Origin of the sequence: Novosphingobium colocasiae, from assembly GCF_014652555.1 — a bacterium.
Lineage (GTDB): Bacteria > Pseudomonadota > Alphaproteobacteria > Sphingomonadales > Sphingomonadaceae > Novosphingobium > Novosphingobium colocasiae.
In genome coordinates, this window is record NZ_BMZA01000002.1 from 54882 (window position 1) to 110727 (window position 55846).

A 55846-nucleotide genomic window follows, 5' to 3' on the forward strand; every position below is an offset into this window, starting at 1 on the left:
TCCGACGATACCTCTCCGCCCGATGATCCCAAGGCGGTGGCCGGGATTCGCAAGATGCTGAGCGGCCGGCTGATCGCCTGGGACCCGGTGCGCCAGAAGGAAGCCTGGGGTTTCGATTATCCCGAACCGTGGAACGGTGGCGTGCTGACCACCGCCGGGAACCTGGTGTTTCAGGGCGATACGCGGGGCAACTTCAGGGCATTCGCGGCCGACAGCGGCAAAGTGCTGTGGAGCGCCAATGTCGGCATCCCGATCATGGCCGCGCCGATAACCTTTGCCTTGGGCAGCGATCAGTATGTGGCGGTAGTGGCCGGTTACGGCGGCGCTTATGCGCTGACATCATCGTTCAACGACGATCCGGGGCCGCGTCCCAACGGCCGTATTTTCGTGTTCCGGCTGGATGCGAAGGGCACCTTGCCGAAGATCGAAAAGATCGTGGCCGGGCCCGCCAACCCGCCGCCAGAAATGTTCCCGCCTGCTCAAGTCACCCATGGCCGCCACCTTTACGAGCGCGATTGCTGGGTGTGCCATGGCCCCGGCGCGATTTCGAGCGGGGTGGTGCCGGACCTGCGGCGCTCGGGCGCGCTGACCAGTGCCGAGGCATGGCAGGCGGTTGTCATCGACGGCGCGTTGAAGGACCGCGGGATGGTCAGCTTCGCCAAGTACCTGTCGAAGCAGGATGCCGAGGATCTGCGCGCCTATGTGGCCGATCGGGCGCGGCTGCTGCAGCAACAGGAAGGGAAGAAGCCGCAATGAGCCAGCCTTTCGTCCTCCCCGAAACGCAGGCCGTGCTGGACCTGCTGGCAGCGCAGCCGGGGCCGCATCTTGCCGATCTGCCTGCGGCCGATGCGCGCGCGGTCTATCACCTGCTGGGCGATCTGTTCGAAGAGCCGGCCGATCTGTCCGTGCGCACGCTTGACCTGCCGCCCGACAACACCGGCCTTGGCACGCCCTTGCGCGCCTATTTCCCGGGCCCAGCGCAGGCCGGACCGGTCATCGTCTACATGCACGGCGGCGGGTTCGTGATCGGTGATCTCGATACGCACAATGCGGTGTGCACGCTGGTTGCACGGATTTCGGGATTGCGGGTGGTGGCGGTCGATTACCGGCTGGCACCCGAGCATCCCTATCCCGCCGCGCATGAGGATTGCCTTGCCGCCGCGCGGTTCGTGGCCGGGGCAGGGGCGGTCCTGGAAGCGCCCGTGGAAGGGATCGCGGTGGCCGGCGACAGCGCCGGCGGGGCGCTGGCCTGCTATCTGGCCGCCAGACTGGGGCGCGATACGGTGCGGGCGCAGTTGCTCATCTATCCCTGGCTCGATGCGACAGCGGCGGACGAGGGTTCCTATCGCGATTTTGCCGAGGGCTTCTTGCTCGATCGCCGGCTGATGGACCGGTTTATCACCGATAGCCTGCCGGCCGGAACCGATGTGGCGGGGCCGGACCTGTCGCCGGTGCGGCATCCGCTGCCGGCGCACCTGCCACCTGCCGTGATCGTTTCTGCCGGGCTCGATCCGCTGCGCGATCAGGCGCGGGCGTTGGCCGCTGCAATGGCGGTGCAGGGGCTGGAATGCCACTTCCTCGAAGCGCGCGGGCTGATCCACGGGATCGCCACGATGCGCAAGGCGCTGCCTTCCGGCGATGCTGTCATCCGCCGCGCCACCACCATCTTTGCGGATATGATCCGCGCCACCACTGCCTGAAGGGACCCTGACCATGCGCAAATATCTGGATTTCTACATCGACGGTGCCTGGACAGCCCCGGTCGAGGCACGCGCGCTCGATGTCATCAACCCGGCGACCGAAGCGGTGGCGGGACGGATCAGCATTGGCGCTGCGGCAGACGTGGACCGGGCGGTCAGCGCCGCGCGCCGCGCTTTCGAGACCTTCTCGCAGACCACGCGCGAGGAACGGATCGCGCTGCTCGATGCGATCATTGCCGAGATGAACCGCCGCACGCAGGACCTGGCCGACGCCGTGCGCGAGGAGATGGGCGCACCGGCGGCACTGGCGACCGCCGCGCATGTGCCGCTGGCGCTGGCGCATTTCCAGATCGCCCGGCAGCTTCTGGAAAGCTTCGATCCGAGCGTCGGGATGGGCAGCACGCGGCTGGTGAAGGAGCCGATCGGCGTGGTCGGCATGATCACGCCATGGAACTGGCCGCTCAACCAGATTGCCTGCAAGGTCGCGCCCGCGCTGGCCGTGGGCTGCACGATGGTGCTCAAGCCGTCCGAAGTCGCACCGTTCAGCGGTCAGGTCTTTGCCGAGATCATGGATGCCGCCGGGGTTCCGGCGGGGGTATTCAACATGGTGAACGGCGACGGGCCGGGCGTGGGCACCGCGATTTCCTCACATCCCGATGTCGACATGGTGTCGTTCACCGGATCGACCCGGGCGGGCGTCGAAGTGGCGCGCAATGCTGCCGCCACGGTCAAGCGGGTGCATCAGGAACTGGGCGGCAAATCCGCCAACATCATCCTGGAGGATGCCGATCTGGCGGCAGCGGTGCGCCAGGGCGTGGAGGCACTGATGGTCAACAGCGGGCAGAGCTGCAACGCCCCCACCCGCATGCTGCTCCCCGCCGCGCGGATGGCCGAGGCCAGTGCCGTAGCGGCGCAGACGATCGCCGCGCAGAAAGTCGGCGCGCCCGAGGATGAGGTGAATCTTGGCCCGGTGGTGTCCGATGTGCAGTGGAACCGCATCCAGACTCTCATCAACAAGGGCATCGCCGAAGGTGCCGATCTGGTCGCCGGCGGGCCCGGTAAGCCCGAGGGGCTGGAGCAGGGATACTACGTCCGCCCCACCGTGTTTGCCGGGGTCAACAACCAGATGGCCATCGCACGGGAGGAGATCTTCGGGCCGGTGCTGGTGATGATCGGTTATGACGACGAGGAGCAGGCGATCGCGATCGCGAACGACACCCCCTATGGCCTTGCCGGCTACGTCCAGACAGGTGACATCGAACATGGCCGCAAGGTGGCCGCGCGCATCCGTGCGGGGCAGGTTGCGGTCAATTACGCCCCGCTCGATTTCGCTGCGCCGTTCGGCGGCTACAAGCAGTCCGGCAACGGGCGCGAGTGGGGCGAGCACGCCTTCCATGAGTTCATGGAGGTCAAGGCGATCCTGGGTTACGAGCCCGCTTGAGCGTGCTCGGGTGCCCGGCAGGCATGGGTTGCGTCAGGATGCCTGCCGGGTCGCCGTTCTTGGGATCAACCGCGCTTGCCGGGCAGGTGCTGCCGCCGATATTCGAACGCGCCCATCCCCGACCAGCGCTTGAACGCCCGCGACAGGCTGGACGGTTCGGAAAAGCCGACTGCGAAGGCCACCGCCTCGATCGACATGCGCCGGTCCGCCAGCAAATCGCGGGCGCGCCGGAACCGCGCTTCGTCGACGATAGCGGAATAGCGCGTACCCTCTTCGGCAAGCCGGCGGTGGAGGGTCCGTTCGGACAGCGCCAGTTGTCGCGCGGCGTCGGCGGCGCTGAGCAGGTCTTCTCCCCGCGCGTTGAGCAGGGCGGTCAGCCGCTGGGCGACCGGCACGGCGCTGCGCGCGTGATCGAGCAATTCGTCGCAACGCGAGCTGTACATCGCCAGCAGCGACTGGTCGCCGAGCGGCAGCGGCCGGCCTGCGGCACCGGGCCGGAAAATCCACGCCGTGCGATCGGCGTAAAATTCCACCGGGCAGCAGAACGACCGCCGGATCGCTTCCCAATTGCCGGGGGGCGGGGCGGAGACGGTGATGCGCTCCAGCACCGGCTCGCCGGCCGTCAGGTCATCGATCAGCGTCTTGATGGCACCGAGATCGCGATGCTGGGTAAAATCGTGGAGATCCGCCGGGATGCCGCCGGTATCGCCCAGCAGAGCGCAGGAGCCGTTAGGCGCGCTCACATAGCGGTAATCGATCAGCGAATAGGTCAGCGCCTGGTAGCGGCAGGCCACTTCCAGCGCCTGGGCCAGGGTCCCGGCGGTCATCATCGCCAGCCCCAGCGTGCCGTACTTCAGCGAGCGATAGCGCAGGCCCACATCGAACCACAGATCGGGATGGTTCGATGTGACATGCGCGAAGCCCTGCTGCAGCAGCATTTCATCCTGCGCCAGCAGTTCCCGGCTGCCTTCGTCGAGCCGCATCGGCTTGATCCGGCTGTTGACGCAGAAAGCGTCCCAACTGACGTTGAGCCGGGTGGTGACCGTGTGGTGCATGATGCGCGCGCTCAGGTCCGGCAGCGCCGCATGGAGCGCATTAGGGTTCATGCCTGCCCCTCCTCAACCAAAACTTGTTATCGTGGTGCGGAGGCTACGCCGCGCGGGGCCGCCTCGTCAAGGAAGGCCCGCCGCCCGAGCCGTTCGGGCCCGCAGGCCAGTGCCCGCACTGCGCGCTTGTACCCTCCCGCGTGCTCTCATAGGCTCCGCCAGCGCGGCCCGGCCGCGCCTGATGAGAGAAGGAACGCGGCAGTCCGGCCCGCCCGTGCGGCGCTACTCAAAGGACCGATCGCGAAGAAAGGCAGGATCTACCGATGACTGATAACGGCGCGGCGCTCGACGCCATCGTCGCCACCGCCCGGCGACAATCGCTGTCGGCCATGCTGCGGCGATCGGCGGCGCGGCATGGGGCCCGGTCCGCGATCGTGTGCGGCGAGACGGCGTGGACCTATGCCGAGTTCGATGCGCTCGTCGATCAACTGGCGGCAGGTCTGAAGCACGGCGGGCTCAACCCGGGGGACCGGGTGGCGCTGCTGGCGCGCAACAGTCATGCCTTCATCGCCCTGCGCTTCGCCATCGCCCGCGCCGATCTGGTGCTGGTACCGATCAACTTCATGCTCAACGCCGAGGATGTGCGGTATATCCTCGATCACTGCGGTGCGCGGTGGCTGTTCGCCGATCCATCGACGATTGAGGTGGCGCTGGTCGCATCACAGGGTCTGGTGGAACGGGTGCTCGGCATTCCCGGCGAGCGCGAGGGTGAACCGGCAGAGGTCCCTTCCTGGACCGGGCTGATGCTCGATCAGGGCCGGCAGATGGAGACCCGGGGCGGCGAAGACCTGCTGCAGATCATCTACACCAGCGGTACCGAATCGCGGCCCAAGGGGGTGATGCTGTCGCATGACAGCGTGCTGTGGGAATACCAGGGCTGCGTGATCGATTGCGAGTGGACGGCCGACACGGTGGCGGTCCACGCGATGCCGATGTTTCACTGTGCCCAGCTTGATTGCATGATCGGCCCGGCACTGCAGGTGGGCGCTCGCAACATCATCACCAGCGCGCCGACGGCCGACAACATTATCACCCTGATCGCCCGGCACGGTGCCAATTCGTTCTTCGCCCCGCCGACGATCTGGATTTCGCTGCTGCGCAGTCCCTTGCTTGCCTCGCACGATCTGACCGGGCTGACCAAGGGCTATTACGGGGCATCGATCATGCCGGTTGAGGTGCTGCGGGAGATCCGGGAGCGCCTGTCCGCGCTCCGGCTGTGGAACCTCTACGGCCAGACGGAGATCGCGCCGGTGGCGACGATCCTGTTTCCAGAGGAGCATGCGGAGCGGCTCGGCTCGGCCGGGCGGCCGACGCTGCATGTCGAAACCCGCGTGGTTGATGACGCCATGCAGGACGTCGCACCGGGCGAAGTGGGCGAGATCGTCCACCGTTCCCCGCAATTGTTGAGCGGCTACTGGAACGATCCGGTCAAGACCGCCGAAGCCTTTGCCGGGGGCTGGTTCCATTCGGGCGACCTGGGCGTGCTGGATGCCGATGGCTATCTCACCGTGGTCGATCGCAAGAAGGACATGATCAAGTCCGGCGGTGAAAACGTCGCCTCGCGCGAGGTGGAGGAGGTGCTCTACCTTCACCCCGCCGTCAGCGAGGTTGCGGTGGTTGGGCTGCCCGATCCGCGCTGGATCGAGGCGGTGAGCGCGGTGATCGTGGTCCGCGCCGGCGAGGCGCTGTGCGAGGCCGAGATCGGCCGCCATTGTGCGCAGCATCTGTCCGGCTTCAAGGTGCCGAAGAACGTGTTCTTTCGCAGCAACCTGCCGCGCAATGCCAGCGGCAAGATACTCAAGCGCGAATTGCGCCAGTCGCTTCTGGATGATGCCGCCACGCCCGGAGCGTCCGCATGAAAGCCATCCAGTGCGTCGCGTTCGGTGCGCCTGAAGACCTGATCGTGGCCGATGTGCCACTGCCTGAACCGGGGCCGGGAGAATTGCGGGTCAGGGTTCATGCAGCGGCGGTCAACTATCCCGATGGGCTGATCGTGCAGGGGCTGTACCAGCACAAGCCGGCGTTGCCGTTCGTGCCCGGCCTCGAAGCGGCGGGCGTGATCGATGCGGTTGGCCCCGGCTGCAGCGGCTTTGCGCCGGGCGAACGGGTGGCGGCGATGGCGCCGGTCGGGGCCTATGCCGAGGCGATGATCGTCCCGGCGGAAAAGGTGGTGAAGCTGGATGATGCGATGTCGTTCGCGCACGGCGCGGCGTTCTGCACCACTTACGGCACAGCTTATCACGCGCTGGTCCAGCGCGGCCGTCTGGCGGCGCGCGAAACGCTGCTGGTGCTGGGTGCGGCGGGTGGAGTTGGTCTGGCCGCAGTGCAGATCGGCAAGGCGCTCGGCGCGCGCGTCATCGCTGCCGCATCGACGCCGGCCAAGCTGGCGCTGGCCAAGGCGATGGGGGCCGATGCGCTGATCGATTACTCGACCGAGGACCTGCGGGAACGGGTGAAGGAGATCACCGGGGGGCGCGGCGTCGACGTGGTCTACGATCCGCTGGGCGATCGCTTCGCCGAACCGGCTATGCGATCGCTGGCGTGGGACGGACGCTATCTCGTCGTCGGTTTCGCGGCGGGGGAAATACCCCGGCTGCCCACCAATATCCTGCTGTTGAAGAACGCCGCGATCCTCGGCGTTTTCTATGGCGAATGGGCGCGGCGCGAGCCGGCGGCGAACCGGGACAATCTGGCGGCGCTGTTCCGGCTCTACCGCGAGGCCGACGTTCGCCCGCACATCGACCGCACGTTCGCGCTGGAAGACGCCGCGACGGCGATCCGTTTCCTGCTGGATCGCAAGGTCATGGGCAAGGTCGTACTGACGATGTGATCGCGCCCCGGCTACCTTACCGCCAATCGGCACGGTAGCCATGGACTGCGAGGTCAGCCCGGGATTTCGAACAGCCCTGCCGAACCCATGCCGCCCGCGACGCACATCGAGACGACCGCCCAGCGCACGCCGCGCCGGCGCGCTTCGATCAGCGCGTGGCCGACAAGGCGGCTGCCGGTCATGCCGAAGGGATGGCCCAGAGCAATCCCGCCGCCATCGACATTGATCTTGTCGGGATCGATGCCCAGCTTGTCGCGGCAATAGAGGTACTGGCTGGCAAACGCCTCGTTGATTTCCCAAAGCCCGATGTCGTTGATCGAAAGGCCGGCGCGGTCGAGCAGCTTGGGGATGGCGAAGACCGGGCCGATGCCCATTTCCTCCGGTGCGCAGCCGGCGGACTGGAAGCCGCGGAACAGGCCCAGGATCGGGCGGCTTTCGGCCTCAGCGATGCTGCGCTCCATCAGCACCTGGGCAGAGGCACCGTCGGAAAGCTGGCTGGCGTTGCCCGCGGTGACGTGCTTGCCTTCCTTGACGATCAGCCCGTCCTTCCACACCGGCTTGAGCCGCGCCAGCCCTTCGGCAGTGGTATCGCCGCGAATGCCTTCGTCCGTGCTCGCGGTCACCTGTTCGCGGCCGGAGATCGTGCCGTCTTTCTCGATCACGTTCCTGGTGACGGTGATCGGGGCGATCTCTTCGGCGAAGCGGCCGGCCGCGGTGGCGGCTGCGGCGCGCTGGTGGCTGATCGCGGAAATTGCGTCCTGCGCCTCGCGGGTGATGCCATAGCGTTCGGCCACCAGTTCGGCGGTCTCGATCATCGCCATGTAGCCATAGGGCTTGGCATCGAGCACCACCTTGGGCTGGGCGCGATAGGTCGGCGCGTGGTTGTTCCGGGTGTGCGTGATGCACTCGGCCCCGCCGCTCATCGCCACGTCGAGATCGCCCGAGATGATCCCGCGCGCCGCGAATGCGAGCGAGGTCAGGCCCGAGCCGCACTTGCGATCGAGCGTGGTGCCGGGAATGCTGTCAGGCAGGCCGGCGGCAAAGATCGCGGTGCGGGCCAGGTTGTTGCCCTGCGTGCCCCACTGGGTGGCGACGCCCATGATGACATCGTCGATCCGTGCCGGGTCGATCCCGGCCCGTTCGATCGCCGCGTTGAACACGTGGGCGGTCAGTTCCGGAGCATCGGTATCGTTGAACGCGCCCTTGAAGGCCCGGGTGACGGGGGTCCGGGCTGTCGAGACGATGGCGGCTTCACGCATGCTTGGTCACTTTCTGCAAGGGGCCCTGTTCGGGTGCGTTCAGGAAGGTCGTCAGGTCGGCGAAGAACGGCTCGCGCGCCTGATGATGCAGCCAGTGGCTCGCCCCGGGGTAGGTGACGAGATGGTGGCGGCGAAGGCGGTTCAGCCGTGCGGCCGAAGGCACGGGTATCCAGCTATCCTCGCCATAAGCGAGCAGAACCGGGCATGTGATCGCGTCCAGCACATCGTCAAGGTCGATGCCGTGCGAATCTTCCGGCGGGCGCAGGCGGCAGGCGTGGTCGAACTTCCAGCGCAATCCCTTGCCCGCTTCGCCGATGATCCCGTGGCGGGTGAGCTCGGCGATCAGTGCCGCATCGAAGCCCTCGTTCTCCTCCGCCATCCGCGCCTCTGCCTCGGCGGTCGTGGCAAAGTAGCGGATCAAACGGCCGCGCGCCTTGCGGCGGTTTTCGACCCACTGGCGCAGGCGCTGCGGGTACGGCTTGGGCGCGGCCAACTGATCGCGCACGATCGGCAGTTCGATCCCTTCGATGATGGTCAGCGAGCGCAGCATTTCGGGGAATGTCCCGGCATAGCGCAGGCTGATGTGCGCCCCCAGCGAGTGCCCGACGAGATCGAACCCCGCCAGGCCGAGTGACGCGACGATCTCGGCCAGATCGAAGACGTAGTCCGAAAGCCCGTAAGCGCCCTCTGCCGACCAGTCGCTGTCACCATGGCCGCGCAAGTCGGGGACGACGACATGGTGATCGCGGGCAAGGCGGCTGGCGAACCAGTCCCAACTGCGGGCATGATCGCGCATGCCGTGCTGCAGGAGAACCGTCGGTGCACCGGGCTCGCCCCATTCCACGAGGTGACGGCGCGAACCGTCGATATCGACGAAGCGCGAGCGGGGCTGTGGGGTGGATGTCATCGGATCGCCTTAACCATCCGCCGGAACGGGCCGCAAGGCGCGGCGCAGGATCTTGCCGGTCGGCCCCTTGGGCAACTCATCGCGAATTTCGATGCGCGCCGGGCACTTGTATCCGGCGAGCGAGGCCTTGCAGTGTGCCAGCATCGCCTCGATCGTGGCGGTGACGCCGGGGCGCAGCGCGACGAAAGCGATCGGCACTTCGCCCAGCATCTCGTCCGGCTGGGCCACAACCGCAACTTCGCACACCCCGGGCACTTCGTAGAGCACTTCCTCGATATCCGCTGGATAGATGTTCTGGCCGCCGCGGATGATGATGTCTTTCTTGCGATCGACGATGAAGGCATAGCCGTCTGCATCGAGATAGCCGATATCGCCGGTGCGCAGCCAGCGTCCGTCAAGCGCAGCGGCGGTATCGTCCGGTGCCCGATAATACCCCTGCATCACGTTGGGGCCGCTGATCGCAATCTCGCCGTTCTCGCCTGCGGCCAGCGGCTCGCTGGCGTCGTCAAGGATGGCCAGCGTCATCCCGTCCAGCACCCGGCCGATCGTGCGATCGCGCACGATGCGTCCGTCCGGGCCAAGCTTCACGTCGGTGAGGGTGACCAGCGCGGTCCCTTCCGTCAGACCGTATCCGGTCAGCACTTCTACATCGGGGGCCAGATCGAGCAGGCGCAGGAGCATGGTCGACGGCACGGGGGCACCGCCGGTCATGATCGTGCGCAAGTGGTGCAGCGCCTCGCGGCTGGCGGCGGGGTGGTCGATGATCTTCTGCAGCATCGTCGGCACGGCAGGCATGAAGGTGCATTTATGCGTGCCGATCGTCTCGATGCATCGCTCGGCGTCGAAGCGGTCCAGCAGAACCAGCGTGCAGCCGGTAACCAGCATCGCGTTGATGCACTGGTTCAGCCCGAAGGTGTTGTACAGCGGCAGCGCGCACAGGATCACGCTGTCATGGCCAAGCCCGAGCCAGCCGGGAGTGCGATCGTAATTGGCGGCCAGGTTGCCCGCTGTCAGCATCACGCCCTTGGCCTTGCCGGTGGTGGCGCTGGTCAGCAGCAGCATCGCCAGATCATCATCGGTGACGACAGCCGGCTGAGGGCAGGGGGGCGCACTGGCAATGGCAGCGGGCAGGGCGTGCAGCCCTTCACCGTCGGCTGCCAGATCGATCGCGATCAGCGGGCAGGGCGCGGCATCGCCAAGGCTTGCGCCCAGCGCGGCGGTGGTGACGATCCAGCCCAGATCGCAACACGATACCGCGTGCGCCACTTCGCCGGGTCGGTAGAGCACGTTGATCGGGGTGACTGTCGCCCCCAGCATGAACAGCGCTTGCTGCACCGTGATGAAGGCGGGGCAGGCGGGGAGCCAGATGCCGACGTGCGCGTCCTTGGCGATGCTCAGGCTGGCCAGCGCCCCGGCGCAGGCACGCACATCATCGGCGAGTGCCGCGAAAGTGGTCTCGGTCCCGTCGAATACGAGCGAGACCGCATCGGGCGTCTTATGCGCCCAATCGAACAAGTGGCCGGCGCGGTTAGCCATGTGCCGGCGCTCCCCTCAGCGCGGGGACGGGGAGACGGTAAGCATCCGCCGCCGTGCGCCAGAACAGCGCCGCCTGCTCATCCTCGCTCGCGCCCGAGGCGATGCGCTTGAAGGCGTTCCACAAGGCGCGATAGGAAACCATCGCCTTGTCGACCGGGAAATTGCTTTCGAACATGCAGCGATCCGCGCCGAACAGGTCAATGCAGGTCTCGACGTAGGGACGCCAGGCGTGGGCCAGCTCTTGCGACGATGGCGGCACCGCCCGTTCGTGCCAGCGCGCCCCGGTGATGATCATGCCGAACCCGCCGACCTTGACGCGGACATTGTCGCACCCGGCCAGATCGCGCATCGATCTTGTCCATTCGGCGAGGTTCTCGGCCTCCCGCCCCTCGTAAGGGCCGACGCCGATGATGCAGCCGACATGGTCCAGCACGATCGGCAGTTCCGGCATCGCCCGCGCCAGCGCGGTCAGTTCGGGGATCTGGCGGTGGTAGAGCATCGCGTCGTAGCTTAGCCCGTGCGCCTGGCAGCGCGCCAGCCCGGCACGGTAGGCGGGATCGGCAAGCATTCCTGCGGGGGAGGGGCGCAGGACAATGCCATCCGGAAACAGCTCGTCGCGCGAGACGCTGTGGCGGATGCCGCGCAGCCGGCCATCGGCAGCGGCCTGATGGGCGGCGAGCACCTCGTCCAGCGCATCGCCCAGTTGCAGGTCGGCATAGGCGACGATCCCGGCGGCGACATCGCAAGCCATGCCGCGAGCATGTGCTGCATGGGCCATGGCGGCGACCTTCTCGGTCTCGCCAACCGGGGCCAGATGGGCCGGACCATCGGCGCGATATCCGTAGTGCGCCTGGACGAACACGGTGGCGACCACATTATGGCCATCGCCCACATCCCCGGCCAGCTCGTCGAGCAAGTATGGGTGGCCGCCTTCCTCCCAGAGATGGTGGTGCGGATCGATGATCGGCTGTTCCGGCGCGATCACGTCTTCCTGGTGCAGGGCGAGCCAGGCAGCGTCGGGCGCGGGGTAGCGATACCGCCCGCTCACGTCCAAACCCATGCCATCCTCTCCTTGTTTTATCCGACATAACATCGGGTAAATGGCATCGGTAACGAACAATTTCCCCTGTAACAAGCTTTTATACACTGGAAATAGGCGGGGATTTATCGCCCCTTAAATCCGACATAATATCGATAAACTGTTGACTGGTGGGGAAATGGAGGCATAACGAGGCGGTCAACGGCAAGGGTCCGGTGATCGTCAGAAGCGCTTTCTTCGGCGGTTGCGTGATGGTTTCCGGGCCGAATCTGGGACGAGGAAAGCATTTGATGGCGCTAGACAAGGTGGGGGTCGTTGCGACCGCCCAGACGGAACTTCGGCCTGCCTGGGGCAACGCCCAGCATATCGATCTGATCTCTTCGGTGGTCACGTCGGTGTTCAAGGGCACCGGCCTTTCGCTCGACGACGTCGATTTCATCATCGACTCGGGCAGCGACGTGCTTGACGGGCGCTCGATTTCGAACTGCGGGTTCCTGGGGGCGCTGGGTGCGCACCACAAGGAAGAGGCCCGTGTCGAGGAGGACGGTTTGTGGGCCGCTCTCTACGGCGTCAACAAGATCCGCGCCGGATCGGGCGCGGTCGGCCTGATCGTCGCCTACTCCAAGCCTTCGGAATCGAACGTGGACCTGTACTGGAACGCGCAGGTCGAGCCGTTCTATCAGCGCCCGGTCGGCTTCGGTCAGCGGGCGGCGAACGGCGTGCTCGCGCAGCAGTACATGGCGGACCACGGCCTTTCGGCCGATGAACTGGCGGCACTGGTCGCGCAGCGCTGGGCTGCGGCGGCTCAGGGCGGGCGGGTGCAGATCGATGCCGTTCCCGATGCAGCCGCCGTGCTGGCGGCCAAAGAGGGCGCAGCGCCGCTGACCGAACTGATGTTCGCCCGTCCGGTCGATGGCGCGGTGGCGGTCCTGATCGCGCGGGAAGACGTTGCCCGGCGGGTCAGCCGCAATCCGGCCTTCATCACCGGCATGGGCACGTCGATGGCGACGCACAGCTTTGCCACCCGGGATCGCGATCGCCTGGTCGCCGCCGAGAACGCTGCGAAGATGGCCTATCGCTCCGCCGGGTGGGACAAGCCCGATGCCCAGGTTGCCGAAGTCAGCAGCAGCTCGGTCGTCGGCGAACTGATGGCGATCGAAGCGCTCGGTCTCGCCGATCGTGGCAAGGGCCTGTCCGCCACCAAGGGTGATAAGGTGGCGATCAACCGTTCGGGCGGCGCGCTGCCGGCCGATCCGATCATGGCGACCGGCCTGGTCCGTCTCGCCGAGGCGAGCCGTCAGCTCAGCCAGCCCGAGCTTAACGGCTCGTCGGGCGGTGCGGCACCCAGCCGTGCCATCGTTCACGGTGCCGGCGGCGTCGGCATGCAGAACAACTGCGTATTCACTCTCGAGGTTTGATTATGAGCCGTCATGTAGGAATTGTCGGGGTCGGTCAGACCCACCATTCGCGGCGGCGGACCGACGTCAGCCAGGCCGGCCTCGTTCGCGAGGCGGTCGATCGGGCGCTGGCCGATGCCAAGCTGTCGATGGACGATATCGATACCGTCGTCGTCGCTACCGGGCCGGTGCTGTTCGCTGCGGTGAACCAGCCGGAAAAGTGGGTCGTCGATGCCATCGGCGCGCAGAACAAGTCGGTCGTGCGCCTGACCAGCGGTGGCGGCGCAGGCTTTGCCGGTGCGCTGGCCGGATACTATCAGGTTGCCGGCGGCTTCTCCGAACGCACGCTCGTGGTCGCCTATGACAAACTGTCCGAAGGGCAGTTGCAGTATTCGATCTCGACGCTTTACGATCCGTTCTGGGGCCGTGAATTCGCCGTCGGCATCATGGGCTTCTCCGCCGCCTACTGGCGCGCCCGCATGGATGCGCTGGGGCATACCGAGGAAGCGGCGGCCATGGTTGCGGCCAAGAACCGCAACAACGCCATCGCCAACCCTTACGCGCACCAGAAAAAGCAGGTCACGGTCGAGGACGTGCTCAACTCCAAGCCGCTGTGCTGGCCGATCAAGCTGCTCGACGTGCCGCCGATCTCGGACGGTGCCGCCGCCATCGTGCTGGCATCGGAAAAGGTCGCTCACCATTCGACTGGGCGTCCGGCGTGGATCCGGGGCATGGCCTATTGCTGCGAGGCGGACAACGCCGCCGAGCGTTCGCTGATGCTGTCAGAGCCGCTGGCGATTGCCAGCCGCCATGTCTACCGCGCTGCCGGCATCACTAACCCCCGCCGCCAGTTCGACGTGGTCGAGGTGCAGGAGCCCTATAGCTGCTTCGAGCTGAACTACTACGAAAGCCTGGGGCTGTGCGCTCCGGGTGAAGCGGCCGAACTGATCGCATCGGGCGCGACGCAGTTGGACGGTGATATTCCGGTCAACCCGTCGGGCGGTTGCATGGGTGCGAACCCGATCGGCGCGGTCGGCGTGATCCGTCTGATCGAAGCTGCGACCCAGGTGATGGGCCGGAACGAAACGCATCAGATCAAGGACGCCAAGACGGCGCTGGTCCAGTCGGGCGGCGGTTGGGCCAACCTGCGCGGCTGCGCGGTGTTGAGCGCTTAAGGGAGAGACGAGCCATGTTTTCCGCACCGGACAGCTATCCGATCGACCTGCCGACTTTCCACAGCCGGATCGATCTTCCCTACACCCTGACCCCCGGCAAGGCCGCCGGGACATTCCTGGCCGAAGTGAAGAACCAGCGCATCATCGGTTCGCGCTTCGCCTCGGGCCGCGTGGTTGCCCCGGCGCAGGACTTCTCGTCGATCGACGGCGAAGAGCCCGAAGCCTTCGTCGAAGCGCCGCACACCGGCGTCATCACCGCCTTCACCCGCGTTGACGGCAATGTCATCGGCTTCATCAAGCTCGATGGCTGCGACAACGAATTCCCGCACAAGGTCCTGGCCGACATGGCGGACGTTTCAATCGGCCTGCGCGTCAAGGCGGAGTGGGACCCGGGCGTCGAGCAGTCGGTGCTGGCGATCAAGGGCTTCGTCCCTGCGCCTGACGCGCCGACGGGCGAAGTGAAGCCGGTGGTCGCCACCGAAGATGCGCTGGGCGTCATCCCCTATGAGATGAAGCTGGATTTCTATCACGCTTACGGCCCCTACTATGGCCGCATGTTCGATGAGATCAAGGAAAACGGCCGGATCATGGGCGTGCGTCAGCCCGGCATCGATTCCGCGCTGCTCCCCCCGCGCGAGATCGACGACATCTCGCACAAGCGGACCGGCACCTGGAAGGCCTGCGCCGATACCGGCACCATCCGCGCCTGCTCGATCATCAACATGGACGTCTATGGCGTTACCCGCAAGGTGCCCTACGTCTATGCCGAAATCGTGCTGGACGGGGCATCGACGCGCATGATCCACGTGATCGAGATCGACAGCCTTGAAGAAGCCAAGGAAAAGATCAAGCCGGGTACTCGCGTCCGTGCGGTCTGGGCCGAAGGCGAACGCCAGGGCCGCGTTTCGGACATCGCCCGCTTCGAGGTTATCGAGGCGTGAGCCACTATACGATCAAGGCGCTGCGCATCGGCGAGCTCTATCTGCCGCACGGCGGATCGCTGATGCGCGACCCTATCCATTGCTGGCTGGTGCAGGGGAACGGGTACAATATCCTGGTCGACAGCGGGATGGCCGAAATTCCCGTCATCCGGCAGCGCCTCAAGGTCGGCGGCAGCGGGGGCGGTCATCCGGCCCTGCTGGCGCTGCTGGCCGAACACGGACTGACCCCCGCCGACATCCATTACGTCGTTCTCACCCACATGCACTTCGACCATGCGGAGAACCTGGACCTGTTCCCGGATTCGATGGTCGTCGTGCAGCGTGCGGAACTGCTCGGCGCGGTCGATCCGGTGCCGTCACAGCGGGTCTACTACTGGCAATCGAGCATCGACAACCTGCTGGCGCGCAAGCGCACCCGCAAGGTGATGCTGCTGGATGGCGACCACGAACTGGTTCCCGGCGTGCAACTGCTCTCGGTCCCCAGCCATACCGAGGGCATGCAGGTCGTCGTCGTTTCGACCGAAAAGGGCCGGGCGGCGATCGTCTCGGACCTGGGCGATCATTACAGGTACTGGTTTCCCGCCGATGCGCGGGCGACCAAAAGTCCGCAGCGGTCCCTTTCGGACGCCTTCCTCACGGGCAATATCCGTAGCGAGAGCGAGCGGACCTGGCAGAAGGCCATGGCGCACGTCGTCGCCAACAGCGACATCGTGATCCCCGCGCATGATTTCCGCGTCCCTACTTCCGTTCCGGAGCAGTGGTTCGCGATCCCCGATTCCACCGACGGCGACCTGGCCCATGTGCCCCCGCCGGGCGGCTTCAATTGAAAGGCCGGCCATGAGCTTTGAGAACATCATCTACGAGCTGGAAGACAACATCGCGACGGTTACGTTCAACCGTCCCGAGGCCTACAACGCCACGACCGACGGCCTTTATGGCGAACTGGAATCGCTGATCCCGCAACTGCGCGACGATCCCGAGGTTGGCGTGGTCATTCTCACCGGCGCGGGCAAGGGCTTCTGTTCGGGCGCGGATCTCAAGAACCGCCGGACGGACCTCAATCCGCTCCAGCTCAGCGCGCGTCACCGGTGGATTCTCGAAGGAATCATGGAGCCGCTCTATCGCCTCCACAAGCCGACGATCGCCGCCGTCAACGGTGCCGCGGCCGGGGCCGGTGCCAACATCCCGCTGGCCTGCGACATCGTGATCGCCAGCGAACTGGCCAAGTTCACCCAGTCGTTCGTCAAGGTCGGCCTGGTTCCGGACTTCGGCGGGCTTTACTTCCTGCAGCGTGCCGTCGGCCGCGCGCGGGCCAAGGAACTGGCCTTCACCGCCCGCACCGTCGATGCGGCCGAAGCGCTGGCGTTGGGGCTGGTCCAGAAGGTGGTGCCGCACGATCAGTTGCTGGCCGAGGCGAAAGCCATGGCGAAGATGATCCTGGCGAACGCGCCGACTGCGGTGTCGATGGCCAAGTCATTCATCAACAAGTCGGAATATGCGACGTTTGACCAGATGACCGAATACGAAATCCTCGGCCAGACCGTGGCGTTCATTTCGCCCGATTACATGGAAGGGGTCACCGCCTTCCGCGAAAAGCGCAAGCCTGCGTTCAGCGCCAGCCCGGCGCAGACCGACCAGTCCTGGCGCTGATACGGAGCGGGGGGAATGGACTTCAACTACACGCCTGCAGAAGAGCAGTTCCGCATGGAGCTGCGGGCATTCCTGGCCGAAGCCCTGCCCGAGGGCTGGGGCGAGACCGTGTTCCTGCCCGAGGACGAAGACGAACAGGCGGTGTTCCGGCTCGACTGGGAGCGCAAGCTCTATGAAGGTGGCTGGTCCTGCATCGGCTGGCCCAAGGAATACGGCGGGCGCGACGCCACGCTGAGCGAGCGGGCAATCTATGCCGAGGAACTGGCCCGCGCACGCGCGCCGGAGCTGATCAACATCATCGGCCAGAACCTGGCCGGTCATACGATCATCCACCACGGAACTCCCGAACAGAAGGCGCGCTTCCTCCCCGGGATCATCAGCTCGCGGGAGGTGTGGTGCCAAGGCTTCTCCGAGCCCAATGCCGGATCGGACCTGGCCAGCATCAAGACCCGGGCCGAACTGAAGGGCGACAAGTTCATCGTCAACGGCCAGAAGATCTGGACCAGCTTCGCCCAGCATTCCCAGTGGTGCCTGGCGCTGGTGCGGACCAGCAATGAAGGGCCGCGCCACAAGGGCATCAGCCTGCTGCTGATCGACATGCGTAGCCCCGGTATCACGCTGCGGCCGCTGCGCCAGATTTCCGGCGAGAACGAGTTCAACGAAACCTTCTTCGATGATGTCGAGGTGCCGATTGAAAACCTGCTGGGCCCGATCAACGAAGGGTGGCGGATCACCATGACCACGCTCAGCTACGAGCGCGGCCCGGAAGACGCGTTGGGCCGCCAGGTCCGCATCAAGCAGGAACTCGATACGCTGATCGCGAAGACGACCGAACTGCGCAATGATGGCAAGCGGCTGATCGATGATCCGCTGGTGCGCCAGAAGCTGGGCCGGTCGATCGCCGAAGTGGAGATCATCCGCCTCAACTGCCTGCGCGCGCTCAGCCGCTATCTGGCGGGCGAGGATCGCGGGTCGGACGCATCGATACTCAAGCTGTTCTGGAGCGAAGTGGGCGTGCGCATGTCCGAAACCGCGATGGACGTGCTGGGGCCTCTCGCCACGCTGAACGGCGACGACCCGCTGGCGGTGGGCAGCGGGCGCTGGCTGACCAGTTGGCTGCAGTCGAAGGCATTCACGATCTATGCCGGATCGTCCGAAATCCAGCGCAACATCATCGGCGAGCGCGTGCTCGGCCTGCCGCGATAGAATAAAGCGACAAGATACTGGAGAGAGGCGGCATGAACTTCAATTTCGATGAAGACCAGCGCAGTCTGGGCGAAACCGTGGCGGCGGTGCTGGCGGATGATGCGCAACTGCTGGCGCCCGATCCGGTCGAAGCCGGAACTTCGAAGGCCTGGGAAGCGCTGGCCGAGCTGGGCCTGTTCTCGCTGCTGGTGCCGGAAGACCTGGGCGGGGCGGGTTTCTCGCTGATAGACGTGTCGCTGGCGATCGAGGCGCTGGGGGCCGGCCTCGCTCCTCCGGGCATCGCTTCCACGCTCGTCGTGACCGAGCTGCTGTCGCGCTATGGTTCGGATCAGCTCAAGGCGCGGTGGCTGCCGGGTATCGCCACTGGCGAACTGCACGCGGCGCTGGCGATCCAGGAAGTGGGCAGCGGCCCCGATCCGCTGTCGATGCGCACGGCATTCGTCGCCAATGGCCTCAGCGGAACCAAGATGCTGGTCGATGGCGGCTCCGAGGCGGACCTGTTCCTGGTCCTGGCCGGCAGCGCCGATGGGCCGGCAGTGGTGGTGATCGATGCCAAGGCCGACGGCGTGTCCTGCCGCGCGCACGACGGCCTCGATCCCTCAAGCGCGCTGGCGGAAGTGACTTTCGACAATGTCGCGGTCGGCGATGACGATATCCTCGGCGGCGCGGCCGCTGCCGATGCCGTCGCGACCTTGCAGGATCTCGGCGCGACGGTTGCCGCCGGCATGCAGATCGGGATCGCCGCCCGGGTGCTCGATATTTCGGTCGAATATGCCAAGGTCCGTGTCCAGTTCGGCCAGCCGATCGGCGCGTTCCAGGGCATCAAGCACGTCTGCGCCGATCTTGCGGTGGCGGTCGAATCCGGGCGCTCTGCGGCCTACTATGCGTTCTGGGCGGTTGCCGAAGACGCCCCCGATCGCGCCCGTGCGGCGTCGATGGCCAAGGCCTATTGCGGCGAAGTGGCGCGCGACGGGTGTAACCGGGCGACGCAGATCCACGGCGGCATGGGATTTACCTGGGAACTGGCGCTGCACCGCTACATGCGCCGCGCGCGCATCCTGGAGCAGGCGTTCGGCAACAGCGACTGGCATTACGATCGGGTGACCGAGCAGACGGTGCTGGCCAATGGCCATGCGACGCGCGACGAAGCCGTCAGCGTCTGATCCATCCGGCACGATCCACAAGGTACGGACTGACATGAGCGACCAACTCGCCCGAGACATCGAAATACTGGCCGAACTGTTCAAGGCCGGCGGCTGGGCGGAACTGCGCGTCGAAGGCGGCGGGCTGAGCCTGCTGATGTCGAACGACAGGGCTGCGGCGGGGCTGGAAGGAACGGCGGTCGTGGCGGCCGCGCCGGTGCCGGCTGCGGTGCAGGCACCTGCGGCGACTGCACCGGCCGCATCGGCTGCCACCCCCGCGTCGGCCAAGTCCGGACCGATCGATCCGGCCTGGACGGCGGTGCTCGCCCCGAACCTCGGCACCTTCTACCGCGCGCCCAAGCCGGGGGCCGCGCCGTTCGTCGAGATCGGCCAGCGGATCGATGCGGATGCCGAAATCTGCCTCATCGAGGTCATGAAGCTGTTCACCTCGGTCAAGGCCGGGATCACCGGTACGGTGCGCCATGTCGCCGCCGCCGATGCGCAGCTTGTCGAGGGTGGCGAGCCGCTCATCTACATCGAACAGGATTGACGGAATTACGCGCGCCGGCTGGCGCGCCGGGAAGGATCTGCGATGGCACATATTGAATTTCTCGACGAAACCATGCGCGATGGTCAGCAGAGCCTGTGGGGCCTGCGGATGCGCGCCGGAATGGCGCTGCCGGTTTCGCCGCTCATCGACAAAACCGGGTTCAAGATCATCGATTTGACCGGCGGCGGCATGCTCGACGTGCTGACCCGCTATTGCCAGGAAAACTACTGGGAAGGGCTCGACCTGCTGGTCGCCTCGATGCCCAACACCCCGCTTCGTGCCGGCCTGCGTGCCAATGCCAACGTCACCTTCGGCATTACGCCGCCGGCGCTGATGGACCTGTGGGTCAAGCGGCTGTGCGCGCACGGCGTGCGCTCGTTCTGGATCTACGACGTGCTGTTCGGGATCGAGAACATGACGCGCCTTGCCAAGGTGGCCAAGGAAGCCAACGGCGCGCAGGTGGCGGGCGCGATCATGTTCGCGCTATCGCCCGTCCATACCGACGAATTCTTCGTCGCCAACGCCAAGCGGCTGGCCGACAGCCCGCACATCGATTCCATCCTGCTCTATGACACCGCCGGCGTGCTGGAAAAGGATCGCATCGAAAAGCTGGTGCCGGCGCTGGTCAAGGTGGCGAACGGCAAGCCGATCGAGTTCCACTCGAACAATCTGCTCGGCCTTTCGGCCAAGGCCTATCTCGATGCGATCGATAACGGCGTGTCCGTGATCCACACCGCCAGTCGGCCGATGGCGAATGGCCCGTCGGTTCCGTCGACCGAAATCATGGCCAAGAACATCCAGTTGCGCGGGCATACGCATAATCTGGATGAATCGCTGTTCGAACCGGTCGCCACCCATTTCCGCGCGGTCGGCCAGGCGGCAGGCTTCCTGGTCGACCAGTATGCCGAATACGACGAATTCTCCATCCAGCACCAGATTCCGGGCGGCATGATGGGCACCTTTAAGGCCCAGCTTGCCATGCACAAGATGATGGACAAGCTGCCCGAAGTGCTCGACGAAGTGGCCGCCGTGCGCCGTGATCTCGGTTATCCGGGCATGGCAACGCCGTTCAGCCAGCTCGTCGGCATCCAGGCGGTGCTCAACGTGGTGACCGGCAAGCGCTATGGCACGGTGCCCGATGAAGTCATTCAGTACAGCGCCGGCTTCTATGGCCAGACGGTCGCTCCGGTCGATCCCAACGTGCTCGACAAGATCATGGCCGCGCCGCGTGCCAAGGAAGTGCTCGCCAACCCGCCGCAAAGCCCAGACATTCCCGAGCTGATGAAGCAATACGGCACTGAAGACGAGGACGAACTGATCTATCGCGCGTTCGTGCCGCAGGCCGATATCGACAAGATGCGGGCGGCCGGGCCGGTCCGCCGGGACTTCCCGCTGCTGTCCTCGCCCGAACTGGAGCAGGTCCGCAAGCTGATGCAAACGGTCAAGGTACCGGTCGTCGAGCTCAAGTCGGCAGGTCTCAACCTGAGCCTGCGACGGGCCGACTAAGGGCGAAGCGGGTGCCACAGCGAGTGATGCCCTGTTTCCGACTAATCGTCGTATAATGGAAGGGCGCGGTAGTGGCGGACACCGATAAGGCGCGGCAACACGTATTCGGCGCATTTGTCCTGACCGTGGCCGCCGATGGCATCGCGACGCTGGTGTTCGACCGCCCGCCAGTCAACGCCGTGTCGATCGATGTCTACGAGGCAATCGGGCGGATCGTCGATCATATCGAATCCGACAATGCCATCCGCGCGGTGGTCTGGACTGCGGCCGAAGGGGCCCGGACCTGGTGTGGCGGGGCCGATCTGCACGATTTCGACGGCATCGACGTTGCCGGCCGTAAGGCCCGCTATGCCTTCATCAACGAGGTGCTGCCCCGGTTCTATCGGCTGGACCGGCCGGTCATTGCTGCGGTCTGTGGGCCGGCAATCGGGATCGGCATGATCTTCACCGCCTTGTGCGACATGCGCATCGCGGCTGAAGATGCGATCTTCGCCTGCCCCGAGATCGATTACGGGCTGGTAGCCGGGGGTGCCGGGCTGTTCGCGCATGTTGGCATTCCCGAGGCCAAAGTGCGCGAAATGCTGTTCACCGGCGCGCGTTTTACCGCGCGCGAGCTGGAGCCGACCGGTTTCTTCAACTACGTACTCCCGCGCGAGGAAGTGGTGCCGCGTGCGCTGGAGATCGCCCGGCGGATCGCCGCCAAGAGCCTGCCCTCTATCCGGGCGCGCAAGGTGGCATCGGCCCGCCTTGAAGGGATGACCTGGACCGAAGCCTACCTTGATGCCCAGCAATTGAGCGCGGCGCTGACCGCCGGCAGCGATGGCGGCGAAGGTGTGCGGGCGTTTCTTGCGGGCCGCGATCCGAATTACCAGGATTGTTGAGGCGTTGCGGATAAGCCGCTGCCGTTGAGCCTATTTCTGTGCCTGCGCGGCTTCCAGTTCGAGGATCGTTATCATCCGCGCGGCCATTTCCGAACCGGCCTTGGTGAGGTTGCGAGGCTTTCGATAGAGCAGCCAGGTGATGATGACCTGGTTGATCCCGCCGATCAGCAGCGCGGCCGTTTCATAGGGATCGTTCGCGCGGCTGATCCAGCCTTCCTCCATCCCCTCCTTGATGAGGAACAGGATGACGCGGGCGAAATCGTCGATCGTGTGCTTGAGCTCGGTCTCGCTGACGAAGACGCTGGGCCAGATTTCGAGATAGAGCAGCCGCGCCCACTCGGAATGTTCGCGGGCATAGTCGGCCGACATCGTCAGATAGAGCGACAGGCGCTCCTTCGTGGTCAGCTTTTCGGTCGCCGCTTCGGCGAAAAGCGCCGAGAATTCGGTCATGTGGGCTTGCGGCAGTTCGTAGGCCAGGTCTTCCTTGCTCTTGTAGTAGTCATAGAGCGTGGAGGTGGATATGCCCGCTTCGGCGGCGATATCGGCAATGCGCGAACGCGAGATACCGTCGCGCGCGAACACTCGCAGCGCAGCGTTCAGGATCTGCTGTTCGGTCCGTTTGCTGCGCGCCTGCTTGCGTTCGACCGGGGGCTTGCGACGCTCCAGCACTTCGGTGAGGAGCGCATTCCACCGGATTTCCACGTTCGACGGAGCAGCTTCAGGTTCGGCAGCGAGGCTTTTTGCGGGCACGTGATACTCCAGAAAGCCAGCTCAACTATGCAGTATTGCCAGCTCTAAAACCGAAAATTGTTCACTGCCGACAGCAGGGCGCGTTGACAACCGTTTTTTGTAATCGAAGCGGCCGCTCGTCTGATCTGGCCGGGTTAGGAAGCACTCGGCGCGCGGCCTTCTCGCACGTTGAAATTCCGATGAATAGTCGAATATTTGTTGACGGGGTGGGGGTGGCCTTGTACGCCGTTGCGTGCAAAAAGCGGATCAGCCGGTTCGCGGCATGACCCGGCGAACCACGCGGCAGGAGAGGGCCGTCCATCGATGACGCTGCACCATTCCTGTTCACATGGCCAATCCAACCGCATCCCCTGGAATGGAACCCGTGATGACTGACAAGTGCGCCGATCTGCCGGCCAATCTGGAGGCGCTGCTTGCGGAATTCGCCGCATCGGGCGTTCGCGAACTGCATCTGCGTCGCGGCGATTTCGAGATTTTCCTGTCGAGTGACGCTTCGGCCCGGTGGAGCGCGCCTGCGCCCGGGGCTGCCGCTGTGGCACCCGCTGCAGCGCCGATTGCGGCCCCGACCGCTGCGGCCGCGCCGGCAAAGCCTACCGCTCCCGTTGCTGCAGCGCCAGCGCCCCGCGCTGCTTCGGGTCCGGTTCCGGCCGATGCCCTCATTATCAATGCCCCCAACCTTGGCACCTTCTATCGCGCCCCGAAGCCGGGTGCAGCGAACTACGTCGAAGTCGGATCGAAGGTGAAGGCGGGCGACGAGCTGTGCCTGATCGAGGTGATGAAGCTGTTCACTGCGCTCACCGCCGAGACCTCGGGCACCATTCATTCGGTGCTCGTCGATGACGGTGAGATGGTCGAGGGCGGCCAGCCGCTGTTCGCGCTGGTGAGGGACTGATGGCAATCAAGCGGCTTTTCATCGCCAATCGCGGCGAAATCGCGCTGCGTATCGTGCGGGCGGCGCAGGCGCTCAACATTGAAACAGTCGTTGCGGTATCCGATGCCGATCGGGACACGGCGGCCGCGCGTCTGGCCGACCGGTCAGTCGTGCTGGGCCCGGCATCCGCCGCCAAGAGCTACCTCGATCCGCGCCTGATCGTCCATGCGGCGCGGGAAAGCGGCTGCGACGGACTGCATCCGGGTTATGGCTTCCTGTCCGAACGCGCGATCCTGCCGCGCCTCTGTTCCGCGCAGGGCATCGCCTTTGTTGGCCCCGAGCCGGACGTGATCGATGCGCTGGGCGACAAGCTGAGCGCGCGGGCGATGGCCAAGGCGGCGGGCGTGCCGCTGGTGCCGGGCAGCGAATGCGTGGCATCGGCCGCCGATGCCCGCCGCGAAGGCGATCGCATCGGGTATCCGGTCCTGCTCAAGGCATCGGCGGGCGGCGGCGGGCGCGGCATGGTGATCGCCAACAACCGTGATGAGGCCGAAGCCGGATTCCACCGCGCTTCCGCCGAAGCGGTTGCGGCCTTCGGCGACGGCACCCTGTTCATGGAGCGTTTCGTGCCCGAGGCGCGCCACGTCGAAGTCCAGCTCATGGGCGACGGCAAGGGCCAGGTCGTCCATTTCGGCGAGCGCGACTGTTCGGTCCAGCGCCGCTACCAGAAGCTGATCGAGGAAGCGCCTTGCGCGGCGATGCCCGATCATTTGCGCGCGCAATTGCACAAGTCGGCGGTCGATCTGGCCGCCAGCGTCAACTACCGTAACGCTGGGACCGCCGAATTCCTGTTCGACGTTCGCCGTCAGGAGTTTTACTTCATCGAGGTCAATGCCCGCATCCAGGTGGAGCATCCGGTATCGGAGATGATCTCCGGCTTCGATCTGGTGCAGGAACAGATACGCATCGCCGGCGGAGCGCCGCTGTCGGTGGCTCAGGATCAGGTCAAGCTGTCCGGCCATGCCATCGAATGTCGCATCAATGCGGAGGATCCGGCGCGCGATTTCCTGCCCAGCCCGGGGCGGATCACCCGCTGGGACCCGCCGACGGGCGACGGTATCCGGCTTGACAGCCATATGTCGGAAGGCGCGATGATCCCGCCGTTCTATGACAGCATGGTCGGCAAGCTGATCGTCCATGGTGAAACCCGCGCGGAAGCGGTGGCGAAGCTGACCGATGCGATCGATCGCTTCACCGTGGAAGGGGTGCCGACCACGCTGGGCTTGCACCGGGCGATCATCACGCATCCCGATTTCATCGCCAACACCATCCACACCCGCTGGCTGGAGCAGGTGTTCCTGCCCGACATGGCGGCCAAGGCGGCCTGATGACAAGCGAGACCATGACCATCGCGAAAGACCCGGCCGCACAGGCCATCGACGATGCCCGCGCGCTGCTCGAAGCGCTGCTTTCCAGCGGTTCGCAGCAGATCCATCTCGATTCCGGCGGTACCGAAATCTACATAGCCCGGATGGGCGCAGCGCCCAGCCCGATGCGGGCGCGGGCGGTTGCGGTGGCACCGCCGGTTGCCCCTGCGGCGCTCGGTACCGAGGTTGCGATCAAGGCTCCGCATGTGGCGACGCTGGTCCAGGTTCTGGGCGTGGGTACGCCAGTGTCGGCCGGGCAGGCGGTCGCCACGGTCCATGTCCTTGATGAGCCCGAAGATATCGTGTCGCCGGTGGCCGGGGTCATCACCGGCATCGGCGCGGCGGCGGGCGATCTGCTGGACTACGGCACCGTCGTGCTGACCGTGCGCGAGGCGGCGTGATGTCCGGAGTTATCGACAATATCGCCGTTTGCGGTGCCGGGGCGATGGGTTCGGGCATCGCCCAGGTCGCCGCGCAGGCGGGGGCCACCGTCAAGGTGTTCGACGTCAACGCCGAAGCGCTGGCCGCAAGCAGGAAGCGCACGCTGGCCGATCTCGACAAGCTGGTCGCGCGGGGCAAGCTCAGCGTCGAGGCGGGCGAGGCGGTGGCCGGGCGCATGGCCTGGGTTTCCTCGCTCGACGAACTGGCCGGGTGCGATCTGGTGGTCGAGGCGATCATCGAGGATGCCGGGATCAAGGGCCAGTTGTTCGAGAAGCTGGAAGCGGTCCTGGCCGAAAGCGCCGTGATTGCAACCAACACGTCGTCGCTCCCGGTCTCGCGGCTCGCCCGCAGCCTGCGCCACCCCGGTCGCTTCGTCGGTATGCACTTCTTCAATCCGGCCACGGCGATGAAGCTGGTGGAGGTGATTTCCGGGGCGGCCACCGATCCGGCGGTCGCGGCGCGGATCGTTGCCACGGCGAAGCACTGGGGCAAGGTCGCGATCCCTGCCGCCGATGTGGCGGGTTTTATCGTCAACCGCGTTGCCCGGCCGTTCTATGGCGAAGCATTCGCGGCACTCAACGAAGGCGCGGCGGAGCCGGTGGCGATCGATGCGCTGTTCAAGAGCGCCGGGTTCCGCATGGGCCCGCTCGAACTGACCGATCTGATCGGCCAGGATGTGAACTTCGCGGTCGCCCGGTCCGTGTTCGATTCCTATTTCGGCCGCACCCGGTTCGTGCCCCAGACGCGGCAGGCCGCGCTTGTCGATGCCGGGTGGCTGGGCCGCAAGACGGGCCGTGGCGTTTATGATTATGCCGACGGCGCAAGCGACAGGTCTTTGCCTGAAGCGCCGGTTGTGGCGGTAAGCGATACCCACCGGCAGGCGGCCGAAGCGCTCAAGGCCGGCCAGGGCGATCAGTTCGTGCGCTGCGACGGCGTGGCGATCGGTTTGACCCGTGGCCGCACCGCGCGCAGCGAGGCGCGCGTGCAGGGCGTGTCGGTCGCCTTGCTGGACTGGTGCCCGCAGGATGTGCAAGGGGCCGTGGGCTTCGCGGTGTCCGACGAGGCGGCGCGCGAGCCGGCGCTGGCGGTGCTGGCCGCATCGCAGCGGCAGGGACTGGAGCTGGCCGATCGGCCGGGCCTGATCGTGGCGCGCACGCTCGCCCAGATCGCCAACAGCGGTGCCGATGCGGTGCTGGAAAAGGTGGCGGACGAAGCGGGTATCGATGCCGCGCTGCGGTTCGGTGCCAATTACCCCTATGGCCCCTTCGCTTTTGCCGATCTGTTCGGCCGCGCGGGCCTGGTCGCGCTGCTTGACGGCATCGCCGATGAAACCGGCGAGGCGCTGTACCGACCGTCCGTATATCTGAGGAACACGGCATGACCGATACCATTCTGCTGGTCGAGCGTGCCGGCGAATACGGCCTGCTGCTGCGCCTCAACCGCCCCGAAAAGCGCAACGCGCTGGCGACCGACCTGCTGACCCGCGTGGCAGAAGAGCTGGAAACCGCCGCCGCCGATCCGTCGGTGCGCACGGTGGTCATCACCGGGGCGGACAAGTTCTTTGCCGCCGGGGCCGATATCAACGAACTGCATGCGCGCGATACCGGCGGCGCGCTCGCCGATCCGCGACCGGCGATCTGGGCGCGCATTCGTGGGTTTGCCAAGCCGCTGATCGCGGCGGTCGAAGGTTGGTCGCTGGGGGCGGGCAACGAACTGGTGATGTGCTGCGATCTGGTGATCGCGGGGCAGGGCGCGAAGTTCGGCCAGCCCGAGACGAACCTGGGCATCATCCCCGGTGCCGGCGGCACCGCGATCCTGCCCCGTCTGGTCGGGCGCAGCCGCGCGATGAAGATGGTGCTGCTGGGCGATCCGCTGTCGGCCACCGAAGCGCAGGCCGCGGGCCTTGTCGCCGAAGTGGTGGAGGACGGGCAGGCGCTCGATACCGCGCTGGCGCTCGCCGCCCGCATCGCCGCGCGCGCGCCGCTGGCCATGCAGCAGGGCAAGGCGATGGTCCGCGCCGCTTTCGAAACCCACCAGTCTGCGCACCTGATCCTGGAACGGCAGGCGTTCTCGGCGCTGTTCGGCACCGCCGACAAGCGCGAAGGGACCACCGCATTCTTCGAGAAGCGCGATCCGCAATGGACCGGCTCGTAGCCTGGGAAACGCGATGACCCTGAAGACCCGCATCACCGACCTGCTGGGCATCCGCTATCCGATCGTGCAGGGCGGGATGCAGAACGTCGGCTACGCCTCGCTCGCCTCGGCGGTGTCGAACGCCGGCGGGCTGGGGCTCATCACCGCGCTGACCTTTCCCGATCCCGAGGCCCTGGCGCAGGAACTGGCGCTGTGCCGGTCGCTGACGAACGCGCCGTTCGGCGTCAACATCTCGGTCTTTCCGACGATGCGGCCGCCCGATTACGAAGCGATCGTCGATGTGGTGGCCGATGCCGGTGTCACCGTGGTCGAGACGGCCGGCACCCCCGAAGTACGCGGCGTGTGGGACATGCTGCTGGCGCGGGGGATGACCGTGGTCCACAAGTGCACTTCGGTGCGCCACGCGGTGTCGTCGCAGAAGTATGGCGTTCACGCGGTGTCGATCGATGGCTTCGAATGCGCAGGCCATCCCGGCGAGGATGACGTGCCGGGGCTGGTGCTGATCCCGGCGGCGGTCGATGCGCTGGACGTGCCGGTGATCGCCAGCGGCGGGATTGCCGACGGGCGCGGCCTTGCCGCCGCGCTGGCGCTGGGGGCCGATGGTATCAACATGGGCACCCGCTTTTGCGCCACGGTCGAAGCGCCGATCCACGATCGGGTCAAGCAGGCCTATGTCGATGGCAGCGAGACCGACACCGACCTCCTGTTCCGTCCGTTCCGCAACAGCGCCAGGGTGGGCCGCAATTCGGTCTCGCAGGAAGTGCTGCGCCGGCTTGCCGTGCCCGAACCCAGGTTCGAGGACGTGGCCCAACTGGTCAGTGGCCTGAAGGGCAAGGAACTGCTGAAGTCGGGTGATCTCGACAGCGGCATCTACTGGTCCAGCATGGCGCAGGGGTTGATCCACGACATCCCGACTTGCGCCGACCTGATCGAGCGCATCGTGCGTGAGGCGCGCGAGATCATCGGCGGGCGGTTGGCGGCGATGCTGGCGCACTGACGGCCCCTTCGAAGTTTACAAAGGTTACAGTGTGTAACTTTCGAAATCCGCATAATATTCATATATAACAATACGATATAGCCTCTTTGCAAAAGTTACAGTGTGCGTTGAAAAAACCATAAAACATGGAAGCGGTTCACGCAGAGGCGCAAAGGCGCTGAGGTGTCGTGCCTGCGGCGCAGCCGCACTTTTACTCGACGATGCGTTTACCTCACCGTTGAGGCGGGAACGAAGCCTGCGGCGCTGCGCAGCAGCTCTGCGCCTTCGCGCCTTTGCGTGAACCCTTTTTCTGTTGTTCTTCGCCTCATTCCACCATCGGTCGCCAAGGCGATGACAATGGGCGAGGAAATCTCTGTAACGGCCAGCGTGCGCATGAGCATGGGGGTTTTCGGATGACGATGGGAAAGAGCGGCGCCAATCATGCCTGAACGGGATGTCTGTAGGAAACAGGCGAATGGCCTTGCCTTGATGCGTGCCCGCCCTTGCGACAGCGCGCCTGCTGGCTGTGGATCGATGCGCGACAGGGCGGGAGATGGGTCCCCGCCTGCGCGGGGATGACGAAGTAAGTATCGGAAAATCGGGGTAATATCATGTGCGGCGCGGCGGGAGAGCGCCGACCAGCGCCGCCTCAGCCTTGTCCGCGCGGGCGTCGTTTCTTGCCGCTTTCAAGCGCCGCCAGCACCGCCGCGCTGCTTTCCGGGCTTTCGATCAGTGCGTAGGACAATTCCTGCGCTTCGAGATAGGCATCCATCCATTCCGAGCCTTCCCACATCAGCGAGGCGAGCTTGCGCGCGCGCAGGGCGGGCATGGGCTTGCGGGCGATGTGGGCGGCCATGTCAAGCGCGATGGGCAGGACCGCCGCGCGCGGGACGACGTAGTTGAAGAAGCCGGTCGATTCCAGTTCGCGGGCGGTGAAGGCGCGGCCGGTGTAGACCATTTCGCGCACTTTCGCCTCGGGCATGCGCAAGGTTGCGAACAGGCCGGCGCTGCCGCCGATCAGGCCGTAATCCACCTCGGGGCAGGCGAAGCGCGCGTCCTCGCTGGCGACCCGCAGATCGCACATGCCCGCCAGCATCACCCCGACGCCGACGGCGGGGTGGCGGATCGCGGCGATCATCGGCCGGTCGATCTGGTGGAAGCGGGGTAGCTGTTCGTTGATGAAGGCATAGCGCTCCTTGCGCCGTTCCATCGTCATCCCCTTGAATTCGTGCAGGTCCGCCCCGCCGCACCAGGCCCGCGCCTCGTCCGGCGCGGTGATGACGAGGACCTTGATCCGCTGGTCGCCCCTGACATGATCGGCGAAACGGCCGATGTCCTCATAGACCGAGATCGAGACGGCGTTGACCGGCGGACGCCAGAACGTGACGATGCCGACGCCATCGTCGCGCACCTCGAGCGTGAACGCACCGAATTCGTGGCGGCTGCTCATGCCGGGAGCAAGGCGCTTTCGAGCGGGACGCCAGTCAGTTCGCGCAAGGTATCCAACGTCATCCCATCCACCATTTCGATCACGCGCGCGCCATCGGGCCCCAGGTCGAAAATGGCAAGGTCGCTGTAGACGCGCGAGACGCAGGCGAGGCCGGTGAGCGGGTAAGTGCAGGCCGGGACGAGCTTGCTTTCGCCGGTCTTGGTCAACAGGTCCATCATCACGAACACCTGCTTGGCCCCGATCGCCAGATCCATCGCGCCGCCGACGGCGGGGATCGCATCGGGTGCGCCGGTGTGCCAGTTGGCGAGATCGCCGCAGACCGAAACCTGGAATGCGCCGAGCACGCAGATATCGATATGGCCGCCGCGCATCATGGTGAAACTGTCGCCATGGTGGAAGAACGATCCGCCGCTCAGCAGGGTGACCGGCTGCTTGCCGGCGTTGATCAGGTCCCAGTCGATATCGTCATCATCAGGGGCGGGCCCCATGCCGAGGATGCCGTTCTCGCTCTGCAGGAACACGTCCTTGTCCTGCGGCAGGTAGTTGGCGATCCGCGTCGGCAGGCCGATGCCGAGGTTGACATAGGCACCTTCGGGAATGTCGCGGGCGACGCGGGCGGCCATTGCTTCGCGGCTCATGCGTTCCATGTTCGTTGCTCCTGCCTTCAGGCTGCAGCCGCAGCGGCGCTGCGCGGGGTGACCTGGACCAGCCGGTTGACGAAGATGCCGGGGGTGACGATGGTTTCCGGATCGAGTTCGCCCAGTTCGCGCAATTCGGCAACCTGGACGATGGTGGTCCTGGCCGCCATCGCCATGATCGGGCCGAAATTGCGCGCCGCCTTGCGATAGACCAGATTGCCCCAGCGGTCACCGGCCTGTGCCTTGATGAGCGCGAAATCGGCGTGGATGGGGTATTCGAGGACGTAGTTGCGCCCGTCGATCTCGCGCGTTTCCTTGCCTTCTGCCAGCAGCGTGCCGTAGCCTGTGGGGGTGTAGACCGCGCCCAGCCCCGATCCGGCCGCCTGGATGCGCGCCGCCAGGTTGCCCTGGGGGACCAGTTCCAGTTCCACGTCGCCGGCGCGGTAACGTGCTTCGAAATGATGCGAGGCGGCCATGCGCGGGTATGTGCAGATCACCTTGCGGATGCGGTTTGCCTTGAGCAGGGCGGCGATGCCGGTTTCCCCCGATCCGGCGTTGTTGCTGATGATCGTCAGATCGGTCGCGCCATGGTCGATCACCGCCTGGATCAGCTCGTGCGGGGACCCGGCGTCGCCGAACCCGCTGATCATGATGGCCGCCCCGTCATGCAGGTCGGCCACGGCCTCTGCAATGGACCTCTTGATCTTGTTGATCATCCCTCGCGTCCTCTCGCGCTGCGCGGCGGAACGCGAACGCTCCTTGGCACCTGTTATAAACCCGACTAAATATCGGATAAATAGAGGCGGACTGCCTTCGTCGCAAGGGAAAATGCGCGGCCGCACCGATCGGCCGCGCACATGCCCCTTGTCCCGCCCGTCAGGCGGGCGCGTTCGAGACCGAAAGAACCTGGAATTGCGCGACGCCGTCGCGCAGCTTGATTACCTCCGCGTACTCCGGAGAGTACCAGAAGGCGTTGATCGCCTCGGCGCTCGGGAACTGGAGGACGGCGAATGTCTGCCATGGCCATTCGCCTTCGAGCACCGGCGGATCAAAGGCGCGCACCACCATCTTGCCGCCATGCGCGGCGATCAGCGGCTGCACGGCGGCCACATAGGGGCCGAAGCCTTCGGGGTCGCTGATGCTGGCCTGGACGATGAGATAACCCGGCTCGACCTTCGCCGCCGTGGCATCGCTGCCCCAGCAATCGCGCGCGAAGCCGGCGATCTCGCCCATCGCCTCGCGGGTGGATTCGAGGAAGGGGAAGAAGGTCCAGATGTGGACGACATCGGGGTAGAGCGACAGGCGCACCTTGCCCTGGGCGCGGCCGATCGATGCGGCCAATCGCACCGCGTCGTCACGCAGCGCCTCGGAGCTGCTGGCGAGGAGATAGAGCGGGGCGAGGCCGTGGTGTTCGCCCCACAACGGCGAGGCGCGGGGGTGTTCGTGCGGGTCGCGCTCGCCGATGTAGACCGAGCCCATCCCGACGATCAGGTCGCGCCCGATCAGCGGGTCGCTCGGGATATCGGCGCTATCGCCCTCGCCGGCGAGATCGAGCAGCGGGCAGATGGCGATGGCTCCGGCCGGCTGCGGCAGGCCGCCGTCGCGGGCACCCAGCAGCGTCGACATGCACAGGCCACCGCCGGCGGAATCGCCGCTGAGGATAATCTGGCCGGGCGCGAATCGCTCCAGCAGCGCGGTGTAGATCGCGAGGCCGTCTTCGGCGGCGGCGGGATAGACGTGCTCTGGTGCCAGCCGGTAATCGGGAACGAACACCGGCGCGCCGCAAGCGGCCGAAAGGCGACCACCGAATTCGCGGTAATCGTGCGCGCAGCCCATGACGTAGCCGCCGCTGTGGAAGTGCACCACGATCCGCCCCTGATCGACGCCGGGCGCGGCCACGCGGTAGCCGGGCACGCCGGCGACGGTCCAGGGTTCGATCGCCAGATCGGCAGGCAGCGGGATCTTTGCGGCCATCGCCGAGAACCCTTGCCGCCATTCTTCGATCGGAGCGTCCACTCGGGTCGGAGTCGCTTCGCGGAACATCGCGACAGTGCGCTCTCTGGCTTCCTTCTCGGTCATGAACTCTCCATCGTGTCGCCGTTTAGCGGTCTTGTGATCCACACGTTAGTGCGGCATTCCCGGAATAGAAAGTTCGAAAAAAATTCGCATATGGTTATGGCATTGACCAGATGGTCTGTGTATCACCTCGGGCAATCGGGAGAGAGGACAAAGCAATGGCGAAGAGACTTCAAGGCAAAGTTGCGATCATCACCGGCGCTGCGCAGGGACAAGGCGCGCATGAGGCGAAGGCCTTTGTGGCCGAAGGTGCCAAGGTGATGATTACCGATGTGAAGGCCGAGGTGCTGGATCTGGCAAAGTCGCTGGGTGACGATGCCCGGGCGATGATTCATGACGTTTCGGATGAAGACCAGTGGCAGGCCGTGGTCGCGGCGGCGATCGATGCGTTCGGCAAGGTCGATATCCTCGTCAACAACGCGGGGATTTTCTCGCCGGGGCCGGTCACGGAGACGAGCAAAGCGACCTTCGTCGCGCATTTCAACGTCAACCAGCTCGGCACGTTCCTGGGGATCAAGTCGGTCGTCCCGGCCATGAAGGAAAACGGCGGCGGATCGATCGTCAACATCAGCTCTGGCGCGGGGCAGCGCGGTTATCCTGACATGGTGGCGTACCAGGCCACCAAATACGCGGTGACCGGCATGACCAAGGGGTTGGCGCGCGAGCTGGCGCCGTTCGGCATCCGCGTGAACTCGATCCACCCCGGCCTGATCGAAACGCCGATGATCGCCGGCCCTGAGGGCAAAGCGGACTTCATGGTCGAAATCGCCAAGACCGTGCCGCTCGGCCGGATCGGCTCGACCGACGACGTGGTGGAACCGGTGATCTACCTCGCCAGCGACATGTCGGGCTACGTCACCGGATCGGAAATGACCATGGACGGCGGCACCGGCCTCTGATCCGGACGGCACCCGCGGCCGTATGGCGCGGCGGGTGCCGATCGATACCGGCGGGCAAGGCCAGTTTTCCCCGACTTCAGCTTGAGAGGTGAACGTGACGGCAGCTACCCTCGATACGCCCCTGCGCCTGCCTTGCGGCACGACGATTCCCAACCGCATCGGCAAATCGGCCACGCAGGAAGGGTTGGCGACGCCGCTGGGGCATGCTTCGGAGCTCAACCGGACGTTGTACCGGCGCTGGTCCGAAGGCGGCGCGGGACTGCTGATTTCCGGCGACGTCATGGTCGATTATTCGCACCGCGAGCGGCCGGGCAATATCGTCATCGACAACAACGGCGGCATGGCCGAACTGCGCGCCTGGGCGGAGGCGGGGCAGGTGGCCGGCAACCAGTTGTGGATGCAGATCAACCAGCCCGGCCGGCAGACTCCGATCGATGTGCAGAAGCACCCGCTCGGCCCTTCGGCCAACATGGAAGGCCTGCCGCCCGAAGGCTTCGGCATGCCCCGGGCGATGACCGGTTCGCAGATCGAGGACCTGATCCGACGCTTCGGCGTGGTTGCCGCGATTGCGCGTGAGACCGGGTTTTCCGGTGTCCAGCTTCATGCCGCGCACGGCTTCATGGCCTCCTCGTTCCTGAGCCCGCTGTGCAATACGCGCACGGACGAATGGGGCGGCAGCCTGGAAAACCGCGCCCGCTTCCTGATCGAAAGCCTGCGCGCGATCCGTCGGGCGGTGGGTGCCGATTTCCCGGTGTCCGTGAAGATGAACTCCGCCGATTTCCACAAGGGCGGGTTCGATATGGATCAGTCCATGGCGGTGATCGAAATGCTCAACGCTGAAAATCTCGATCTGCTCGAAGTCTCGGGAGGCAATTACAATGCCCCGGCGATGATCGGGGCGATCGGGGAGAACCAGCCGCTGGCCCGCAAGAAGGCCGAACGGACACTGCGGCGGGAGGCCTATTTCATGGATTATGCCCGCCGCGTGCGCCCGGTGGCGAAGATGCCGCTGATGATCACCGGCGGGTTCCGCACGCGCGACAACATGGACGAAGCGCTGGCCGAAAATGCCACCGACGTGATCGGCCTGGCCCGCCCGTTCTGCGCCTCTACCGATTTTCCCGCCAGGCTGCTGCGCGGCGAGATCACGCAAGTGCCGATGATCGAGGAAACGATGCTGCTCGATCGTGCGGCCTATGTCGGCAAGCTGGACGACCGCGAGTTCAACCTGATGGAATCCAATTTCCAGCTTGCCTGGATGTACGTCCAGCTCACCAACCTGGGCAAGGGCGAGGATATCGATTGGGGGCTGTCGCTGGAAGACGCACCCGGCGCGTTCGAGGACCTGGAGCGCAGCCGCGAGATGGCGCGCCGGGAAGCGCGCGGCGAACTGCAACCCGCCGGCTGAGGAAGCACGATGACACAGGCCGACGCGGCGCGCTGGGCACCCGACGATCGCTTTATCGCCGCAGTGCGCGCGCGGTTCCCGGTGGAGCCGGAAATGGACCGTGTGCTGACCGCCAAGCTGCGCGATCGCGCATCCGGCGCGCACCGCCCGGTCGGCCTTGATGAACTGGTGGACAGCACCCGGACGCTGATCGAACGCGAGATCGGGCCCGATTTCCAGATCAGCCGCGCCCGCTGGCTGGGTGGCGGGGCTTCGAAATTGCAGATGGCATTCGATTTGCACTGGCGCGGACTCGAATGTGGCGAACCGCGCGTAACGCCGATGGTGGTGCGCATGCAGCCGGCCGCCTCGATCGTCGAGACCAGCCGGCGGCGCGAGTTCGAGATGCTGCAGGCGATGCGCGGTGTGGTGCCGGTGCCCGAATGTTACTGGATCGATGAGCTGGGCGAAATCATGCCCCACCCCGCGATCATCTACGCGCTGGCGCAAGGGGTGGCCAAGCCGCGCGCGCGGCCGAGCGTGCAGGTGACCGGGATCGGCACCAACTTCGGTCCCGAACTGCGGCCGGTGCTGGCGCAGCAGTTCGTCGAGCATCTCGCCAGGGTCCACACTGCCCCGGCGGCCACGCTCGCCGGGTTGACCGCGTTCGAACCGGCAGCGGTCGGGTCAAACGCGGGCATCGTCCGGCAAGTGATGTGGTGGCGGCGGGTGTGGGAGGAAGACCGGCCCGAAGCGATGCCGCTGGTCGAACTGGCGGCGCAATGGCTGGTCGCCAATGCCCCGGTGCTGGACCATGCCTCGGCGGTGCACGGAGACTTTCGCGCCGGCAACTTCCTGTTCGATGAGGACAGCCGCCAGATCACTGCATGGCTGGACTGGGAACTGGCCGTCATCGGCGACCGGCATCAGGACCTGTCTTGGCTGAGCGGCCATCACTTCGGCCACTTCGCCGAGGATGGCCGGACCTTCCTCGCCTGCGGCCTGCTGCCGCGCGATGAACTGTTCGAACGCTACGAGAAGGCATCGGGCCTGACGGTTGATCCGGCGCGGCTGAAATACTTCCGCGTCTATAACGACTTCGCATCCTGCGTGCACATGCTGGCCACCGCCTGCCGCGTGGCGATGCACGGCAAGAGCCATCAGGACGTGCTGGTCGCGTGGCTGGCATCGATCGGCCATGTCATCAGCGGGGCGTTGCGCGATACGCTTGAGGAGGTGCTCTGATGGTCCCCGATCTCGAACTGCAACTGGCAGCGGCCACCAAGGCGCTGCGCGAAGTGGTCGCCCCGGCGATCGATCCCGCCAACGCGGTGGCGCTGGAGCAGTTGCATCTGGCGATGGCCACGGTCGATTTCGTCCGCACCCGCCTGCCGCTGCGTCGCCGCCGCGTGGTGCGCGAACTGGAAAACGCGCAGGCACTGGCGACGCAAGTGGCGGCCGCCGGCGGACGAGCCCTGGCGGCGCTGGCCGAGGAGGCGCAGGCCCTGCTGGACAGCGGTGCCGATGGCGCGGCGATGGATGCGCTGCGCCTGGGCATCCTCGACGCCGCCGAACAGGCGGTTGCCGCTGATCCGGGGAACAAGGACCTGTCGCGCGCGGTGCTGGACGTCGCCAGGCAGCAGACCGACCTCGCCCGCGCCTGGTTCGCGCCGATGGGCTTCGAAGTCGATCCCGCCGGGCGACCGACGCTGGAGCACCTGTTGGAGCGCTGAAGCGGGAGGGTTTCCCGACCCGCCGCCGCCCATCCGCATTGGACCCCCGGGCCAAGCTGCGCTAGTCGCACTGCACAATGGCTGACGAATCTCCCACCGATCGCTTCAAGTCCGTGCTGGCCGGTGCCAGCCGCGCCATCTCGCACAACGACGAGGTGGAGGTGAACTGGACGGCGGATGCGCCCAGTTCTTCGGGCGCGACGTTCCGACTGCCGATGCCCGGCCGCGCGGTCCCGCGCGAAGCGGCGATGCAGGCGCGCGGCTTTGCCGACAGTTTCGCGCTGAAGCTTCGCCACCATAACGACCGGCTGCACATGCGCGGTGCCCCGGCCGAGCCGGCGGCGCGTGCCTGCTATGACGCGGTGGAGATGGTGCGCTACGAAGCGCTCGGCTCCAACGCCTATGCCGGCATGCGCGACAATCTCGATGCGGCGCTGATGGTGCGGATGGGCGGCGATCCGATCACCCGCGCTGGCCGGCCCGATGAAGTGCCGGTACAGGCGGCGCTGGCGCTGCTGCTGCGGCAGAAGCTGACCGGCCAGCCGGTGCCTGCCGCGGCCGAACCCGGCGTCGCCATGGTCCGCGAGTGGATCGAGGACAAGGCTGGTGCCGATTTCGAACGGCTGGCCACCGCGCTTGACGATCAGGCCGCGTTCCAGTCGCTCGCGCTCGACATGCTCCAGCACCTGGAACTGACCCGCGCCGAGCTGCCGCAGGAGCCGAACGAGGACGACGATACCTCCGACGGCGAGGACGAGACGGACGACGATCAGCCTGGCAACGACGATCAGGCCGATCAGCAGCAGCCCGAAATGGCGGCTGACCCCAGCGCCGAAGGCGAGAGTGACGACGGCGAGGGCGAGACCGAAACCACGGACGACTACGAGGACGGCGACGTCAGCGAGGACGGCGAGGACGGCATGATGCCGGTCCGCCCGAACCGCCCGTGGACCGAAATTCCCGAAAGCTTCGAATACAAGGTGTTCACCGAGGCGTTCGACGAAGTCGTCAGCGCGTCGGACCTTTGCGACGAGGACGAGCTGGCGCGGCTTCGCGATTATCTCGATGCCCAGCTCAAGAACCTGCAGAGCGTGGTGACGCGCCTAGCCAACCGGCTGCAGCGCCGGTTGCTGGCGCAGCAGCTCCGGTCGTGGGATTTCGATCAGGAAGAGGGCGTGCTCGATGCCGCGCGGCTGGCGCGTGTCGTGGTCTCTCCGGGGCAGTCGCTGTCCTACAAGGTCGAGCGCGATGTCGAGTTCAAGGACACCGTGGTTACCCTGCTGCTCGACAATTCCGGCTCGATGCGCGGGCGGCCGATCTCGATCGCCGCGATCAGCGCCGATGTGCTGGCGCGCACGCTGGAGCGGTGCGGCGTCAAGGTCGAGATTCTCGGCTTCACCACCCGCGCGTGGAAGGGCGGCCTCAGCCGCGAACAATGGCTGGCCGGCGGCAAGCCGCCGCAGCCCGGCCGCCTGAACGATCTGCGCCACATCATCTACAAGAAGGCGGATGAACCCTATCGCCGCGCCCGGCTGAACCTGGGCCTGATGATGCGCGAGGGCCTGCTGAAGGAGAACATCGACGGCGAGGCGCTGCTGTGGGCGCATGCCCGCCTGCTCGCCCGGCCCGAGGAGCGGCGCATCATGATGGTCATTTCCGACGGCGCGCCGGTCGACGATTCCACCCTATCGGTCAACAGCGCCGGCTATCTCGAAGCGCACTTGCGCCGGGTGATCGAATGGATCGAGGACAAGAGCCCGATCCAACTCGTCGCCATCGGCATCGGCCACGACGTGACCCGTTACTACCGCCGCGCGGTGACGATCATGGATGTCGAGCAACTGGGCGGCACGATGATCGAACAGTTGGCGGGGCTGTTCGAGGAAGAGTGAATCGGGCTTGTGAAAGAATTGTAATCCCGGACTGCGGATCTTGACCTGGGTTTAGGGCGTGGTAACGCCGCTGGCGGGAAGTTGGCCAAGTATACTTCGCGGCGGGGGTGTGATGAAACTTATCGGGGGTGTTGCCTTCCTTGCCAGCGCGACCCTTTGCGTCAGCGATGCCTGTGCATTACCGGGCGATCCGCAAAACGCTGCGACAGTAACAGAGCCTTCACCCGCTGACAGCATTGCGCCCATCTCAGGGCCGGTAGTGCCGAAGCTCACGCCGGTAACCTTGCAGATCGACGGTGCGCTGGGCAGCCGCATCAGCAAGACTTTCGACCGGTTTCCGATCCACCTGTACGAAGCCATCGTCATCGACGGCCGCACTCTGGTGCCTGCCGGGGCGAGCGGATGGGGCGAGGTCGTTCACGCCAAGAAGGCGGGGGGAAGCGGGGCCGCCGGGGAGCTGGTGCTGGCGGCGCGGGTTCTGACCGTGGACGGGCGGGAACTGCACCTGCGGTCGCTCAGGCTGGGCGGCAGCGGCGAAAATCACAATCAGGCAGCGACAACGCTGGCTGCCGTGGCCGGGCTGGCCGGTGCGGTGGGCGGCTGGCTGATGAAGGGCAGCGAAGTCGATGTGCCGTCGGGCACGATCGCCGGTGCCAAGGTGGCCGAAGACTTCGCTGTGGCGGAAAGTGCCGTCACGCCGCAAGCGCCGCCGGCTGTGCTGGTCGATACCAAGGTTCAATCAGAAGGGACAAAGCAATAATGAAATATTTGGCACGCGCCGGGCGTAACCTTTGGCTGGCATCGGCCTTCGGAATTGCGGTTGCAGCAGCCGCCGTTCCGGCATCAGCCGCTACAGACAAAGCCGAAGTGGTCATCCCCGCGCCGCCGCCGGGCAAGGGTCAGATCGTGTTCTATCGCACCGGCACGATCATGGGTGCCGCCATGGGCTGTGCGGTCAACGAAAACGGTCAGAAGATCAGCTCGCTGGGGGCTGGCCGCTATTTCATTCTCGTGACGGAACCTGGCCGGCACGAATACATGGTCAAGAGCGAGGCAAAGGATTTTCTCGCGCTTGAAGTGGAGCCCGACGAAACGCAGTATGCCATGTGCAAGATCAAGATGGGCATGATGGCCGGGCGTCCTGACCTGCAGCCTTCCACGCGCGAAGCATTCGTGAAGGCGGGTACGGATCGGCCCGTCGATGATGCCGACATGGGCCCCGGACCGGGCGCGATGCGTGCGGCTGAACGAGTCGCTGCCCAGGCGGCTGCTGCACCCGCCGCTCCGACAAACTGAGTCCTCAAGCGCGGAGCGGCGAAGGTCCGCTCCGCGCTTGACCGCGACGCTGCCGCTTTCTAGCAACACGGCCGACCGGCGCCTGTGGCTGCCTCGAAACCCGGAGAATCCCTTGATCGTTTCCGATGCCGTCGCCAGCCGCCGCACCGTGCGCAGTTTTCTTGACACCCCGGTAGATCTGGAAACGGTCACGCGCGTTCTCGATCGGGCGCGGATGACGCCGTCGGGGTGCAATTTCCAGCCCTGGCTGGCCACCGTGCTGACCGGTGAGCCGCTGCGGGCGATGCAGGACAAGATGCTGGCGGCCAAGCCGCAGGACCCGATCGAATACAGCTTTTCCGAACCCAACGCCTCGCCGCGCCACCTCTCCCGGCTTCAGGAAGTGGGCGCGCGGATGTATGGCGCGCTCGGGGTTTCGCGCGATGACGCGGCGGCGCGGGAGGAATTCATGCGCGAAAACCTCGTCTCGTTCGGCGCGCCGGTGGTGCTGGTCTGCTATTTCGAGCGCTTCATGGGCCCGCCGCAGTGGTCCGACGTCGGCATGTGGCTGCAGACCATCATGCTGCTGCTGCGCGAGGAGGGGCTCGACAGTTGCCCGCAGGAATACCTGTCGCTCCACGCCCGGCTGATCAAGGATCACATCGGCGTTTCGGACGAGACGCACATCCTGTTCTGCGGGCTCGCCATCGGCCATCGCGATCCGGATGCGCCGGTCAACACCTTCGAACGCCCGCGCCTGCCGCTCGACCAGCAGGTGACGTTCCTCGGGTTCTGAGTCGGATGGGTCATGGCCGGGCGTTGACCTGACCGGCGAAGCCGCGCAATGAGCCGCCCATGACCCAGGCCCACCCGCTTACGCTCTACAACAGCCTCACCCGCACGGCGGAGCCGTTCCGGCCGGTCCATCCCGGCGAGGCGCGGGTCTATACCTGCGGGCCGACGGTCTACAACTATCCCCATATCGGCAACATGCGCGCTTATGTGTTCGCCGATGTGCTGGGGCGCACGCTGACCTTCAAAGGCTATGCCCTCACGCATGTCATCAACATCACCGATGTCGGCCATCTGACCGACGATGCCGATGCCGGTGAGGACAAGATGGAGAAGATGGCGGCGCAGCAGGCGCAGTCGATCTGGGACATCGCCCGCCACTATACCGAGGCCTACTGGGCCGATATCCGCGCGCTGAACATCCGCGAGCCGGCGCACTGGTCGATCGCCACCGACTATGTGCCGCGCATGATCGAGTTCGCCCGCAAGATCGCCCCCCGGCACTGCTACGAGCTGGACAGCGGGCTTTACTTCGACACCGCCAGCGTCGCCGATTACGGCCGCCTCGCCCGCGCCGTGACCGAGGATGGCGCGGGGCGGATCGAGGCGGTCGAAGGCAAGCGCAACGCCGCCGATTTCGCGATCTGGCGCAAGACCCCGCCCGGGGAAAAGCGGCAGATGGAATGGGATTCGCCATGGGGCCGGGGTGCGCCGGGCTGGCATCTGGAATGCTCGGTCATGTCGGGCGAACTGCTGGGCTTCCCGTTCGATATCCACACCGGCGGGATCGATCACCGCGAGATACACCACCCCAACGAGATCGCGCAGAACCAGGCGTTCTGCTGCGCCAACGGCCTCGACGTGGCAGCCAATTCCGGGGCCAACTGGTGGATGCACAACAATTTTCTTGTCGAACGCTCGGGCAAGATGAGCAAGTCCTCGGGCGAGTTCCTGCGGCTGCAACTGCTGATCGACAAGGGCTATCACCCGCTCGCCTATCGCCTGCTGTGCCTGCAGGCGCATTATCGCAGCGAGCTGGAGTTCAGTTGGGAAGGGCTGGCGGCGGCGCTGACCCGGCTGAAAAGGATGCTGATGGCGGCCGAACGTCTGCGCGATGTGCCGGCGGGGGAGGGGGCACACCCCAAGCTTGATCCGCTGCTCGACAAGTTCGATGCCGCGCTGAGCGATGATCTCAACACCGCCGTCGCGCTGACGACGCTGGACGAAGTGCTGGCCGCCAAGAAGGTCGATCCGGCCGCCAAGCGCGAGGTGGCAGAGGCGATGGATGCGGTGCTCGGCCTTGGCCTGTTCCGGCTGACCCGTGCCGATCTGCGCCTGCGCCCGAAAGCGGCGACGATCGCCGAAGCCGCGATAGAGGACATTCTCGAACGCCGCCGCGCCGCCCGCGCCGACAAGGACTTCGCCGCTTCCGACGCCCTGCGCGATGAACTCGCCGCACAGGGCGTGGAAGTGATGGACGGCGATCCGCTCGGCTGGGAGTGGCAGCTCGGGTGATGCGGGGCCGCAATCGCGCGGCCCTTGCCAAGTGTCAGGCGTCCTCGACCAACAGCAGTTCGGCGGTGATCGTCAGGCGCGGTTGCGGTAGCTGGGTGTGGTCGGTCTCGATGATCGTGGCATCGGCCACCAGGTGGCCGGGCACCGCAAATTCATGGTCGGGCAGGGTGCGGATATAGTGTTCCCCCGCTGCGATCGCCTCGCTCCCGGTAAACTCCATTTCGATGACGTGGCGCGAGCCGGTGAACGTCGCGCTGGTCCAGCCGCGTTCTGCGTGGCGCAGCAGTTGGCCCTGGCCCTGCGCCAGTGCCATCACCTGCGATAGCAACGCCAGCCATGGGCTGCGGCGCGGCAGCAGCGGATCGGCACGCCGGGTAAAGCGGGTCTGGTCTTGCTCACAGTGCATCGGCGGTCTCCCGGTATTGATTCATGAAGCGTTCGATCCGCGTCCGGGTGCGGGCGCGGGGAGTGCGGCCGTTCCGCAAGTCGCCCACGAAGCGCGGGTCGTGCGCGGCGAGGCGGCCGAACTTGGTGGAGGGCATCGCTGTCTCCTCCAGGAATTTTTCGATCTGGCGAATCAGCATGGCTGGCTCTCCTCAATTGTTGCGGTCGATTCTGTTCTCTATATGTTCCAAGTGAAATCCTACTTGTCTAGGAAAATTCCTTCGTCTAGGATTACATTATGGACACCAGCGATCCCCGCCAGCGGCTGCTGGACCTTGCCCGGGCCAGCGGGGTCAGCTTGTCCGCGCTGTCGCGGATGATCGGCAAGAATGCTGCCTACCTTCAGCAGTTCGTCAAACGCGGCACCCCGCGCAAGCTGGAGGAGGACGATCGGGCACGGCTCGCGCGCTTTTTCGGCGTCGCGCAAAGCGAACTCGGCGGATCACAGGATTTTTCCTCAAGCAGTGGCCTGCGCGGTGAATGGCTCGACGTGCCGCGCCTTGATGCCAGCGCCTCGGCCGGGCCGGGCGCGGTGGCGGCGGACGGTCGCATCACCGGGGCCTTGCGGTTTTCGGCAAGCTGGCTGCGGACGCAGGGCCTGCACGCCGATCGGCTTTCGGCGATTTCGGTAACAGGCGATTCGATGGAGCCGACCTTGCGCGATGGCGACGAGATATTGGTCGATTGCACTCCGGCCCCGCTGCGCGACGGGGTGCACGTGGTCCGGCTGGGCGATACCCTGCTGGTCAAGCGGGTAGCAGCCGGCGGCGGCGGCCGGATCGCGCTGCTGAGCGACAATCCCGCCTACCGCCCGATCGAATGCGCCCCCGGCGAGGCCGAGATCGTCGGCCGGGTCGTCTGGAAGGGCGGCCGGCTGTAATATAATACAAATAGAACAATATCGTATCGTCGCCCCGGGCTTGACCAGCGCCCCGCTTTCGGACCTGCGTTGCCGAAGAAAAGCGGGGTCCCGGATCAAGGTCCGGGACGACGACTGTGGGGAGGCGTTCAGCGTGGACGGCTGTTTGGTTTTGGTGACCAGTGCGTCAGGCTTTCAGTTGCGCGCCCATCCCCGTTCGTGTCGAGCGAAGTCGAGACGCATTGGCGCTAGTCAGGCCCCCGGTTGCAAACGCGCGCGCGGCGCGCCATGTCCGGCGGCATGAGCGAAGCCAACTCCCCGCAGCCTCAGCCGCCCATGCGCGCGGCGATCATTCCTGTGACCGCGTTTCAGCAGAACTGCTCGCTGATCTGGTGCACCCGGACGATGCGCGGCGCGTTCGTCGATCCCGGCGGCGATCTGGCCAAGCTGCGCGAGGCGCTGGCGAAGACCGGGGTCACGCTGGAAAAGATCCTCGTCACCCACGGCCATCTCGATCACTGCGGCATGGCCGGCGAACTGGCGAAGGAAGCCGGCGTGCCGATCGAAGGCCCGCACGAGGATGATCGCTTCTGGATCGCGCAACTGGGCGATGACAGCCGCAAGTGGCAGATGGAAGGCCATGTCTTCGAGCCCGATCGCTGGCTGGTCGACGGCGATCAGGTGACGGTGGGCGAACTGGTGCTCGATGTCATCCATTGCCCCGGCCACACGCCCGGCCACGTCGTGTTCCACCATCCGGCATCGCATCTGGCGATCGTCGGCGACGTGCTGTTCCAGGGATCGATCGGCCGCACCGATTTCCCGCGCGGCAACCATGCGGACCTCATCGCGTCCATCACCCAGAAGCTGTGGCCGCTGGGCGAGGAGACGACCTTCATCCCCGGGCACGGCGCTGTCAGCACCTTCGGTCAGGAGCGGGCCAGCAACCCCTTCGTCAGCGATCGCGCCCTGGCCTGAGGCGATTCGGCCTTCAGATCACCTGAAGCGCGATCAGCACCGCGACCGCGGAAAGGCCGATCAGCGTCAGCATTGTGACGAGATAGCCCAGCATCCGGGCCGGGTTCACCACCAGCTTGTCCATCCCGAAGCCATGGGCGACGCGGGCGAGCATATAGGCCGCGCCGACGAAGGCCAGCCAGCGGCCACCCTTGCCGGTCATCTCGATCAGCCCGGAAAGGATCAGCACGAACACCGTGTTTTCCACATAGTTCAACTGCGCGCGGATGCGCTGGCCGAGCAGGGCGTCGCCGCCATCGCCGTGGAGAACCTTGGCGCTGCGGCGCACCGCCGCCACGCGCATCGCCAGCCACAGGTTGATGATCGCGGCGGCGGCGGCCAGGCTCAGCGTTGTTTGCAGAATCATGCTTGTCTCTTTTTCCCGATTGCCGGGGCTGCATGACGCACGGACGAACGGGTTGCAACTCGCGTGAAATCGGTTATAGGCGCGCCTTCGCAAGCCGCCGGTCCCGAACGGTTCCCGGCGGCCTTTTTGACAGACACGCAATTTGCAGGAACAGGTGCCGAAATGGCTGTCCCTAAGAGAAAAACGAGCCCCTCCCGCCGGGGCATGCGCCGCAGCCATGATGCGCTGACGGTCGCGGCATTCCACGAATGCTCGAACTGCGGTGAACTCAAGCGTCCGCACAACCTGTGCAATGCCTGCGGCCACTACAACGGTCGCGAAATCGTCGCCGTCGAAATCTAAGCCCTCACAGGGAACGGAGACAGCCTGATGAGTCTGCCGCGTATCGCTGTCGATGCGATGGGCGGCGACGAAGGCGTTCGCGTCATGATCGAAGGCGCTGCGCTCGCGCGTCGCCGTCATGACCGCTTCAAGTTCCTGCTTGTCGGCGATGAGACGCGGATCAAGGCCGCGCTCGAAAATCACCCCAACTTGCGGGCTTCTTCGGAAATCCTGCACACCGAAGGGGTGATCACCGGCGAGGACAAGCCGAGCCAGGCGCTGCGCCGGGCCAAGTCCACGTCGATGGGAATGGCGATCCAGGCGGTGAAGGCGGGTGACGCCGGAGCCGCCGTCAGCGCCGGCAATACCGGCGCACTGATGGCCATCGCCAAGGTCACCTTGCGCACGCTGCCCGGGATCGACCGGCCGGCGCTGGCAGCGTTGCTGCCGACGCTGGGCGATAATGACGTCATCATGCTCGACCTTGGTGCCAATACCGAGTGCGACAGCCGCAATCTCGTGCAGTTCGCGATCATGGGCGCGGCCTATTCACGGGTCGTCACCGGGCGCGAAACGCCGCGCGTGCGCCTGCTCAACATCGGGACCGAGGAAATCAAGGGCACAGAGCTGCTGCGCGATGCCGCCGCCACCCTCAAGGCCGCCGGGCCCGATCTCCAGATTTCCTTCGACGGCTTCACCGAGGCGGACAAGATCTGTCGCGGCGATGTCGACGTGGTGGTGACTGACGGATTTTCGGGCAACATCGCCCTCAAGGCGGTGGAAGGCACGGCGCGGTTCGTGGCCGACCTGCTGCGGCGCGGATTTTCCAGCTCGCTGCGTTCCAAGGTCGGTTTCCTGATCTCGCGCCCGGCGACCGAGCTGCTCAAACATCACCTTGACCCGAACAATCACAACGGCGGCGTCTTCCTCGGGCTGAACGGCCTGGTCGTGAAGAGCCACGGCAGTGCCAACGCGGTCGGTGTCGCAAATGCCGTGGCGGTTACCGCGCGGCTTCTGGAGGAAAACGTGACCGAGCGGATCACCGCAAGTCTGGCCCGCGTGGGCGAGAATTCGCTGCGCAAGAATGCGGCGCAGGAAGTGCGCGTCTGATGCTGCGGTCCGTCCTCATCGGCACCGGTTCGGCGCTGCCGCGCCAGGCGGTCAGCAACGCCGAACTGTCCGAACGCGTCGATACCAGCGACGAGTGGATCGTCGAGCGGACCGGCATCACCAACCGCTATATCGCCGCCGAGGACGAGACCACCTCCACGCTGGCGCTCGCTGCCGCGAAGAACGCGATCGAGGCGGCCGGGATCGATGCCGCCACCGTCGATCTCATCATTCTTGCCACCGCCACCCCGGACCAGACCTTTCCGGCTACCGCCACGATCGTCCAGCATGGCCTGGGTTGCCCCGGCGGCATCGCCTTCGATGTCGCGGCGGTCTGTTCGGGCTTCCTCTACGCGCTCGGCGTTGCCGATTCGATGCTGCGCACCGGCATGGCGCGCCGCGCCGTGGTGATCGGGGCGGAGACTTTCAGCCGCATTCTCGATTGGGAAGATCGCACCACCTGCGTCCTGTTCGGCGATGGTGCCGGCGCGGTCGTGCTCGAAGCGCGCGACGATGACGGTGCCGCCCAGCCGCGCGGGATACTCTCCACCCGGCTCCACGCCGATGGCGCGCACAACCAGTTGCTGTTCGTCGATGGCGGTCCGTCGACCACGGGGACGGTCGGCAAGCTGCGCATGAAGGGCCGCGAGGTGTTCCGCCACGCGATCACCAATCTGGCCGACGTGCTGAACGAAGTCCTTGCGGATGAGGGGCTTACCCCGGCCGATATCGATTGGCTGGTCCCGCACCAAGCCAATGCCCGCATTCTCGAAGGTACGGCGAAAAAGCTGAACCTGCCGCGCGAAAAGGTCGTCATGACCGTCGCGGAACACGCCAACACCTCCGCCGCCTCGGTGCCGCTGGCACTGGACAAGGCGACGCGCGACGGGCGCGTGAAGCAGGGCGATCTCGTCGTCCTGGAGGCGATGGGTGGCGGTTTCACCTGGGGTGCCAGCCTGATCCGGATCTAACGCGGGAAAAGCTTGCCGTTCACGGCCATTGCTTTTTGTTTCCCGATCCATATCATTACCCTAGGAGCAAGTGCTCAAAGGGGAATTGCGCTTGATACCCTCTACCGAAACACTCACGCGGGCGGAGATCGCCGAAACCATCCACCGCAAGCTGGGCTTGTCGCGGGCGGAATCGCTGTCGATGGTGGAATCCATCCTCCAGCACATGGGCAGCGCGCTCGAAAACGGCGAAAACGTGAAGATTTCGGGCTTCGGCACGTTTCTTCTGCGCGACAAGGGAGAGCGCGTCGGCCGCAATCCCAAGACCGGCATCGAAGTGCCGATCACCCCGCGCCGGGTCATGACCTTCCGCGCCAGCCAGATGCTCAAGGACAAGATCATCGACGGCTGACCTCACGGTCACACAGGAGGCGCACGGCCATGGACGACGATCTGTCCCGCCTGGGATACGATGACGGGAAAGACCCCGGGGCCATGCGCACGATCGGCGAAGTGGCCAAGGCGCTTGGCATCCGCCAGCATGTGCTGCGCTACTGGGAAGACCAGTTCCCATCGCTGCGCCCGGTCAAGCGCAGCGGCGGGCGGCGCTATTACCGCCCCGATGATGTGGCGATGATCGCCCGGATCGATCGGCTGGTCCACAAGGAAGGCTATACCTTGCGCGGCGCACGGCTGGCGTTGCAGGGTGCATCCGGGGAAGCGGCATCGGTGCCGGCAGAACCGTTACCGATGCCCGCAATTCAGCCCGTCGCGCCAAGGGCAGGAGCAGAATGGCCGGACCAACTGGCCCGCATCCGTGACGGTTTGGCGAAAGCGCTCGCCGAGGCCTGAAAACAGGCGCTTTGGCGTGCGGCGGTGGCGCTGGCCCACCCCGCTGCGACTAAGGCCGAAGGCCTAAGTCTCGCTCCCCTCCCGCAAGCGGGCGGGGAAACTCGAGTACGCCCTCCCGTACACGGGAAGGCCGGAAGGCTTGGCGGCTTGCCGCGTAGCCGGACGGGGTGGGCTCGCACAGCCCACACTTCAATCACTAAGCTGGGGCGCTAGTGACGGGTCCAGATCGCGCGGGCGGACAAGGTGGACCAGCCGGGCGCAGCCTTCGGTCACATCGTCCCAGTTCTCGATATCCAGTTCCAGAACCGCGAAGGCGGCGGTGGGGAATTTCTCTTCCACCTCGTCGCGCAGCGGGTTGCTGCCGTCGTCGGGGACCAGGTCGAAGATCAGGTCTTCCAACCCGGGATTGTGGCCGCACAGCATTATCGATGGCGGATCGCCTTCCTGTTCGCGCAGGACTTCGATCAACGTCTCCGAATTGGCGAGGTAGACGCGCCGGTCCCACACCACGTGCGGCGTGATCCGCGCGGCCTTGGCGGCGATTTCCATGGTCTGGGTGACGCGCACGGCGGGCGATGCCACGAAGCGCGCCCACGGCACGCCATGTTCGCGCACGTACTTGCCCATCACTTCCGCCCCGGCCCGCCCGCGCGCGTTGAGCGGGCGATCGAAATCGCGCAGGCGTGCGTCGTTCCAGTCTGACTTGGCGTGGCGGAACAGGCCGAGAATTTTCATGGGGCAGTTTTCATCCGGGTGGAGGGTCACCTTGCGGGGCGGACGTCGGGTGCGTCAATCGGCAATTGCCCGCAAGCGTGGTTGGCGATGCGCTGCAAAGCCTCTTCCAGCGGTACGCGCCGGATCGGCGTGCCCTTGGGAAAGGCCGACAGCAGCCGCGAGGGAAACGCCGAGGACAGGACGACGAAATGGCCGCGATCGGCGCGGGTGCGGATCAGCCGGCCGAACGCCTGCGCCAGCCGCGCGCGAATCAGGCTGTCGTCATAAGCGGGGCCGCCATTGGCAAGGCGGCGCGCGCGGTGGAGGATCGTCGGGCGTGGCCACGGCACCTGCTCCATCACCACCAGCCGCAGCGAATGACCGGGCACGTCCATGCCGTCACGCAGGGCATCGGTGCCGAGCAGCGAGGCGGCAGGATCGTCGCGGAAGATATCGACCAGGGTGCCGGTATCGATCGGATCGACATGCTGGGCGTAAAGCGGCAGTCCTTGCCGAGCGAGCCGGTCGGCAATGCGGCCGTGGACCGCGCGCAGCCGGCGGATCGCGGTAAACAAGCCCAGCGCGCCGCCGCCCGAAGCCTCGAACAGCCGGGCATAGGCCCCGGCCAGCGCCGGGATATCGCCGCGCGGGACATCGGTAACGATCAGCACTTCGGCCTGCTGTGCATAATCGAACGGGCTTTCGTGCGCGGTGAGGTGTGGGGCAACCTCGATGTGACCGGCACCGGACCGGGCAACGGCGGCGCGCCAGTCCTCGCCATCGCGCAGCGTCGCGCTGGTCAGCACGACGCCATGCGCCGGTTCCAGCACGGTGCGGGCGAACGGCTTCATGGGATCGAGCCAGTGGCGGTGGATACCGATATCGTACTCGCGCGCTTCGGAGCGATCGACCGCCAGCCAATCGACGAATTCCGCATCCGCCGCGCCGCCGAGCCGATCGAGCATGGCTTCCCATGCGCCGATCATGTCGATCCGCCAGGTCAGCGAATGGCGCGCGCCTTCGATGCGGGCGCGGCCCGCGCCGTCGAGCCAGTCCGGCGGCTCTTCCAGCAGCGCTTCCAGCCGCACGCCCAGCCGGATCAGCGGCAGGCGCAAGTCGGCCAGCGCGGCGCGCGCGCCTTGCGCCTTTTCCACCAACGCGCCGTCAAGCCCGGCGGCTTCGGTTTCGAGGCCGTAGCCGGCGTCCTGCCCGCCGCTCTCGTCCCGCGCGTAGACGGCTGCGCGCACGGCGGCGAGCAGTTCCTCCACCGGCCCCCATGGCGCGCCTTCGGCCAGCCGCTGCATCCAGCCATCGCCGGGCAGGGCCTCGGCAGCCTCGCGCGCGGCGGCGATCGCCAGGCTGCCCGCTTCGTCATAGCTGGCGATATCGGCGAGCCGCGCGGCCAGACCCCGGCGACGGCCGCGTGCGGACTTTTCCGGGCCGATCACCCAGCGCCGCAACTCGATCGCCTCCGCGCCGGTCAGGGCGGCGGCGAAGGTGGCGTCAGCGGCGTCGAACAGGTGGTGCCCTTCGTCGAACACCACGCGGGTGGGGCGGGCGGCATGATCGCGCCCGCGCGCGGCGTTGACCATGACGAGCGCGTGATTGGCGATCACAAGATCGGCCTGCGCGCTGGCACGGCTGGCCCGCTCGATGAAGCATTTGCGGAAATGCGGACACCCGGCATAGATGCATTCGCCGCGCCGGTCGGTCAGCGAAGCGATGGCCCGCTGGCGGAACAGCGTGCCCAGCCAGCCGGGCAGATCGCCGCCGATCATGTCGCCATCGCGCGAATAGGCGGCCCAGCGGGCGACGAGTTGCGCCAGAATGGCGGCGCGCCCGGCAAACCCGCCCTGCAGCGCGTCCTCCAGGTTGAGCAGGCACAGATAGTTCTCGCGCCCCTTGCGCAGGACCACCGGGGCGCTGCCGTCAGCCCGGCGCTCGGGCCAGGCGCGGGCGCTTTCCTGCCGCAACTGGCGCTGCAGCGCCTTGGTGAAGGTGGATACCCAGATCGTACCGTCCGACCGCTCGCTCCACAGCGATGCCGGGGCCAGATAGCCCAGCGTCTTGCCGATCCCCGTCCCGGCCTCGGCCAGCACCACGTGCGGATTGCCGGCACGGGCGCGCGGCGCGAAGGCGCGGGCGACTTCGATGGCATAGTTCCGCTGGCCGGGCCGCTGCTCGGCATCGCGGCCGGTCAGATCGGCCAGGCGATCGAGCACGGACGCATCGTCCAGCGTCACCTGGCGGGGCTGGTGCTGCTCGCCGGCCTCGTCCCACTCGGGCAGCCGGGTGAACAGCCAGCGCTCGGCGCGTGCGGGGCGTTCGATCACCGGGTTGAGCAGCGTCGCCCAGGGCCAGCGCATGCGGATCAGTGATTGCAGCGCGGTCCATGCGCCCTCGCGCTCGGCCCAGTCCGGCGCGGCGCAGGTGGCGAGGAGATGTGCCGCCGCTTCCTGAAGCAGGGCAGGCACCGCCGCGTCGTTGGCCGGTTCGGCCAGCCCCAGCGCATGGGCAAGCCCCTTGGGGGTGGGAACCATGAACCGGGCCGGGTGCACGAACGCGAAGAGTTCGAGCAGGTCCAGCCCCGACAGGTCGGGATAACCCAGCCGGCTGGCCAGCACCGGGGCATTGAGCACGAGATGCGGAGTATCGGCGGCGGCGGTCACCGCCTCGCCCTTGGAGATGGCGCGCGTCGGCAAGTCGTCCACGCGCGCCCAGCAGCCGGCGTGGCTGGCGTGAAGCGCGGGCAGGACGCGGAGAGGGGCGGCGCTCATGCCAGCGGGCTTAGGGGCACGGGGGGTGGCGAGGGAAGGGGCGGCAACCCGCCCCTGCCCAATTTTTGCGAAGGACTGGCGATTGTCTCTTGCAGGATAGCTATCAAGATATATCTTAGAGACATCATGAAACAATCAGGAACTACGATGAACCCCTACCCCTCAAATCCCGGTCGCGGCGGTCGAGGGCCGTTCGGCGGCCGTGACCGGCATCGCGACGAACGCGGCCAGTTCGGCCATCATCACGGCCACCCGCATCGCCACGGCCGCCACGCCATGGGGCTCGGTCCGCGCGGGTTCGACCCGGAAGGCGGCGCGCCGTTCGCTGGCGGCTTTCCGGGCGGCTTCGGTGGTGGCCGGGGCGGCGGGCGTCGGCGGCGGATATTCGATCAGGGCGAGCTGCAGGTGCTGCTGCTGGCGCTGATCGTCGAAAGTCCGCGCCACGGCTACGATCTTATCCGCGCGATAGAGGCGCTGTCCGGCGGGGCCTATGCGCCCAGCCCGGGCGTGGTCTATCCGGCACTGACTTACATGGAAGAAGCCGGAACGATTGCCCCGGTTGCCGATGGCGGTGCCCGCAAGGCGTTCGAGGCGACCGCGCAGGGCCGGGCCCAGGCCGAGGCCGATGCCGACAAGGCCGAAGCGCTGCGGGCCCGGCTGGCGGCGCTGGCGCAGGAGCGCGAGCGGCTGGACCCGGCCCCCGTGCGCCGGGCGATGCACAACCTCAAGCTGGCGCTGCACGAACGGCTGTCTGCCGCCGAAACCACCCGCGCAACCCTGCTCGAAATCGCCGACCTGATCGACGATGCGGCGCGCCGGATCGAAAGGATCGAACCGTGACCCATACGATCGCCACCCACGTGGCCACCGCCAGCGGCGCGAAATACGTCGCCCAGCTTTGCAAGCACTGGTCGCACAAGTTCGCCGTCACAATGGAAGGCACCACCGGCTCGGTGCCATTCGGCGACGCCACCGCCGTGATGGCTCCGGACGATTCCGGGATTGCGCTGTCGATTACCGGCACGGACCGCGACGGGGTGGCGCGTCTGACCGACGTCCTCGCCCGCCACATCGACCGCTTCGCCTTCCGCGAGGCACCGCTGGATTACGACTGGCAGTGGCAGGAAGGATAGTTGCGGGCACCCAGGTATGGCCGATAAGGGTGACGATGGCTTCCGGCCGCGAGCGTCAGACGCACCGTTCTGTTCCGTAACATTACCCCGTTCATGTCGAGCGAAGTCGAGACATCCTGCGCCGTGCTTTCCGTATCTCGACTACGCTCGATACGAACGGAGGGGGCATTTCGCGGTAATCGCCTCAGGCGGCGCGGCGGTCATCGTCCGGCTTGGGAGCGCGGTCGAGCGGTAGCGGTTCCTTGAAGGTGTTGGTGACGTAGGGGAAGGGGATTTCGATCCCAGCCTCGTCCAGCGCCCGCTTCACGGCCTTCACCACCTCGCTCTTGGTGATCCGCAAATCGCGCGGCTGGCTGTCCGCCCACCACTGGACCAGGAAGTCCACCGAGCTGGAGTTGAATTCCTGCGCCACGACCAGGATGGGGCGTTCCTTGTGGATTGCCTCGATCCCGTCCAGCGCGCCGCGGATGATCGCTTCGGCCTGATCCAGATCGCTGTCATAGGATATGCCGACGATGATCTCGCTGCGGCGGATGGTGGCGTCGGTCAGGATCTTGACCGGGTTCTTGAACAGCATCGAATTGGGCATGACCGTGAGCTCGTTGGAAAGCTGGCGCACATGGGTTTCGCGCAGCGTGATGCGTTCAACCCGGCCCTGGATCTTTTCGCATTCGATGACATCGCCGATGTTCATCTTGTCGCGCAGCATGATGAGGATCCCGGCAAGGAAATTCTCGAAAATGTCCTGAAAGGCAAAGCCGATCGCCAATGCGCCGACGCCGAGCCCGGCGAATGCACCGGCCGGGGTGAAGCTGGGGATCGCCACGGTGGCCGCGATCAGCAGGCCGATGATCCAGATCACCAGCCGCACCATCGTATCGAGCAGTTGCTTGAGGTCCGCGCGGATCTGCGTGCGCCCGGTGATCCGGTCGGCGATCTTCACCGCGAACCTGGCGGCGACGAAGGTCAGCAGCAGGATGACCAGCGAAATGGCCAGGGAGGGGAGCGACTGCATGAACCCCTTGCCCATGCTTTCGATCTGCTTTTGCAGGGTGGCGACGTAATCCAAAGGCTTGTTTCCGGTCAGCGGCGTTCATGAACAAACGGCCGGCCGGCGGCGGGGTTCCCCCACCTTCGCGCTTGCGCGGGGGCGCAGTTTGGCCGAAAGGCCCGAGACCATGACTGACAATGCCCTGATCGAAGCCGCTCGCGTATCCAAGGCCTGGCCTTTCCAGGAGGCGCAGAAGCTGCTCAAGCGTTACCCGCAGGGTAAGCCCGATGGCGCGCCGATGGTGTTCGAATCCGGCTACGGTCCTTCGGGCCTGCCTCATATCGGCACCTTTCAGGAGGTTCTGCGCACCACACTGGTGCGCCGCGCCTATGAAGCGCTGACCGGCGGCGCGCCGACCCGGCTGATCGCCTTTTCGGATGACATGGACGGGCTGCGCAAGGTGCCGGACAACGTGCCGAATGCCGATCTGCTCGCCGCCAATATCGGCAAGCCGCTCAGCCGCATTCCCGATCCTTTCGAAAAGTACGAGAGCTTCGCGCATCACAACAACGCGATGCTGCGCGAATTCCTCGACCGTTTCGGGTTCGATTACGAATTCGTGGCGGCGAGCGACCGCTACAATGCCGGTAGTTTTGATTCGGCGCTGGCCCGCGTGCTGGAATGCAATCAGGCTATCCTTGACGTCATGCTGCCGACCCTGCGCGAAGAGCGGCGGCGGACCTATTCGCCGATCCTGCCGATTTCGCCGACCACAGGAGTCGTGCTGCAGGTTCCGGTCGAAGTGATCGACGCCGCGAGTGGCATGGTCCGCTTTACCGATAGCGACGGGTCAGTGATCGAACAGTCGGTGTTCGGTGGCCAGGCCAAGCTGCAGTGGAAAGTCGATTGGGCGATGCGCTGGTATGCGCTCGGCGTCGATTACGAGATGTACGGCAAGGACCTGACCGATAGCGGCACCCAGTCGGGCAAGATCATCCAGATCCTCGGCGGCCGGCGTCCCGAAGGGCTGATCTACGAGCTGTTCCTCGATGAGAACGGCGAGAAGATTTCCAAGTCCAAGGGCAACGGCCTGACCATCGACCAGTGGCTGATTTACGGGACCGAGGAAAGCCTCGGCTTCTACCTGTTCCGCGAACCCAAGAGCGCCAAGCAGTTGCATATCGGCGTGATCCCCAAGGCGGTGGACGAATACTGGCAGTTCTATGGCAACCTGCCGTCGCAGCCGCTCGACAAGCAACTGGGCAACCCCGTCTGGCACCTGCTGCGGGCGAACGGCGACGGCGAGGCTGATGGCGAAGTGCCGCCGGTCACCTTTGCGCTGCTGCTCAACCTCGTCGGCGTGCTGGGCGCGCAGGCGACGCGCGATCAGGTCTGGTCCTATCTTGCCAACTATGTCGCCGATGCCGATCCGCAGGCGCACCCCGCGCTCGATGCCATGGTGACGGCGGCGCTGGCGACCAACCGGGACTACATCGCCCCGACGCTGAAGCGCCGATCGCCCGATGCTGACGAAGCGCGGGCGCTGGCGGTGCTCGACGAGGAACTCGCCGGGCTGGGCGAAGACGCGACGGCTGAAGAGCTGCAGAACATCGTCTACGAGATCGGCAAGGACCCGCACTTCAAGTTCGAATCGCTGCGTGACTGGTTCAAGGCGCTGTACGAGACCCTGCTGGGGTCGCCGCAAGGGCCGCGCATGGGCAGCTTCATCGCGCTTTATGGTATTGCCGAAACGCGCAAGCTGATCGCCG

At 66.0% G+C, this 55846-nt stretch carries 57 protein-coding genes (2 of these 57 only partly in view); 40 read left to right on the plus strand and 17 right to left on the minus strand.

Features of this window, described 5'->3' with window-relative positions; genetic code table 11:
* The 3 genes in view from IE122_RS04075 to IE122_RS04085 are tightly spaced (at most 13 nt apart) and all read left to right on the plus strand, a layout consistent with a single transcriptional unit that may run on beyond the window.
* On the plus strand, nt 1-756 hold the 3' portion of the coding sequence (locus IE122_RS04075) for a PQQ-dependent dehydrogenase, methanol/ethanol family (protein ID WP_229813742.1). Its footprint begins 1389 nt before the window's first position; the window shows 756 of its 2145 coding nt (coding positions 1390-2145); its start codon lies off the left edge, out of view; the stop codon is at nt 754-756.
* On the plus strand, nt 753-1700 hold the full coding sequence (locus IE122_RS04080) for an alpha/beta hydrolase (protein ID WP_189619838.1): 948 nt from the start codon (nt 753-755) through the stop codon (nt 1698-1700). The genes IE122_RS04075 and IE122_RS04080 overlap by 4 nt, the downstream gene beginning before the upstream one ends.
* A gap of 13 nt (nt 1701-1713) precedes the next feature.
* A complete protein-coding gene (locus IE122_RS04085) occupies nt 1714-3141 on the plus strand; it encodes an aldehyde dehydrogenase family protein (protein ID WP_189619839.1) in 1428 nt (475 codons plus the stop codon).
* Between the two features lie 65 nt (nt 3142-3206).
* On the opposite strand, the gene IE122_RS04090 is transcribed toward IE122_RS04085, so the two are convergent.
* On the minus strand, nt 3207-4247 hold the full coding sequence (locus tag IE122_RS04090; protein WP_189619840.1) for an AraC family transcriptional regulator: 1041 nt from the start codon (nt 4245-4247) through the stop codon (nt 3207-3209).
* A 263-nt stretch (nt 4248-4510) separates the two neighbouring features.
* Between IE122_RS04090 and IE122_RS04095 the strand changes: the two genes are divergently transcribed.
* Nucleotides 4511-6106 (plus strand): fatty acyl-CoA synthetase, encoded by a 1596-nt coding sequence (locus IE122_RS04095; protein WP_189619841.1) that lies wholly within the window; start codon nt 4511-4513, stop codon nt 6104-6106.
* Nucleotides 6103-7077, plus strand: a complete 975-nt coding sequence (locus IE122_RS04100; RefSeq protein WP_189619842.1) for an NADPH:quinone oxidoreductase family protein — start codon at nt 6103-6105, stop codon at nt 7075-7077. Before IE122_RS04095 ends, IE122_RS04100 begins: the two co-directional genes overlap by 4 nt.
* Nucleotides 7078-7130: 53 nt before the next feature.
* On the opposite strand, the gene IE122_RS04105 is transcribed toward IE122_RS04100, so the two are convergent.
* The 4 genes from IE122_RS04105 to IE122_RS04120 are packed head-to-tail and all read right to left on the minus strand — an operon-like array spanning nt 7131 to nt 11839.
* Complete coding sequence (locus IE122_RS04105) at nt 7131-8336, minus strand: thiolase family protein (protein WP_189619843.1); 1206 nt, start codon at nt 8334-8336, stop codon at nt 7131-7133.
* A complete protein-coding gene (locus IE122_RS04110; RefSeq protein WP_189619844.1) occupies nt 8329-9243 on the minus strand; it encodes an alpha/beta fold hydrolase in 915 nt (304 codons plus the stop codon). Before IE122_RS04110 ends, IE122_RS04105 begins: the two co-directional genes overlap by 8 nt.
* 9 nt (nt 9244-9252) lie before the next feature.
* Nucleotides 9253-10779: a class I adenylate-forming enzyme family protein gene (locus IE122_RS04115; RefSeq protein ID WP_189619845.1), complete on the minus strand. Its 1527-nt coding sequence runs from the start codon at nt 10777-10779 to the stop codon at nt 9253-9255.
* The gene (locus tag IE122_RS04120) at nt 10772-11839 is read right to left on the minus strand and encodes an amidohydrolase family protein (RefSeq protein WP_189619846.1); all 1068 of its coding nucleotides are present in this window, start codon (nt 11837-11839) and stop codon (nt 10772-10774) included. Before IE122_RS04120 ends, IE122_RS04115 begins: the two co-directional genes overlap by 8 nt.
* Nucleotides 11840-12108: 269 nt before the next feature.
* On the opposite strand from IE122_RS04120, the gene IE122_RS04125 reads away from it, so the two are divergent.
* The 10 genes from IE122_RS04125 (at nt 12109) to IE122_RS04170 (ending at nt 22266) form a co-directional block, all read left to right on the plus strand.
* Entirely contained in the window at nt 12109-13236 is a 1128-nt protein-coding gene (locus tag IE122_RS04125; RefSeq protein WP_189619847.1) for a thiolase C-terminal domain-containing protein, read from the plus strand.
* A gap of 2 nt (nt 13237-13238) precedes the next feature.
* Nucleotides 13239-14390 (plus strand): thiolase C-terminal domain-containing protein, encoded by a 1152-nt coding sequence (locus IE122_RS04130; protein ID WP_189619848.1) that lies wholly within the window; start codon nt 13239-13241, stop codon nt 14388-14390.
* Between the two features lie 14 nt (nt 14391-14404).
* Nucleotides 14405-15331 (plus strand): OB-fold nucleic acid binding domain-containing protein, encoded by a 927-nt coding sequence (locus IE122_RS04135; protein ID WP_189619849.1) that lies wholly within the window; start codon nt 14405-14407, stop codon nt 15329-15331.
* Nucleotides 15328-16158: an N-acyl homoserine lactonase family protein gene (locus IE122_RS04140; RefSeq protein WP_189619850.1), complete on the plus strand. Its 831-nt coding sequence runs from the start codon at nt 15328-15330 to the stop codon at nt 16156-16158. The genes IE122_RS04135 and IE122_RS04140 overlap by 4 nt, the downstream gene beginning before the upstream one ends.
* Nucleotides 16159-16168: 10 nt before the next feature.
* Nucleotides 16169-16981: an enoyl-CoA hydratase/isomerase family protein gene (locus IE122_RS04145; protein ID WP_229813744.1), complete on the plus strand. Its 813-nt coding sequence runs from the start codon at nt 16169-16171 to the stop codon at nt 16979-16981.
* Nucleotides 16982-16996: 15 nt separating this feature from the next.
* The gene (locus IE122_RS04150) at nt 16997-18187 is read left to right on the plus strand and encodes an acyl-CoA dehydrogenase (RefSeq protein WP_189619852.1); all 1191 of its coding nucleotides are present in this window, start codon (nt 16997-16999) and stop codon (nt 18185-18187) included.
* A 32-nt stretch (nt 18188-18219) separates the two neighbouring features.
* Nucleotides 18220-19350, plus strand: coding sequence for an acyl-CoA dehydrogenase family protein (locus tag IE122_RS04155; RefSeq protein ID WP_189619853.1), 1131 nt, complete (start codon nt 18220-18222; stop codon nt 19348-19350).
* Between the two features lie 34 nt (nt 19351-19384).
* Nucleotides 19385-19879: an acetyl-CoA carboxylase biotin carboxyl carrier protein gene (locus tag IE122_RS04160; protein WP_189619854.1), complete on the plus strand. Its 495-nt coding sequence runs from the start codon at nt 19385-19387 to the stop codon at nt 19877-19879.
* Between the two features lie 42 nt (nt 19880-19921).
* Nucleotides 19922-21385, plus strand: a complete 1464-nt coding sequence (locus IE122_RS04165) for a pyruvate carboxylase (RefSeq protein WP_189619855.1) — start codon at nt 19922-19924, stop codon at nt 21383-21385.
* Between the two features lie 71 nt (nt 21386-21456).
* A complete protein-coding gene (locus IE122_RS04170) occupies nt 21457-22266 on the plus strand; it encodes an enoyl-CoA hydratase/isomerase family protein (protein WP_189619856.1) in 810 nt (269 codons plus the stop codon).
* A 30-nt stretch (nt 22267-22296) separates the two neighbouring features.
* Here the strand turns inward: IE122_RS04170 and IE122_RS04175 are convergent, their stop codons facing one another.
* Nucleotides 22297-23016 carry a TetR/AcrR family transcriptional regulator gene (locus IE122_RS04175; RefSeq protein ID WP_189619857.1) on the minus strand — a complete coding sequence of 240 codons (720 nt, stop codon included), beginning with the start codon at nt 23014-23016 and terminating at the stop codon, nt 22297-22299.
* A gap of 367 nt (nt 23017-23383) precedes the next feature.
* Between IE122_RS04175 and accB the strand changes: the two genes are divergently transcribed.
* Genes accB through IE122_RS04205 form a run of 6 tightly spaced genes read left to right on the plus strand, consistent with a single transcriptional unit; the run spans nt 23384 to nt 28906 of the window.
* On the plus strand, nt 23384-23908 hold the full coding sequence (accB, locus tag IE122_RS04180) for an acetyl-CoA carboxylase biotin carboxyl carrier protein (RefSeq protein WP_189619858.1): 525 nt from the start codon (nt 23384-23386) through the stop codon (nt 23906-23908).
* On the plus strand, nt 23908-25275 hold the full coding sequence (locus IE122_RS04185) for an acetyl-CoA carboxylase biotin carboxylase subunit (RefSeq protein ID WP_189619859.1): 1368 nt from the start codon (nt 23908-23910) through the stop codon (nt 25273-25275). The genes accB and IE122_RS04185 overlap by 1 nt, the downstream gene beginning before the upstream one ends.
* Nucleotides 25275-25715, plus strand: coding sequence for a biotin/lipoyl-containing protein (locus IE122_RS04190; RefSeq protein WP_189619860.1), 441 nt, complete (start codon nt 25275-25277; stop codon nt 25713-25715). The genes IE122_RS04185 and IE122_RS04190 overlap by 1 nt, the downstream gene beginning before the upstream one ends.
* Nucleotides 25715-27136, plus strand: a complete 1422-nt coding sequence (locus IE122_RS04195) for a 3-hydroxyacyl-CoA dehydrogenase NAD-binding domain-containing protein (RefSeq protein ID WP_189619861.1) — start codon at nt 25715-25717, stop codon at nt 27134-27136. Before IE122_RS04190 ends, IE122_RS04195 begins: the two co-directional genes overlap by 1 nt.
* Complete coding sequence (locus IE122_RS04200; protein WP_189619862.1) at nt 27133-27909, plus strand: enoyl-CoA hydratase-related protein; 777 nt, start codon at nt 27133-27135, stop codon at nt 27907-27909. Before IE122_RS04195 ends, IE122_RS04200 begins: the two co-directional genes overlap by 4 nt.
* A 13-nt stretch (nt 27910-27922) precedes the next feature.
* On the plus strand, nt 27923-28906 hold the full coding sequence (locus tag IE122_RS04205; protein WP_189619863.1) for an NAD(P)H-dependent flavin oxidoreductase: 984 nt from the start codon (nt 27923-27925) through the stop codon (nt 28904-28906).
* Between the two features lie 206 nt (nt 28907-29112).
* Here the strand turns inward: IE122_RS04205 and IE122_RS04210 are convergent, their stop codons facing one another.
* The 5 genes from IE122_RS04210 to IE122_RS04230 all read right to left on the minus strand — a co-directional run bounded on the left by IE122_RS04210 (nt 29113) and on the right by IE122_RS04230 (nt 33052).
* On the minus strand, nt 29113-29328 hold the full coding sequence (locus IE122_RS04210; RefSeq protein WP_189619864.1) for a hypothetical protein: 216 nt from the start codon (nt 29326-29328) through the stop codon (nt 29113-29115).
* Nucleotides 29329-29534: 206 nt separating this feature from the next.
* Nucleotides 29535-30335, minus strand: a complete 801-nt coding sequence (locus IE122_RS04215) for an enoyl-CoA hydratase/isomerase family protein (protein ID WP_189619865.1) — start codon at nt 30333-30335, stop codon at nt 29535-29537.
* Nucleotides 30332-30982 (minus strand): 3-oxoacid CoA-transferase subunit B, encoded by a 651-nt coding sequence (locus tag IE122_RS04220; protein ID WP_189619866.1) that lies wholly within the window; start codon nt 30980-30982, stop codon nt 30332-30334. The genes IE122_RS04215 and IE122_RS04220 overlap by 4 nt, the downstream gene beginning before the upstream one ends.
* A gap of 17 nt (nt 30983-30999) precedes the next feature.
* The gene (locus IE122_RS04225; RefSeq protein ID WP_189619867.1) at nt 31000-31689 is read right to left on the minus strand and encodes a 3-oxoacid CoA-transferase subunit A; all 690 of its coding nucleotides are present in this window, start codon (nt 31687-31689) and stop codon (nt 31000-31002) included.
* A 160-nt stretch (nt 31690-31849) separates the two neighbouring features.
* Nucleotides 31850-33052 carry an alpha/beta hydrolase fold domain-containing protein gene (locus tag IE122_RS04230; RefSeq protein ID WP_189619868.1) on the minus strand — a complete coding sequence of 401 codons (1203 nt, stop codon included), beginning with the start codon at nt 33050-33052 and terminating at the stop codon, nt 31850-31852.
* A 155-nt stretch (nt 33053-33207) separates the two neighbouring features.
* On the opposite strand from IE122_RS04230, the gene IE122_RS04235 reads away from it, so the two are divergent.
* From IE122_RS04235 to cysS, 9 genes are all read left to right on the plus strand, one after another.
* Nucleotides 33208-33948 (plus strand): SDR family NAD(P)-dependent oxidoreductase, encoded by a 741-nt coding sequence (locus IE122_RS04235; protein WP_189619869.1) that lies wholly within the window; start codon nt 33208-33210, stop codon nt 33946-33948.
* Between the two features lie 94 nt (nt 33949-34042).
* Entirely contained in the window at nt 34043-35356 is a 1314-nt protein-coding gene (locus IE122_RS04240; protein ID WP_189619870.1) for an NADH:flavin oxidoreductase/NADH oxidase family protein, read from the plus strand.
* Between the two features lie 9 nt (nt 35357-35365).
* Nucleotides 35366-36580 (plus strand): phosphotransferase family protein, encoded by a 1215-nt coding sequence (locus IE122_RS04245; protein ID WP_189619871.1) that lies wholly within the window; start codon nt 35366-35368, stop codon nt 36578-36580.
* Entirely contained in the window at nt 36580-37068 is a 489-nt protein-coding gene (locus IE122_RS04250) for a hypothetical protein (RefSeq protein WP_189619872.1), read from the plus strand. The genes IE122_RS04245 and IE122_RS04250 overlap by 1 nt, the downstream gene beginning before the upstream one ends.
* 77 nt (nt 37069-37145) lie before the next feature.
* A complete protein-coding gene (gene cobT / locus IE122_RS04255) occupies nt 37146-38960 on the plus strand; it encodes a cobaltochelatase subunit CobT (protein ID WP_189619873.1) in 1815 nt (604 codons plus the stop codon).
* 259 nt (nt 38961-39219) lie between these two features.
* Nucleotides 39220-39720: a hypothetical protein gene (locus IE122_RS04260; RefSeq protein ID WP_189619874.1), complete on the plus strand. Its 501-nt coding sequence runs from the start codon at nt 39220-39222 to the stop codon at nt 39718-39720.
* Nucleotides 39720-40256, plus strand: coding sequence for a DUF2846 domain-containing protein (locus IE122_RS04265; RefSeq protein WP_189619875.1), 537 nt, complete (start codon nt 39720-39722; stop codon nt 40254-40256). The genes IE122_RS04260 and IE122_RS04265 overlap by 1 nt, the downstream gene beginning before the upstream one ends.
* Nucleotides 40257-40368: 112 nt before the next feature.
* Nucleotides 40369-41031, plus strand: coding sequence for a nitroreductase (locus IE122_RS04270; protein ID WP_189619876.1), 663 nt, complete (start codon nt 40369-40371; stop codon nt 41029-41031).
* Nucleotides 41032-41090: 59 nt separating this feature from the next.
* On the plus strand, nt 41091-42542 hold the full coding sequence (gene cysS, locus IE122_RS04275; RefSeq protein ID WP_189619877.1) for a cysteine--tRNA ligase: 1452 nt from the start codon (nt 41091-41093) through the stop codon (nt 42540-42542).
* Nucleotides 42543-42576: 34 nt separating this feature from the next.
* Here cysS and IE122_RS04280 read toward each other — a convergent pair whose 3' ends face one another.
* On the minus strand, nt 42577-42948 hold the full coding sequence (locus tag IE122_RS04280) for a hypothetical protein (RefSeq protein ID WP_189619878.1): 372 nt from the start codon (nt 42946-42948) through the stop codon (nt 42577-42579).
* Nucleotides 42938-43126 carry a hypothetical protein gene (locus IE122_RS04285; RefSeq protein WP_189619879.1) on the minus strand — a complete coding sequence of 63 codons (189 nt, stop codon included), beginning with the start codon at nt 43124-43126 and terminating at the stop codon, nt 42938-42940. Before IE122_RS04285 ends, IE122_RS04280 begins: the two co-directional genes overlap by 11 nt.
* A 98-nt stretch (nt 43127-43224) precedes the next feature.
* Here IE122_RS04285 and IE122_RS04290 point away from each other — a divergent pair, with 98 nt between their 5' ends.
* Entirely contained in the window at nt 43225-43866 is a 642-nt protein-coding gene (locus tag IE122_RS04290) for a S24 family peptidase (protein WP_189619880.1), read from the plus strand.
* A gap of 279 nt (nt 43867-44145) precedes the next feature.
* Nucleotides 44146-44823 carry an MBL fold metallo-hydrolase gene (locus IE122_RS04295; RefSeq protein WP_308430403.1) on the plus strand — a complete coding sequence of 226 codons (678 nt, stop codon included), beginning with the start codon at nt 44146-44148 and terminating at the stop codon, nt 44821-44823.
* A 13-nt stretch (nt 44824-44836) separates the two neighbouring features.
* Here the strand turns inward: IE122_RS04295 and IE122_RS04300 are convergent, their stop codons facing one another.
* Nucleotides 44837-45229: an MAPEG family protein gene (locus IE122_RS04300; protein ID WP_189619881.1), complete on the minus strand. Its 393-nt coding sequence runs from the start codon at nt 45227-45229 to the stop codon at nt 44837-44839.
* 162 nt (nt 45230-45391) lie between these two features.
* Between IE122_RS04300 and rpmF the strand changes: the two genes are divergently transcribed.
* The 5 genes from rpmF (at nt 45392) to IE122_RS04325 (ending at nt 48462) form a co-directional block, all read left to right on the plus strand.
* Nucleotides 45392-45571 (plus strand): 50S ribosomal protein L32, encoded by a 180-nt coding sequence (rpmF, locus tag IE122_RS04305; protein ID WP_189620221.1) that lies wholly within the window; start codon nt 45392-45394, stop codon nt 45569-45571.
* A gap of 27 nt (nt 45572-45598) precedes the next feature.
* On the plus strand, nt 45599-46660 hold the full coding sequence (gene plsX, locus IE122_RS04310; RefSeq protein WP_189619882.1) for a phosphate acyltransferase PlsX: 1062 nt from the start codon (nt 45599-45601) through the stop codon (nt 46658-46660).
* On the plus strand, nt 46657-47631 hold the full coding sequence (locus tag IE122_RS04315; protein WP_308430409.1) for a beta-ketoacyl-ACP synthase III: 975 nt from the start codon (nt 46657-46659) through the stop codon (nt 47629-47631). Before plsX ends, IE122_RS04315 begins: the two co-directional genes overlap by 4 nt.
* Nucleotides 47632-47725: 94 nt before the next feature.
* A complete protein-coding gene (locus IE122_RS04320) occupies nt 47726-48022 on the plus strand; it encodes an integration host factor subunit alpha (protein ID WP_189620222.1) in 297 nt (98 codons plus the stop codon).
* A 29-nt stretch (nt 48023-48051) separates the two neighbouring features.
* Nucleotides 48052-48462 carry a MerR family transcriptional regulator gene (locus IE122_RS04325; RefSeq protein WP_189619884.1) on the plus strand — a complete coding sequence of 137 codons (411 nt, stop codon included), beginning with the start codon at nt 48052-48054 and terminating at the stop codon, nt 48460-48462.
* Between the two features lie 189 nt (nt 48463-48651).
* Here IE122_RS04325 and IE122_RS04330 read toward each other — a convergent pair whose 3' ends face one another.
* Together IE122_RS04330 and IE122_RS04335 are read right to left on the minus strand one after the other, a co-directional pair.
* Nucleotides 48652-49197 (minus strand): SixA phosphatase family protein, encoded by a 546-nt coding sequence (locus tag IE122_RS04330; protein WP_189619885.1) that lies wholly within the window; start codon nt 49195-49197, stop codon nt 48652-48654.
* A gap of 26 nt (nt 49198-49223) precedes the next feature.
* Nucleotides 49224-51953 (minus strand): ATP-dependent DNA helicase, encoded by a 2730-nt coding sequence (locus tag IE122_RS04335; RefSeq protein ID WP_189619886.1) that lies wholly within the window; start codon nt 51951-51953, stop codon nt 49224-49226.
* 147 nt (nt 51954-52100) lie between these two features.
* Here IE122_RS04335 and IE122_RS04340 point away from each other — a divergent pair, with 147 nt between their 5' ends.
* Together IE122_RS04340 and IE122_RS04345 are read left to right on the plus strand one after the other, a co-directional pair.
* Entirely contained in the window at nt 52101-52793 is a 693-nt protein-coding gene (locus IE122_RS04340; RefSeq protein ID WP_189619887.1) for a PadR family transcriptional regulator, read from the plus strand.
* The gene (locus tag IE122_RS04345; protein WP_189619888.1) at nt 52790-53086 is read left to right on the plus strand and encodes a DUF2218 domain-containing protein; all 297 of its coding nucleotides are present in this window, start codon (nt 52790-52792) and stop codon (nt 53084-53086) included. Before IE122_RS04340 ends, IE122_RS04345 begins: the two co-directional genes overlap by 4 nt.
* Before the next feature lie 184 nt (nt 53087-53270).
* On the opposite strand, the gene IE122_RS04350 is transcribed toward IE122_RS04345, so the two are convergent.
* On the minus strand, nt 53271-54155 hold the full coding sequence (locus IE122_RS04350) for a mechanosensitive ion channel family protein (RefSeq protein WP_189619889.1): 885 nt from the start codon (nt 54153-54155) through the stop codon (nt 53271-53273).
* 109 nt (nt 54156-54264) lie between these two features.
* On the opposite strand from IE122_RS04350, the gene IE122_RS04355 reads away from it, so the two are divergent.
* Nucleotides 54265-55846: the 5' portion of a lysine--tRNA ligase gene (locus IE122_RS04355; protein ID WP_189619890.1), read on the plus strand. Its footprint extends 35 nt past the window's final position; only the first 1582 of its 1617 coding nucleotides appear in the window; it begins with the start codon at nt 54265-54267; its stop codon lies off the right edge, out of view.

Coding starts and splice junctions, on each gene's coding strand:
- IE122_RS04280 (WP_189619878.1), bottom strand. CDS start 42,948: ATGCACTGTGAGCAAGACCAGACCCGCTTTACCCGGCGTGCCGATCCG.
- cysS (WP_189619877.1), top strand. CDS start 41,091: ATGACCCAGGCCCACCCGCTTACGCTCTACAACAGCCTCACCCGCACG.
- IE122_RS04100 (WP_189619842.1), top strand. CDS start 6,103: ATGAAAGCCATCCAGTGCGTCGCGTTCGGTGCGCCTGAAGACCTGATC.
- IE122_RS04080 (WP_189619838.1), top strand. CDS start 753: ATGAGCCAGCCTTTCGTCCTCCCCGAAACGCAGGCCGTGCTGGACCTG.
- accB (WP_189619858.1), top strand. CDS start 23,384: ATGACTGACAAGTGCGCCGATCTGCCGGCCAATCTGGAGGCGCTGCTT.
- IE122_RS04185 (WP_189619859.1), top strand. CDS start 23,908: ATGGCAATCAAGCGGCTTTTCATCGCCAATCGCGGCGAAATCGCGCTG.
- IE122_RS04285 (WP_189619879.1), bottom strand. CDS start 43,126: ATGCTGATTCGCCAGATCGAAAAATTCCTGGAGGAGACAGCGATGCCC.
- IE122_RS04110 (WP_189619844.1), bottom strand. CDS start 9,243: ATGACATCCACCCCACAGCCCCGCTCGCGCTTCGTCGATATCGACGGT.
- plsX (WP_189619882.1), top strand. CDS start 45,599: ATGAGTCTGCCGCGTATCGCTGTCGATGCGATGGGCGGCGACGAAGGC.
- IE122_RS04085 (WP_189619839.1), top strand. CDS start 1,714: ATGCGCAAATATCTGGATTTCTACATCGACGGTGCCTGGACAGCCCCG.
- IE122_RS04115 (WP_189619845.1), bottom strand. CDS start 10,779: ATGGCTAACCGCGCCGGCCACTTGTTCGATTGGGCGCATAAGACGCCC.
- IE122_RS04215 (WP_189619865.1), bottom strand. CDS start 30,335: ATGAGCAGCCGCCACGAATTCGGTGCGTTCACGCTCGAGGTGCGCGAC.
- IE122_RS04135 (WP_189619849.1), top strand. CDS start 14,405: ATGTTTTCCGCACCGGACAGCTATCCGATCGACCTGCCGACTTTCCAC.
- IE122_RS04130 (WP_189619848.1), top strand. CDS start 13,239: ATGAGCCGTCATGTAGGAATTGTCGGGGTCGGTCAGACCCACCATTCG.
- IE122_RS04245 (WP_189619871.1), top strand. CDS start 35,366: ATGACACAGGCCGACGCGGCGCGCTGGGCACCCGACGATCGCTTTATC.
- IE122_RS04250 (WP_189619872.1), top strand. CDS start 36,580: ATGGTCCCCGATCTCGAACTGCAACTGGCAGCGGCCACCAAGGCGCTG.
- IE122_RS04220 (WP_189619866.1), bottom strand. CDS start 30,982: ATGGAACGCATGAGCCGCGAAGCAATGGCCGCCCGCGTCGCCCGCGAC.
- IE122_RS04330 (WP_189619885.1), bottom strand. CDS start 49,197: ATGAAAATTCTCGGCCTGTTCCGCCACGCCAAGTCAGACTGGAACGAC.
- IE122_RS04160 (WP_189619854.1), top strand. CDS start 19,385: ATGAGCGACCAACTCGCCCGAGACATCGAAATACTGGCCGAACTGTTC.
- IE122_RS04225 (WP_189619867.1), bottom strand. CDS start 31,689: ATGATCAACAAGATCAAGAGGTCCATTGCAGAGGCCGTGGCCGACCTG.
- IE122_RS04205 (WP_189619863.1), top strand. CDS start 27,923: ATGACCCTGAAGACCCGCATCACCGACCTGCTGGGCATCCGCTATCCG.
- IE122_RS04120 (WP_189619846.1), bottom strand. CDS start 11,839: ATGGGTTTGGACGTGAGCGGGCGGTATCGCTACCCCGCGCCCGACGCT.
- IE122_RS04210 (WP_189619864.1), bottom strand. CDS start 29,328: ATGATTGGCGCCGCTCTTTCCCATCGTCATCCGAAAACCCCCATGCTC.
- IE122_RS04325 (WP_189619884.1), top strand. CDS start 48,052: ATGGACGACGATCTGTCCCGCCTGGGATACGATGACGGGAAAGACCCC.
- IE122_RS04200 (WP_189619862.1), top strand. CDS start 27,133: ATGACCGATACCATTCTGCTGGTCGAGCGTGCCGGCGAATACGGCCTG.
- IE122_RS04290 (WP_189619880.1), top strand. CDS start 43,225: ATGGACACCAGCGATCCCCGCCAGCGGCTGCTGGACCTTGCCCGGGCC.
- IE122_RS04295 (WP_308430403.1), top strand. CDS start 44,146: ATGAGCGAAGCCAACTCCCCGCAGCCTCAGCCGCCCATGCGCGCGGCG.
- IE122_RS04145 (WP_229813744.1), top strand. CDS start 16,169: ATGAGCTTTGAGAACATCATCTACGAGCTGGAAGACAACATCGCGACG.
- IE122_RS04235 (WP_189619869.1), top strand. CDS start 33,208: ATGGCGAAGAGACTTCAAGGCAAAGTTGCGATCATCACCGGCGCTGCG.
- IE122_RS04230 (WP_189619868.1), bottom strand. CDS start 33,052: ATGACCGAGAAGGAAGCCAGAGAGCGCACTGTCGCGATGTTCCGCGAA.
- IE122_RS04165 (WP_189619855.1), top strand. CDS start 19,922: ATGGCACATATTGAATTTCTCGACGAAACCATGCGCGATGGTCAGCAG.
- cobT (WP_189619873.1), top strand. CDS start 37,146: ATGGCTGACGAATCTCCCACCGATCGCTTCAAGTCCGTGCTGGCCGGT.
- IE122_RS04335 (WP_189619886.1), bottom strand. CDS start 51,953: ATGAGCGCCGCCCCTCTCCGCGTCCTGCCCGCGCTTCACGCCAGCCAC.
- IE122_RS04090 (WP_189619840.1), bottom strand. CDS start 4,247: ATGAACCCTAATGCGCTCCATGCGGCGCTGCCGGACCTGAGCGCGCGC.
- IE122_RS04195 (WP_189619861.1), top strand. CDS start 25,715: ATGTCCGGAGTTATCGACAATATCGCCGTTTGCGGTGCCGGGGCGATG.
- IE122_RS04105 (WP_189619843.1), bottom strand. CDS start 8,336: ATGCGTGAAGCCGCCATCGTCTCGACAGCCCGGACCCCCGTCACCCGG.
- IE122_RS04150 (WP_189619852.1), top strand. CDS start 16,997: ATGGACTTCAACTACACGCCTGCAGAAGAGCAGTTCCGCATGGAGCTG.
- IE122_RS04125 (WP_189619847.1), top strand. CDS start 12,109: ATGGCGCTAGACAAGGTGGGGGTCGTTGCGACCGCCCAGACGGAACTT.
- IE122_RS04300 (WP_189619881.1), bottom strand. CDS start 45,229: ATGATTCTGCAAACAACGCTGAGCCTGGCCGCCGCCGCCGCGATCATC.
- IE122_RS04340 (WP_189619887.1), top strand. CDS start 52,101: ATGAACCCCTACCCCTCAAATCCCGGTCGCGGCGGTCGAGGGCCGTTC.
- rpmF (WP_189620221.1), top strand. CDS start 45,392: ATGGCTGTCCCTAAGAGAAAAACGAGCCCCTCCCGCCGGGGCATGCGC.
- IE122_RS04155 (WP_189619853.1), top strand. CDS start 18,220: ATGAACTTCAATTTCGATGAAGACCAGCGCAGTCTGGGCGAAACCGTG.
- IE122_RS04265 (WP_189619875.1), top strand. CDS start 39,720: ATGAAATATTTGGCACGCGCCGGGCGTAACCTTTGGCTGGCATCGGCC.
- IE122_RS04190 (WP_189619860.1), top strand. CDS start 25,275: ATGACAAGCGAGACCATGACCATCGCGAAAGACCCGGCCGCACAGGCC.
- IE122_RS04095 (WP_189619841.1), top strand. CDS start 4,511: ATGACTGATAACGGCGCGGCGCTCGACGCCATCGTCGCCACCGCCCGG.